The 57,671-nt window shown below is 58.6% G+C and carries 54 protein-coding genes and 1 tRNA gene (1 of these 55 running past the window's edge); 35 read left to right on the plus strand and 20 right to left on the minus strand.

All coding sequences use genetic code 11. The features are described 5' to 3' along the window. The 4 genes from ABRP95_RS04290 to ABRP95_RS04305 form a co-directional block, all read right to left on the minus strand. Positions 1-397, minus strand: a 397-nt coding sequence (locus ABRP95_RS04290) for a transposase (RefSeq protein ID WP_349838995.1), incomplete at its 3' end; no start/stop codon positions are given. Between the two features lie 105 nt (positions 398-502). Next, a complete protein-coding gene (locus tag ABRP95_RS04295; RefSeq protein ID WP_349838996.1) occupies positions 503-1,579 on the minus strand; it encodes an ATP-binding protein in 1,077 nt (358 codons plus the stop codon). A 110-nt stretch (positions 1,580-1,689) separates the two neighbouring features. Further along, the gene (locus ABRP95_RS04300) at positions 1,690-2,748 is read right to left on the minus strand and encodes a CNNM domain-containing protein (protein ID WP_284784812.1); all 1,059 of its coding nucleotides are present in this window, start codon (positions 2,746-2,748) and stop codon (positions 1,690-1,692) included. After that, on the minus strand, positions 2,748-4,136 hold the full coding sequence (locus ABRP95_RS04305) for a hemolysin family protein (RefSeq protein ID WP_349838997.1): 1,389 nt from the start codon (positions 4,134-4,136) through the stop codon (positions 2,748-2,750). The genes ABRP95_RS04300 and ABRP95_RS04305 overlap by 1 nt, the downstream gene beginning before the upstream one ends. A gap of 149 nt (positions 4,137-4,285) precedes the next feature. Here ABRP95_RS04305 and hemW point away from each other — a divergent pair, with 149 nt between their 5' ends. From hemW to ABRP95_RS04365, 12 genes are all read left to right on the plus strand, one after another. Beyond that, entirely contained in the window at positions 4,286-5,425 is a 1,140-nt protein-coding gene (gene hemW, locus ABRP95_RS04310) for a radical SAM family heme chaperone HemW (protein ID WP_349838998.1), read from the plus strand. Between the two features lie 224 nt (positions 5,426-5,649). Beyond that, positions 5,650-6,690: a heat-inducible transcriptional repressor HrcA gene (gene hrcA, locus ABRP95_RS04315; RefSeq protein WP_023023433.1), complete on the plus strand. Its 1,041-nt coding sequence runs from the start codon at positions 5,650-5,652 to the stop codon at positions 6,688-6,690. An 81-nt stretch (positions 6,691-6,771) separates the two neighbouring features. Continuing rightward, entirely contained in the window at positions 6,772-7,932 is a 1,161-nt protein-coding gene (dnaJ, locus tag ABRP95_RS04320; RefSeq protein ID WP_023023431.1) for a molecular chaperone DnaJ, read from the plus strand. Continuing rightward, entirely contained in the window at positions 7,932-8,675 is a 744-nt protein-coding gene (locus tag ABRP95_RS04325; RefSeq protein ID WP_284819278.1) for a 16S rRNA (uracil(1498)-N(3))-methyltransferase, read from the plus strand. Before dnaJ ends, ABRP95_RS04325 begins: the two co-directional genes overlap by 1 nt. A gap of 10 nt (positions 8,676-8,685) precedes the next feature. Next, entirely contained in the window at positions 8,686-9,663 is a 978-nt protein-coding gene (locus ABRP95_RS04330; protein WP_284770271.1) for a PhoH family protein, read from the plus strand. After that, positions 9,664-10,284: an rRNA maturation RNase YbeY gene (ybeY, locus tag ABRP95_RS04335; RefSeq protein ID WP_284796387.1), complete on the plus strand. Its 621-nt coding sequence runs from the start codon at positions 9,664-9,666 to the stop codon at positions 10,282-10,284. A gap of 51 nt (positions 10,285-10,335) precedes the next feature. Continuing rightward, positions 10,336-11,184 carry a pyridoxal kinase PdxY gene (gene pdxY / locus ABRP95_RS04340; protein ID WP_284850047.1) on the plus strand — a complete coding sequence of 283 codons (849 nt, stop codon included), beginning with the start codon at positions 10,336-10,338 and terminating at the stop codon, positions 11,182-11,184. A gap of 125 nt (positions 11,185-11,309) precedes the next feature. After that, complete coding sequence (locus ABRP95_RS04345; protein ID WP_349838999.1) at positions 11,310-12,329, plus strand: formamidase; 1,020 nt, start codon at positions 11,310-11,312, stop codon at positions 12,327-12,329. Positions 12,330-12,928: 599 nt separating this feature from the next. Then, on the plus strand, positions 12,929-13,171 hold the full coding sequence (locus ABRP95_RS04350; RefSeq protein ID WP_284770275.1) for a hypothetical protein: 243 nt from the start codon (positions 12,929-12,931) through the stop codon (positions 13,169-13,171). 65 nt (positions 13,172-13,236) lie between these two features. After that, positions 13,237-14,274 carry a GTPase Era gene (gene era, locus ABRP95_RS04355; RefSeq protein ID WP_284850045.1) on the plus strand — a complete coding sequence of 346 codons (1,038 nt, stop codon included), beginning with the start codon at positions 13,237-13,239 and terminating at the stop codon, positions 14,272-14,274. Between the two features lie 6 nt (positions 14,275-14,280). Continuing rightward, positions 14,281-14,997 carry a DNA repair protein RecO gene (gene recO / locus ABRP95_RS04360; protein ID WP_284770277.1) on the plus strand — a complete coding sequence of 239 codons (717 nt, stop codon included), beginning with the start codon at positions 14,281-14,283 and terminating at the stop codon, positions 14,995-14,997. A gap of 10 nt (positions 14,998-15,007) precedes the next feature. Further along, complete coding sequence (locus ABRP95_RS04365; RefSeq protein WP_284782357.1) at positions 15,008-15,760, plus strand: isoprenyl transferase; 753 nt, start codon at positions 15,008-15,010, stop codon at positions 15,758-15,760. 44 nt (positions 15,761-15,804) lie between these two features. Here ABRP95_RS04365 and ABRP95_RS04370 read toward each other — a convergent pair whose 3' ends face one another. Both ABRP95_RS04370 and ABRP95_RS04375 read right to left on the minus strand, forming a co-directional pair. Beyond that, entirely contained in the window at positions 15,805-16,224 is a 420-nt protein-coding gene (locus ABRP95_RS04370) for a Fur family transcriptional regulator (RefSeq protein WP_034658244.1), read from the minus strand. Between the two features lie 68 nt (positions 16,225-16,292). Beyond that, positions 16,293-16,583: an ArsR/SmtB family transcription factor gene (locus tag ABRP95_RS04375; RefSeq protein ID WP_005278104.1), complete on the minus strand. Its 291-nt coding sequence runs from the start codon at positions 16,581-16,583 to the stop codon at positions 16,293-16,295. 188 nt (positions 16,584-16,771) lie between these two features. On the opposite strand from ABRP95_RS04375, the gene ABRP95_RS04380 reads away from it, so the two are divergent. The 3 genes from ABRP95_RS04380 to ABRP95_RS04390 are packed head-to-tail and all read left to right on the plus strand — an operon-like array spanning position 16,772 to position 19,201. Continuing rightward, positions 16,772-18,151: a glycine--tRNA ligase gene (locus tag ABRP95_RS04380; RefSeq protein ID WP_284796377.1), complete on the plus strand. Its 1,380-nt coding sequence runs from the start codon at positions 16,772-16,774 to the stop codon at positions 18,149-18,151. A 4-nt stretch (positions 18,152-18,155) separates the two neighbouring features. Further along, entirely contained in the window at positions 18,156-18,665 is a 510-nt protein-coding gene (locus ABRP95_RS04385) for a hypothetical protein (protein WP_284770280.1), read from the plus strand. Beyond that, the gene (locus tag ABRP95_RS04390) at positions 18,665-19,201 is read left to right on the plus strand and encodes a hypothetical protein (RefSeq protein ID WP_349838235.1); all 537 of its coding nucleotides are present in this window, start codon (positions 18,665-18,667) and stop codon (positions 19,199-19,201) included. Before ABRP95_RS04385 ends, ABRP95_RS04390 begins: the two co-directional genes overlap by 1 nt. Positions 19,202-19,264: 63 nt before the next feature. On the opposite strand, the gene ABRP95_RS04395 is transcribed toward ABRP95_RS04390, so the two are convergent. After that, on the minus strand, positions 19,265-21,283 hold the full coding sequence (locus ABRP95_RS04395) for a TPM domain-containing protein (protein ID WP_349839000.1): 2,019 nt from the start codon (positions 21,281-21,283) through the stop codon (positions 19,265-19,267). 71 nt (positions 21,284-21,354) lie between these two features. Here ABRP95_RS04395 and ABRP95_RS04400 point away from each other — a divergent pair, with 71 nt between their 5' ends. After that, on the plus strand, positions 21,355-21,942 hold the full coding sequence (locus ABRP95_RS04400; protein WP_296087311.1) for a YdcF family protein: 588 nt from the start codon (positions 21,355-21,357) through the stop codon (positions 21,940-21,942). 11 nt (positions 21,943-21,953) lie between these two features. Next, positions 21,954-23,246, plus strand: a complete 1,293-nt coding sequence (locus tag ABRP95_RS04405) for a deoxyguanosinetriphosphate triphosphohydrolase (protein ID WP_349839001.1) — start codon at positions 21,954-21,956, stop codon at positions 23,244-23,246. A gap of 190 nt (positions 23,247-23,436) precedes the next feature. Here ABRP95_RS04405 and ABRP95_RS04410 read toward each other — a convergent pair whose 3' ends face one another. Both ABRP95_RS04410 and ABRP95_RS04415 read right to left on the minus strand, forming a co-directional pair. Further along, on the minus strand, positions 23,437-23,670 hold the full coding sequence (locus ABRP95_RS04410; RefSeq protein ID WP_284782361.1) for a hypothetical protein: 234 nt from the start codon (positions 23,668-23,670) through the stop codon (positions 23,437-23,439). Positions 23,671-23,672: 2 nt separating this feature from the next. After that, entirely contained in the window at positions 23,673-24,095 is a 423-nt protein-coding gene (locus ABRP95_RS04415; protein WP_284770286.1) for a guanyl-specific ribonuclease, read from the minus strand. Between the two features lie 225 nt (positions 24,096-24,320). On the opposite strand from ABRP95_RS04415, the gene dnaG reads away from it, so the two are divergent. Further along, the gene (dnaG, locus tag ABRP95_RS04420; RefSeq protein WP_284796375.1) at positions 24,321-26,240 is read left to right on the plus strand and encodes a DNA primase; all 1,920 of its coding nucleotides are present in this window, start codon (positions 24,321-24,323) and stop codon (positions 26,238-26,240) included. 65 nt (positions 26,241-26,305) lie between these two features. On the opposite strand, the gene ABRP95_RS04425 is transcribed toward dnaG, so the two are convergent. After that, on the minus strand, positions 26,306-26,587 hold the full coding sequence (locus ABRP95_RS04425) for a hypothetical protein (RefSeq protein WP_023023385.1): 282 nt from the start codon (positions 26,585-26,587) through the stop codon (positions 26,306-26,308). Between the two features lie 138 nt (positions 26,588-26,725). On the opposite strand from ABRP95_RS04425, the gene ABRP95_RS04430 reads away from it, so the two are divergent. Further along, a complete protein-coding gene (locus ABRP95_RS04430) occupies positions 26,726-26,869 on the plus strand; it encodes a hypothetical protein (RefSeq protein ID WP_284796373.1) in 144 nt (47 codons plus the stop codon). Positions 26,870-26,994: 125 nt separating this feature from the next. Then, positions 26,995-28,281, plus strand: a complete 1,287-nt coding sequence (locus ABRP95_RS04435) for an acid phosphatase (protein ID WP_349839002.1) — start codon at positions 26,995-26,997, stop codon at positions 28,279-28,281. A 45-nt stretch (positions 28,282-28,326) separates the two neighbouring features. Here ABRP95_RS04435 and ABRP95_RS04440 read toward each other — a convergent pair whose 3' ends face one another. After that, positions 28,327-29,544: an acetyl-CoA C-acetyltransferase gene (locus ABRP95_RS04440; RefSeq protein WP_349839003.1), complete on the minus strand. Its 1,218-nt coding sequence runs from the start codon at positions 29,542-29,544 to the stop codon at positions 28,327-28,329. Between the two features lie 9 nt (positions 29,545-29,553). Further along, on the minus strand, positions 29,554-30,327 hold the full coding sequence (locus tag ABRP95_RS04445) for an IclR family transcriptional regulator domain-containing protein (RefSeq protein WP_349839004.1): 774 nt from the start codon (positions 30,325-30,327) through the stop codon (positions 29,554-29,556). A 115-nt stretch (positions 30,328-30,442) separates the two neighbouring features. On the opposite strand from ABRP95_RS04445, the gene ABRP95_RS04450 reads away from it, so the two are divergent. Beyond that, complete coding sequence (locus tag ABRP95_RS04450) at positions 30,443-31,186, plus strand: CoA transferase subunit A (protein WP_284770292.1); 744 nt, start codon at positions 30,443-30,445, stop codon at positions 31,184-31,186. Beyond that, positions 31,186-31,827, plus strand: coding sequence for a 3-oxoacid CoA-transferase subunit B (locus tag ABRP95_RS04455; RefSeq protein ID WP_349839005.1), 642 nt, complete (start codon positions 31,186-31,188; stop codon positions 31,825-31,827). The genes ABRP95_RS04450 and ABRP95_RS04455 overlap by 1 nt, the downstream gene beginning before the upstream one ends. A gap of 74 nt (positions 31,828-31,901) precedes the next feature. Here ABRP95_RS04455 and ABRP95_RS04460 read toward each other — a convergent pair whose 3' ends face one another. After that, the gene (locus tag ABRP95_RS04460; RefSeq protein ID WP_284770293.1) at positions 31,902-33,248 is read right to left on the minus strand and encodes an MFS transporter; all 1,347 of its coding nucleotides are present in this window, start codon (positions 33,246-33,248) and stop codon (positions 31,902-31,904) included. 425 nt (positions 33,249-33,673) lie between these two features. Between ABRP95_RS04460 and ABRP95_RS04465 the strand changes: the two genes are divergently transcribed. From ABRP95_RS04465 to ABRP95_RS04480, 4 genes are all read left to right on the plus strand, one after another. Then, positions 33,674-35,230 (plus strand): hydroxymethylglutaryl-CoA lyase-like TIM-barrel protein, encoded by a 1,557-nt coding sequence (locus ABRP95_RS04465; protein ID WP_349839006.1) that lies wholly within the window; start codon positions 33,674-33,676, stop codon positions 35,228-35,230. Positions 35,231-35,232: 2 nt separating this feature from the next. Then, positions 35,233-35,784, plus strand: coding sequence for an acetyl-CoA carboxylase biotin carboxyl carrier protein (accB, locus tag ABRP95_RS04470; RefSeq protein ID WP_284784844.1), 552 nt, complete (start codon positions 35,233-35,235; stop codon positions 35,782-35,784). A 17-nt stretch (positions 35,785-35,801) separates the two neighbouring features. Next, a complete protein-coding gene (accC, locus tag ABRP95_RS04475; RefSeq protein WP_349839007.1) occupies positions 35,802-37,178 on the plus strand; it encodes an acetyl-CoA carboxylase biotin carboxylase subunit in 1,377 nt (458 codons plus the stop codon). A 145-nt stretch (positions 37,179-37,323) separates the two neighbouring features. Beyond that, positions 37,324-38,247 (plus strand): DMT family transporter, encoded by a 924-nt coding sequence (locus ABRP95_RS04480; RefSeq protein ID WP_349839008.1) that lies wholly within the window; start codon positions 37,324-37,326, stop codon positions 38,245-38,247. 75 nt (positions 38,248-38,322) lie between these two features. Here the strand turns inward: ABRP95_RS04480 and ABRP95_RS04485 are convergent, their stop codons facing one another. After that, complete coding sequence (locus ABRP95_RS04485) at positions 38,323-39,375, minus strand: PDR/VanB family oxidoreductase (RefSeq protein WP_284850033.1); 1,053 nt, start codon at positions 39,373-39,375, stop codon at positions 38,323-38,325. 404 nt (positions 39,376-39,779) lie between these two features. Between ABRP95_RS04485 and ABRP95_RS04490 the strand changes: the two genes are divergently transcribed. From ABRP95_RS04490 to ABRP95_RS04510, 5 genes are all read left to right on the plus strand, one after another. After that, positions 39,780-41,138 carry an oxygenase MpaB family protein gene (locus ABRP95_RS04490; RefSeq protein WP_284852234.1) on the plus strand — a complete coding sequence of 453 codons (1,359 nt, stop codon included), beginning with the start codon at positions 39,780-39,782 and terminating at the stop codon, positions 41,136-41,138. 57 nt (positions 41,139-41,195) lie between these two features. Next, on the plus strand, positions 41,196-42,572 hold the full coding sequence (locus ABRP95_RS04495; protein WP_296087340.1) for an oxygenase MpaB family protein: 1,377 nt from the start codon (positions 41,196-41,198) through the stop codon (positions 42,570-42,572). Positions 42,573-42,607: 35 nt separating this feature from the next. Further along, positions 42,608-43,813 (plus strand): oxygenase MpaB family protein, encoded by a 1,206-nt coding sequence (locus ABRP95_RS04500; protein WP_349839009.1) that lies wholly within the window; start codon positions 42,608-42,610, stop codon positions 43,811-43,813. 124 nt (positions 43,814-43,937) lie between these two features. Further along, a complete protein-coding gene (locus ABRP95_RS04505) occupies positions 43,938-45,311 on the plus strand; it encodes an NAD-dependent succinate-semialdehyde dehydrogenase (RefSeq protein WP_284850029.1) in 1,374 nt (457 codons plus the stop codon). A 265-nt stretch (positions 45,312-45,576) separates the two neighbouring features. Further along, a complete protein-coding gene (locus ABRP95_RS04510; protein ID WP_284852231.1) occupies positions 45,577-45,837 on the plus strand; it encodes a hypothetical protein in 261 nt (86 codons plus the stop codon). 428 nt (positions 45,838-46,265) lie between these two features. On the opposite strand, the gene ABRP95_RS04515 is transcribed toward ABRP95_RS04510, so the two are convergent. Continuing rightward, positions 46,266-46,338: transfer RNA gene (locus tag ABRP95_RS04515), tRNA-Asn, on the minus strand. A 248-nt stretch (positions 46,339-46,586) separates the two neighbouring features. Here ABRP95_RS04515 and ABRP95_RS04520 point away from each other — a divergent pair. The 3 genes from ABRP95_RS04520 to ABRP95_RS04530 all read left to right on the plus strand — a co-directional run bounded on the left by ABRP95_RS04520 (position 46,587) and on the right by ABRP95_RS04530 (position 48,911). Then, positions 46,587-47,303, plus strand: coding sequence for a 6-carboxyhexanoate--CoA ligase (locus tag ABRP95_RS04520; RefSeq protein WP_284850104.1), 717 nt, complete (start codon positions 46,587-46,589; stop codon positions 47,301-47,303). Beyond that, positions 47,300-48,469 carry an aminotransferase class I/II-fold pyridoxal phosphate-dependent enzyme gene (locus ABRP95_RS04525; RefSeq protein ID WP_284850105.1) on the plus strand — a complete coding sequence of 390 codons (1,170 nt, stop codon included), beginning with the start codon at positions 47,300-47,302 and terminating at the stop codon, positions 48,467-48,469. The genes ABRP95_RS04520 and ABRP95_RS04525 overlap by 4 nt, the downstream gene beginning before the upstream one ends. Positions 48,470-48,530: 61 nt before the next feature. After that, complete coding sequence (locus ABRP95_RS04530) at positions 48,531-48,911, plus strand: hypothetical protein (protein WP_284852228.1); 381 nt, start codon at positions 48,531-48,533, stop codon at positions 48,909-48,911. A gap of 336 nt (positions 48,912-49,247) precedes the next feature. Here ABRP95_RS04530 and ABRP95_RS04535 read toward each other — a convergent pair whose 3' ends face one another. The 5 genes from ABRP95_RS04535 to ABRP95_RS04555 all read right to left on the minus strand — a co-directional run bounded on the left by ABRP95_RS04535 (position 49,248) and on the right by ABRP95_RS04555 (position 56,396). Continuing rightward, the gene (locus ABRP95_RS04535) at positions 49,248-50,381 is read right to left on the minus strand and encodes a DUF3322 domain-containing protein (protein ID WP_349839010.1); all 1,134 of its coding nucleotides are present in this window, start codon (positions 50,379-50,381) and stop codon (positions 49,248-49,250) included. Then, positions 50,368-53,739 (minus strand): ATP-binding protein, encoded by a 3,372-nt coding sequence (locus ABRP95_RS04540; protein ID WP_349839011.1) that lies wholly within the window; start codon positions 53,737-53,739, stop codon positions 50,368-50,370. Before ABRP95_RS04540 ends, ABRP95_RS04535 begins: the two co-directional genes overlap by 14 nt. Continuing rightward, positions 53,732-54,382 (minus strand): DUF4194 domain-containing protein, encoded by a 651-nt coding sequence (locus ABRP95_RS04545; protein WP_023017165.1) that lies wholly within the window; start codon positions 54,380-54,382, stop codon positions 53,732-53,734. The genes ABRP95_RS04540 and ABRP95_RS04545 overlap by 8 nt, the downstream gene beginning before the upstream one ends. Continuing rightward, entirely contained in the window at positions 54,382-55,851 is a 1,470-nt protein-coding gene (locus ABRP95_RS04550; protein WP_284852225.1) for a DUF3375 domain-containing protein, read from the minus strand. Before ABRP95_RS04550 ends, ABRP95_RS04545 begins: the two co-directional genes overlap by 1 nt. Positions 55,852-55,976: 125 nt before the next feature. Continuing rightward, a complete protein-coding gene (locus ABRP95_RS04555) occupies positions 55,977-56,396 on the minus strand; it encodes an organic hydroperoxide resistance protein (protein ID WP_296087372.1) in 420 nt (139 codons plus the stop codon). Positions 56,397-56,913: 517 nt separating this feature from the next. Here ABRP95_RS04555 and cas3 point away from each other — a divergent pair. After that, positions 56,914-57,671, plus strand: the 5' portion of a protein-coding gene (gene cas3, locus ABRP95_RS04560) for a CRISPR-associated helicase Cas3' (RefSeq protein ID WP_349839012.1). The gene runs 2,023 nt beyond the window's last position; only the first 758 of its 2,781 coding nucleotides appear in the window; its start codon is at positions 56,914-56,916; its stop codon lies beyond the right edge, outside the window.

Consider the following 57,671-nt stretch of genomic DNA (forward strand, 5'->3'; position numbering starts at 1 on the left):
GATTATTAATTCCCAAACTGGCGACGAGATCGTTCATCCTGCGTGTGGACACGCCTTTTAAATAGCAGGTAGCTATTGCGGTTGTTAGTGCTCGTTCTGCCCGAGTGCGTCGTTGCAATAACCAGTCCGGGAAAAATGACCCGGTACGTAGTTTGGGTACAGCGACATCAATGGTGCCAACGCGAGTATCAAGATCGCGGTGGCGGTAGCCGTTGCGGACATTGGTTCGAGACTTAGACGTGGTGGCGTAGTCGGCGCCGCAGATCTGGTCTGCTTGAGTCGATAGGATTTGGTTGATGAATCCTTGAAGCATCTCGCGCATGAGATCTGGGGATGCTTGGGCCAGCAATTCGTCTAAGTAGGTAGTCGGGTCTATAGAATATGGGCTAGCGGCCATCGTGGTTATCCCTTTCGAGGAAGTGTGGTTACGGAATCGAAAGGTACTACGGTGGTCGCCAGCCTCATTCATAAGGGGCCCACCGTCAGTTACAGATACACCACACTAGTGGACGCAACCCTCGATTAATTCCGAGTCAAGCAAGCGGCGGCGGTAATTGGATGCATATTGCGAGCTTTTTCCTAGGCGGGCCGTGATATCACTCATGGATGAGGGGCCATTGTCTTGCGCCATATGGAGCAGGAATGTCCGATCGATGGGGGAAAGCTCCGCTAGGGCGGGCTCATGGACTAGCTGCCCTAGCTTTCGTCGTGCTTTGGAAATGCCTTCCTGCGCAGCGTCCACCGAAATCGTATTGTCTGTTCGGTGGCGGAAAGCCCATAGGCCGACGAGCTGAATCATAAAGGGGTATCCCTGGCAAGCGGATACGGCAGAATTCAGCGCGTCCTTGTCCCAATTAACCTCTGTTTCTTCTACGGGAGCCTTGAGTGCCTTCCGGACGTCCGTATCCGCCACTCGGTCCAATTCAATACGGTTCGCACGGCGGAGAAAAGTGACAGGATTAGAGTCATCCTGGCTGGCTAAAAGCGGTTTAATCGAGGAAGGGATCCCTGCCATGACTACAGCAATATTTTCCCCTTCTCGCACGAGGTGCTGGATGGTAGCGCCAAAATCGATGACCTCATCACTGCGCTGGTGGTGCATTTCATCCAACGTAATGAGCACCCCGGTGGGCTCGCCGTGGGAAATCCGGTCGAGTTCGCGCTGCGCATGGAGAAGGTCTTTTAAAGCCCTTCTTAAGGGATAAGATTCCGCGGATAATGTCCTTGGATCCCATTCCATCCCGATGCCTAATTGAAAAAGGTGCAGGTTGAAACCTTTTAGCGCTGTGCGGTTGAGTTGAAGGGTATTAATAATTTCAGCTCGGAGCCGCTCTGCAAAACCGGCAGATGCCGTGTCATTAAGGATGCGCCAACCGCGATCTGACGCGGTGTCTTCGAAAGCATTGAGCAACACCGTCTTGCCGATACCGCGTGGACCCACGACGAGAGAAATACGTTCATGGGATCCGGGGCCATCGTCCAAGGCATAAGCGAACTCCTCAATGGAGTCTTTACGGCCAGCTAGGTAGGGAGGCGTGGCTCCAAGCGTGGCGGTAAACGGATTCTTCCGGTGGGTCATAGCCCAAGTGTAAAACACCGCGCTTGTGTACGCTTGTTTATCTTTTGAATTTTGTTTATAAAACTATTAGGTGCCGAAACCAACGGGACTGGTTGGTTTCGGTGAGGACGCTATACCGCAGGGGGAGGGGTGACCTTGTCCAGCTGCTCGGTAATCTGCGGCCACAGCTGGCCCATGATGTCATCCCAGGTAAGGATCCACACGGCCTTGTCTTTGTCCGCTTTGCCTACGACCACGAGCTGCTCATTGCGGGAGCGCATGTGATCGAGAGTCTTTTGCACGGTGGTAGCAGAAGAGACGGAAATCGGGTCGCGGGAAAACTCGAGGACTGGGGTATCGGGATTGGCCAAGAGGGTATCGCGCACGTGCACCACGCGGGGCACGCGGGAATCCTTGGGGAAGACGAGCACGCGCATAATGTTTTTGCGCAGGACGAGCTCTTGGAGCTGTTCCACCGTGGCATCGGAAGGCAGCGGCACTACCTCTGAGCCGTGGGCGCGCGCCATGGCGCCTACCGTGGAGTTCTCGAGCTCGATGACATCGGAAATCTGATTGGCGGAATTATCGTCAAGCGCGCCGGTCTCGCGGGAGTGCTCGACCAAGGTGCGCAGCGTCTCGGCATCGTAGCCGGCAGCACCGGCGCGATCGACCGGTCTCTCACCCGTCATGGCCACCAATTTATTGGCCATCGTGTTAATCCACTTCAACAGCGGACGGAAGACCCACACGAACCCACGGGCGGGGATGGCGATGACCTGCAGGGCGGATTCTGGGTGCGCGATGGCCCAGGACTTGGGCGCCATTTCGCCCAGCACCAAGTGCAGGAAGGTGACGATGAACAGGGCGAGGATGAAGCTGGCGACATCAGCAATGCCCAGCGGCAGGCCAAGGGCCTCCAGCGGGGCCATCAAAAGGTGATGGACCCAAGGCTTGGTCACGGCACCGAGCACGAAGGTGGCGGCGGTAATGCCCAATTGCGCGCCCGCCAGCATGATGGTCAGCTCATTGAGCGAGCGCAGGCCGGCGCGGGCGGTGCGCGAGGATTCCGCGTTTTCTTCAAGCCGGTTGCGGCGCGAGCCCATGAGGGAAAACTCGATGACCACGAAGAAGCCGGAAGCCGCAATAATGAGCAGCGTGACGATGAGGTTGAACCACCACGTATCGGTCATTATGCCTCCTCCTCTTCTTCTTCGCTGTCATGAACGTATTCCTCAATAAGTTCGATGGCCAGGGAGGATGGCACGTGGCGGTCTACGTCATCCACGCGCATGCGAATGGAGCGAGTCGGTGCTTCGTCCTGATCCACCCAGTCGTCCGGCTCGGCCTCTAGGTCGATGGTGTGGACCTCGCCTACCTCTGGCAGGGCGCCAGCATGCGCGATGAGCAGGCCGGCGATGGTTTCAAAATCGCCCTCCGGAAGATCGTGGCCAATGGCGCGCTCGATTTCATCCAGCGGCGTGTCGCCATCCACCAGCCAGTGGGATTCGTCCTGCTCGGTGATTTCTTCGGTTTCCTCGATATCGTGCTCATCGGTGACATCGCCCAAGATCTCTTCGGCCAAGTCCTCCATGGTGACGATGCCGACAAATCCGCCGTACTCATCGATGACGCAGGCCAGCTTTTGTTCCTCGCCGCGCAGTTCATCGACGACATCGGGAAGCGGCATAAGCTCCGGAACTACCAAGGGCTCGCGCATGATGGCAGTAGCGCTAGTGGCGGCGGGGAGATCGGAGCCAAGGACATCGAAAAGATGCACCACGCCGATGGGATTGTGCTCATCATCGATGACGGGGTAGCGCGTGTGGTTTTCAGACATCAATTCGCGCACCTCACCCAAGGTGGTGCCTGGGTCGATCACGTCCACGCGGGAGCGGGGGATCATGGCGTGCTCGACGTCGTGCTCTGGAAAGTCGAGCAAACGGTCCAAGACCATATAAGTATCCTCATCCAAAACGCCGGTTTCGTGCGAGGAATCGACGATGGATTCGAGGTCATCGGCTGTTGCGGAAGAATCGACGTCTTCTACCGGCTCGATGCGAAATAGCTTCAAAATCGCGTTGGAAGAGTACTCGAAAAAGCGGATGAGCCAGCCGAAAATGCGCAGATACCACTGCGTGGACGCGGCCAAGCGCAGCGCCGTTTTCATGGGCGCGGCGATGGTGTAGTTTTTAGGGAAGAGCTCCGCGAAAAGCATCGTGGCGATGGTGGAAATAAACAGCGCCGCGATGGTGCCGATAGCCACGGATACGCCGGTGGGAATGCCCGCGCCGCCGAGCAGCACGCCAAGGCCCTGGCCCACCAAGGGCTCTGCCACATAACCAATGAGCAGGCCGGTAATGGTAATGCCGAGCTGCGCACCGGAAAGCATGAAAGAGGTGCGCTTGGTGATGTCGAGCGCGCGCTGGGCGGATTTATCACCTTCAGCGGCCATGGACCGCAATTGGGTGCGGTCCACAGACATGAATGAAAACTCTTGCGCCACGAAATAAGCGTTCGCGACGATGATGATTCCGATGACGACAAAGCCAGCCAGGATCATCAAAATAGCCGATAACATGAGTTACTCCCCACCGCCTATAAGGTGGCGGGGACATCGACTGGGAGGCTCCACTGAGGGTACCTTTCTATACGCGGGAAGTTGGCAATATACTACATGTTTAACACCCATTTCGGCCATTTTGTTCCCCGCCTATTAGGGTTTGATTCATGACTGAACCATTCGGGCTGTATATCCACGTTCCCTTTTGCGCCACCCGCTGCGGCTATTGCGATTTCAATACCTATACCCCCGGCGAGTTGGGCAGCCCGCGCGATCTCACTGGACCGTACCTCGACGCCCTAGACAAGGAGCTGGAGATGGCGGCTGGCCGCGTGGGGCGCACCGCGGATACGGTTTTCATCGGCGGCGGCACTCCCTCGCTCTTGGGAGGCCAGGGCCTGAGCCGCATCCTGGATACGGTGCACTCTACTTTTGGGCTTAGCCCAGGTGCCGAGGTCACCACCGAGTCCAACCCGGAGTCCACCTCGCCGGAGTACTTTGCCGCGCTTGCCGATGCCGGCTTTAACCGCATCAGCCTCGGCATGCAGTCCGCCTCGCACAGCGTGCTCCAGGTGCTCGAGCGCGCCCACACCCCCGGGCGCGCCTTCGACGCCGCGCGCGAGGCCCGTGCTGCTGGCTTCCAGCACGTTAACCTCGACATGATTTACGGCACGCCCACCGAAACCGACGATAACGTCCGAGAGACCTTGGACCGCGTGCTCGAGACTGGCGTCGACCACGTCAGCGCGTATTCGCTCATCGTAGAAGACGGCACCCGTATGGCCCGCAAGGTGAATAAGGGACTGTTGCCCGCTCCGGATGAAGACGTGCTGGCCCGGCGCTACGAAATGATTTCCTCCACTCTGGAAGACGCCGGATTCGAGTGGTACGAGGTCTCCAATTGGTCGCTACCCGGCGGCGAATGCGAGCACAACCGCATTTATTGGGTGGACGGCAACTGGTGGGGCGCAGGTCCCGGTGCGCACTCCCACCTAGGCGACGAGCGTTTTTATAACGTCAAGCACCCCAACCGCTATATCCAAACGATAGGAAACGGTGAGCTGGCCATCAAAGACAGTGAAACCCTAACGGAGGCAGATCGCCACATGGAAAAGGTGATGCTCGGCCTGCGCCTGCGCGAGGGCATCCCAGAATCCTGGCTCGATGCCCACGCAGCCCCTGCGTTGGAGGGCTTCATCGACCGCGGCCTGCTCGAGCGCGCCGGCCAGCGCGTGCGCGTGACCAAGCGCGGGCGCCTGCTTGCCGATGGCATCGTCTCCGATCTCCTCATCGCCGAAGAGTCCTAGCCGCCGTCAGAAAGTTCTTATATTTGCCCCTGAACCACCAAAACCTCTTATATTCCCTTCTGAATCACCAAAACCTCTTATATTCCCCTCTGCACCACCAAAACCCCTTATTCGGGCTTATTATTGTTAGACTTTTAAGATTGGCACTGGATTTACGCTGTATTTATAGAGAGACGTCGGTACATCGACTTAAACTAACCCGCAGAGAATAGGAGCGTTGAGAAGTGTCCACCTCAACTGATGCCCGCCGCAAGGAGGTCCTGCGGGCCATCGTTGCGGATTACATTGCCTCCCAGGAACCCGTGGGATCCAAAACGCTGGTAGAGCGCTACCGGCTGGGCGTTTCTTCCGCGACCATCCGCAATGACATGGCCGTGCTGGAATCGCAGGGGCTGATTTCGCAGCAGCATGCCAGTTCCGGGCGCGTTCCCACGCAGCAGGGCTACCGGCAGTTCGTTGATTCTCTCCACGAGGTCAAGCCGCTTTCTACCCCGGAGCGCAAAGCGATGCTGAACTTCCTGGAAGGCGGGGTAGACCTCGAAGATGTGCTTCGCCGCTCCGTGCAGCTTTTGGCCCAGGTCACGGAGCAGGCGGCCGTGGTGCAGCTGCCCAATTTGAAGGTCTCACGCGTCAAGCACTGCGAGGTGGTCACGCTATCTCCGGTGCGGGTGCTGCTCGTGCTGATTACGGATAATGGCCGCGTGGATCAACGAAACGTGGAACTGGATGAGGTCATTGACCAAGACCAGACATATCGCCTGCGGGACATCGTCAATAATGCGCTAGTGGGCAAGACGCTTACTGATGCCTCCGTGGAGCTCGCCCACCTCGTCGATGACGCCCCTCTAGATATCCGCCACCACGTGCTCAAGGTGGCGACCACGCTCATTGAAACCTTGGTGGAACAGCCTTCCGATCGCCTGATTATGGCGGGCACCTCCAACCTCACCCGCGTCGCCCGCGAATTCCCAGAAGGCCTGCCCAAAATTATCGAGGCCTTAGAAGAACAGGTCGTCGTCCTGAAATTGTTGGCGCGGGTGCCGGATCTGGGCAATGTTTCCGTGGTGATTGGAGACGAAAACGAAGAGGATCAACTGCGTGATGCCTCCGTCGTGGCCGCCGGGTATGGTTTTGGAACCGGGGGACAGGCGGCGACGCTGGGCGGCCTTGGTGTGGTGGGGCCGACGTTTATGGACTATTCGGGAACAATCTCTAAGGTCTCTGCTGTTGCACAATACGTAAGCGAAATTTTGGCCGGCGAGTAGTGCGGGTAGACTAGCCGGTCGCTACATAAATTTTTTCAAGGTAATACCAACAAAACGATCGAGTAAGGAATATCTCTAACAGTGGCTCGTGACTATTACGGCATCCTAGGTGTTGATAAGGACGCAACGGACCAGGAAATTAAGAAGGCGTACCGCAAACTGGCCCGCAAGTATCATCCGGATGTGAACCCGGATGATGAGGCAGCGGCGGAGAAATTTCGCGAGGCTTCGGTTGCCCAAGAAGTTTTGCTGGATCCGCAAAAGCGCCAGATCGTCGATATGGGCGGCGATCCCATGGAGCAAGGCGGCGGTGGCGCTGGCGCCGGTGCCGGCGGATTTAGCGGCTTCGGCGGCGGTGGCTTGGGCGATATCTTCGCCGAGTTCTTCGGCGGTGGCGCCGGCGGCGGATCCCGTGGGCCTAAGTCGCGCGTGCAGCCCGGCAACGACGCCCTCCTGCGCACTCGGATTACCCTGGAAGAGGCCTATACGGGCCTGAAGAAGAAGGTCACCGTCGATACCGCGGTGCTGTGTGATTCCTGCGGTGGCACCGGCTCAAACTCCAAGTCCAAGCCCGTCACCTGCGATAATTGCAACGGCATGGGTGAAATCCAGGAGATGCAGCGCAGCTTCTTGGGCAACGTGATGACCACCCGCCCGTGCCCGAAGTGCCAGGGCTTTGGCGAGATCATTGAGGATCCCTGCAACCAGTGCGCCGGCGATGGCCGCGTGAAAAAGCGCCGCGACCTTACGGTGTCCATCCCGGCGGGCATCAACGATGGCATGCGCATCCGCATGGCTTCCCAGGGCGAGGTCGGCCACGGCGGTGGCCCTGCAGGTGACCTTTACGTGGAGGTGCACACCCAGGAACACGAGGTCTTCCAGCGCAATGCAGATGACCTGAACGTCACCGTGCACGTGCCGATGATCGATGCTGCGTTGGGCACCAACTTCACCATCGATCAGCTCAATGGCGAAGAGCTCACCATCGATATCGAGCCGGGCACCCAGCCAGGCGAGTCCATCAAGGTCGAAGGCGCGGGCATGCCACGCCTGCGCACCGACGGTTACGGTAGCCTTTTTGCCCACGTGGACGTGGTCGTTCCCAAGGACTTGGACCGCAAGAGCCGCGAGGCGCTGGAAAAGATCCGCAATACCCGCGATGAGGGCGCTCGCGTGCGCACCGCCAGCGACGGGCAGGAAGACTCCTTCTTTACCCGCCTGCGCGATAAGTTCCGCCGCTAATGTCGCTGCCCGTCTTCATTCACCCGGATCTCTCCGCCGCCGAGGCCGGAGACAGCATCACGCTGTCGGGGCCCGAGGCGCGCCATGCCGTGACGGTCAAGCGGATGCAACAGGGGGAGAAGCTAGCGCTTATCGATGGCACCGGTATCCGCCTCACCCTCTCCGTCACCGAGACCTCTGGCAAGGACCGCTTAGCCGGCACCGTCGAGTCCGTTACCCACATCCCCGAGCCAAATCCGCGGGTAACGGTGGTGCAGGCGATCCCTAAATCCGAGCGCGCTGAGCTGGCCGTTGACCTGGCTACCCAAGCTGGGGCGGATGAGATCATCGCCTGGCAGGCGGATCGCTGCGTGGCTAAGTGGGATGGGAAGAAGGCTCCGAAGGCCGTCGCCAAATGGCAGGCCGCCGCTGAAGCAGCCGCAAAGCAATCCCGGCGAGACCGCATCCCGCAGGTTCGCGGTCCGCTGACCACCCGCCAACTGGTTGCGGAACTGGCAGAGCGCGCAGAATCCGCGAGCGTGCTAGTCCTGCACGAGGAAGCCACCGAATCCATCCGCGAGGTGGACCTGCGCGGCGAGGTCTTCCTCTTGGTCGGCCCCGAGGGCGGCATCGGGGAAAAAGAGCTGACAACACTGTGCGAGGCCGGGGCCGTTCCCATCAAATTGGGCCCAGAGGTTTTGCGCACCGCCAGCGCGGCGATGGTGGCTTTGGCGGCTATCGGCATGCGGACTGAGCGCTGGTAGCCTATTAGACGTGCCTATCATCACCAAGAAATGTGAGATCGATTCCGCGTATGTCAGCAGCGTATTGGGCAGCGCGGACGATAACCTCCGCGTGCTCAATGACCGCCTCGATGCGGACCTTTTTGCCCGGGGCAATATTGTCACCGTCACCGGCCCCGATTACGAGGTAGCCCGCGCGGCGAAGATCCTCGACGAGCTCGAGGCCATCGCCAGGCGCGGCCATGCCGTATCCACCGATACGGTAAAGCACACCATGGACATGGTGGCCGTGGAGGCGCCGCAGTCGGTAGCGGCGGCGATGGCGGCGGACATCGTCAAGCGCCGAGGCAAGTCGATCCGTCCCAAGACGGTGGGGCAATCCGAATATGTGCAGGCCATCGACAATAATACGGTGGTCTTTGGCATTGGCCCGGCCGGTTCAGGAAAGACCTATCTGGCGGTGGCGAAGGCCGTGCAGGCCCTGCAAAATAAGCAGGTCTCGCGCATTATTCTTACCCGTCCGGCGGTTGAGGCGGGCGAAAACCTGGGCTTTTTGCCGGGTACGCTCAATGACAAGATTGACCCGTATCTGCGCCCGCTTTATGACGCGCTGCGAGACATGCTCGATCCAGAGATGATCCCCAAGCTTATGGATGCCGGCATCATCGAGGTCGCCCCGCTGGCGTATATGCGCGGGCGCACGCTCAATGATGCATTTGTCATCCTTGATGAGGCGCAAAACACCACGCCGGCGCAAATGAAGATGTTTTTGACCCGCCTGGGCTTTGGTTCCACCATCGTGGTCACCGGCGATATCTCCCAGGTGGATCTCCCGCGCGGCCAGATTTCCGGTCTGCGTATCGTGCGGCGGATCCTCAATAACGTGGATGATATCCACTTTGCGGATCTCAGCGCCCAAGACGTGGTGCGTCACCAGCTGGTGGGCCGCATCGTGGATGCTTATGATTCCTTTGATAATAAAAAGGCTGCGGAATACGAAGGGGAATAAGTGAGTATCGAATTTCTCAATGAGTCGGGTTTTGATGGCGTCAACGAGGAGATGCTGATCGATGTCGCCTCCTATGCCTTCGGCGCCATGGATATCAACCCCGATGCGGAATGCACCATTACCTGCGTGGACCTGAAATCCATCGAGGATCTGCACATCCGTTGGATGGACTTGGAAGGCCCTACCGATGTGATGAGTTTTCCCATGGATGAGCTCACCCCCGGCGCCACTTCTGGTGGCGGGCGCCCCGATGCCGCCGATCCGGGACCTGCCATGCTTGGCGATATCGTATTGTGCCCCGAGTTTGCCCTCCGCCAGGCCGATGCCGCCGGGCATTCGCTCGGGCACGAGCTCGCGCTTTTGACGGTGCACGGCTGCCTGCACTTGCTGGGCTACGATCACGCCACCGCGGCGGAGGAAAAGGAAATGTTTGCCCGGCAGAATGAGCTGCTGGCGGATTGGTACGATGACCTCACCGCACGCGGGAAGAGCTACCAGCCAAAGCCCTCGGGCCCGAAGGCCTTTCCTGATGCTGCCGAGCGAGCCCGCCTCGATGAACAGGTGCCCGGTGGCGGTATTCCGGCCATCGGGGAGCCAAAGGACGAGGAACCCCACGAATAATTTCGCCCCTTCCTTTGTCTCTGTGCACCGGCAGTAGCACAATGGATAGCTATGACTATCCTTTCCATCCAGTCTCATGTCACCTACGGCCACGTGGGAAATTCCGCGGCCGTATTTCCCCTCCAGCGCGCCGGCCACGAAGTGTGGCCCGTGCACACGGTGAACTTCTCCAACCACACCGGATACGGTGACTGGGGCGGACCGATGATTCCGGCTAGTGATGTCACGTCGATCATCGATGGCATCGAAAAGCGCGGTGCTTTTGAAAATATCGACGCCATCCTTTCCGGCTACCAAGGCGGCTCCGACATTGCCGATGCCATCGTGGACACCGTTCGCCGCATCAAGGCCGTCAACCCCAAGGCGCTCTATGCTTGCGACCCCGTGATGGGCAATGCGAAGTCGGGTTGCTTCGTTTCCGATGACATTCCGCCACTGCTGCGTGACCGCGTGGTGCCCGTGGCCGATATCATCACCCCGAACCAATTTGAGCTGGGCTATCTGACCGATACCGAGGTCAGCACCTTGGACGAGACCTTGGCGGCGGTGAAGAAGGCGCAGGAAATGGGTCCGAAGACGGTATTGGTTACCTCCGTAAAGCGCCCGGAAACCCCTGCGGATCAGATCGAGATGCTGGCCGTTGATGGTGAGCGTGCTTTCTTGCTCTCGACCCCGCTGTTGCCGGTTAAGCGCAACGGCTCTGGTGACGTGACCGCGGCGCTGTTTACTGGCCACTACGTTGAAACCCATGACGTTAAAGAGGCGCTGCGCCGCACCGCATCTTCTGTCTACGAGCTTCTGCGTACGACGTATGAAGCGGAATCCACCGAGCTGCAGCTCATTCAGGCCCAGGATGCTTTTGCTCACCCAAGCATGCAATTCCAGGCGGAGGAGCTCTAAGGCTGCCCCAAGAGGGATGCGGTCTGTAATTTGAGACAAGCACGTCGCTTTTCAGGTGAATACGTGAGGTTCGTCATATAGAGTGATAGGTGTAACTTAATCAACGACGCGATTGGAGTCCCGTCTTGTCCAGCACCGGAAGCATCAGCGCATCCCCCGACGGCCTGTTGATGGCCCTCATCCAGTACCCAGTTCCCGTAGTCAATACCCCAGAAGACGTTCAAGCAAACGTCGATGAAATCTGCCGCATGGTGGCCTCGACCAAGGCGGGCTACCCAGACTTGGATCTCATCGTCTTTCCGGAGTATTCCTCTTCGGGACTGAACACCAAGATTTGGTCCTACGATGAATTCCTCATTGGGCTCGATGACCCCAAGGTGGACCAGTACAAGCAGGCTTGTAAGGATAACGACGTCTGGGGCGTCTTCTCCATCATGGAACCCAACCATGAGGAAGGAAAACCCCCGTTCAACACGGCGATTATCATCAACTCCGACGGTGAGATTGCACTGCACTACCGTAAGCTGCAGCCATGGACCCCCATCGAGTCGTGGTACCCAGGTGACCTGGGCATGCCGGTGTGCGATGGCCCCAAGGGCTCCAAGCTTGCAGTCAATATCTGCGACGATGGCATGTTCCCAGAGCTCGCCCGCGAAGCGGCGTATAAGGGTGCCAATGTCTACATCCGCATCTCGGGTTATTCCACTCAGACCCAAGACCAGTGGATCATGACCAATAAGACCAATGCCTTCCAGAACCTGATGTATACGGCATCGGTGAACTTGGCGGGCTATGACCAGGTCTTTTACTACTTCGGTGAAGGAAATGTCTGCAACTACGATGGCCACATGATTTCTGAGGGTCACCGCAACCCGGGCGAAATCGTCACCGCAGAGGTATTCCCAGCGTTGGCTGATAAGGCGCGCATCAACTGGGGCCTAGAAAACAACATCTTCAACCTGGGCAACCGCGGCTATGTCGGTTACCCAGGCGGAAAGACCGAAAACTACCTCACCTGGGTCGAAGACCTTGCCAAGGGCGAGTACAAACTGCCATGGTCCGATGATGTTCGTATCAAGGACGGCTGGAAGTACTACCCGGACGGACCGCAGCTTGGCCCACTGCCGGATGAATTCAAGAAATAGACTCACGGCTATTAGCTCCTGAAGGCCCCGCACCCTCGTTTATTTTGAGGGCGCGGGGCCTTCGGGCTGGTGTTGACCTGATAGGAACATCAAAAGGTCAACGTCCTCAGGTATATCTGAGCGCGATTTGCTACATTTCAGGCGCGAATATGCTCAGTTATTGCAGTGGACCTATAGCATCTGCGAAAAGAACGGCGCGGTACAGTTTCGGGGCTCCGCTCTAAAGGCCTTCCCCTTGTGTTTCCAAGGGCGTTCCCGCGAGAGAACCTTCGTCATAGAATTCTGGTGACGCTCCACCCTGCGGCGGTCCCGAATATGGAGCGCCGCCGTTGCAAAGCTCTGGCCATTCGTCTGGATAAAGCAAGTGCCCATTAAGGCCACCGCATACTCCTTCCGCGCGTACGGAACGCTGGAGTGCAGGGGTATTGCACAGTTCGGTTTGGTGCGAAGAGCCATCAGAAAATCTCCCGAATGCGCCAAGGCCGATTTCGCAGTACAGCAGCTCAGGCTCCGTCGCGGCCGCTTGCGGTTGTGCGCCTGACTTCTCAGTTGCTACTTGGGTTTCTGGTTCTGCTGGGGTTTCGGAGGTCGGCTCTTGCGTGGTGGATTGTGCAACGCTGCTCGAAGAGGACGCACTCGATGAGCTGGATGCTGAACTGGAAGAAGTACTGGTGGATTCCTCTTCGGAAGGCGAAGTACCAGCAACAGGGGATGAACAGGCACTAAGGGAAATGGTGAGAAGAGCGCCCAGGAGCAGTAGGGGAGACTTGGTTGGCATGGCGGAGTGCCTTTCAGGAAGCGGTGAGAAATACACCGAGGAGGAGAGAACGGTCTTAGCTTAGCCTGCAGATTTGTTAGTGCGTGAAACAATCGGAGATTTTGGTGCTGTGGGCTATCATTGCAGGTAATGAGTTCTGATATTGATGCACAGTTTGATGCGGCATTCGAGGGCCTGCCAGATGACCCCGATGATGCAGCTCCGGAAGCCGCCGGGGAGAAGGCAGCTCCGTTAGATTATTCGCAGTACACGGATACCCCAGAAGGATTCCACTCTGGATTCGTATCCTTTGTGGGCCGCCCGAATACGGGTAAATCCACGCTGACTAACGCGCTGGTGGGCCAAAAGATTGCCATTACCGCGGACCAGCCGGAAACGACCCGCCACACCATCCGCGGTCTGGTTCACCGCGAGGATGCACAGGTCGTCGTGGTGGATACACCGGGTCTGCACCGCCCCCGCACCTTGTTGGGCGAGCGGCTTAATGAAGTGGTCAAAGAAACGTATGCGGATGTGGATGTCATCGGATTGACCATTCCGGCAGATGAAAAGATTGGTCCGGGTGACCGGTGGATCTTGGACAATGTGCGCTCGATTGCGCCGAAGACCCCCATCATCGGCATCGTGACCAAGCTGGATAAAGCCTCCAAGGACCAGGTGGGTGCGCAGCTTTTGGCCTTGCACGAGCTCTTGTCGCAAGAGGATCCGGAGGCTGTGGTGATTCCGGTGTCTAGTAAAAAGGGCGTGCAGTTGGATGACTTGGTGCAGGTCATCGTGGAGCACTTGCCGGAGGGCCCGAAGTTCTATCCGGATGATCACATCACGGATGAGCGGCAAGAAAAGCGCATTGAAGAACTTATCCGTGAGGCCGCACTATCTGGCCTGAAGGCGGAGCTGCCACACTCGGTTGCGGTGCAGATCGATGAAATGCTGCCCTCGCGCACGCGTGAGGGAGTGCTGGACATTCACGCCATCATGTACTTGGAGCGCCAGGGGCAAAAGCGCATCATCGAAGGTAAAGATGGTCTGCGTTTCCGCCGCATCGTGGGCAATGCCCGCAAGGAAATCATGGAGCTATTGGGACAGAACGTTTACCTGGACCTGCGCATCAAGGTGCTGAAGAATTGGCAATCAGACGCCAAGTCGCTGGGCAGGCTTGGGTTTTAAAAGGCCATGCGCGAAAATTATCGCGACCGCGCCGTGGTCATTCGCTCCTATGATTTTGGGGAAGCCGACCGCGTAATCGTACTTCTTACCCAAAACCATGGGTTGGTGCGTGCGGTGGCCAAGGGCGTGCGCCGAGCAAAGTCCCGTTTTGGATCGCGGCTGCAGCTATTCGTCAATCTGGACGTACAGTTGTACGTGGGAAAGAACCTGGCCACGATTTCCCAGGCGGATACGGTAAATTATTTTGGCGCGCGCCTCATTGAAGACTACGAGCGCTATACGGCCGCCTGCGCGGTCTTGGAATCGGCGGAGCGGCTCATCTACGCGGATGGCGACGGCGACCCGTACCTCTACAACGCAGTCGTAGCTACGCTCGAGCAATTGCAAACCGAGGAGCCGACGCAAACGCTTGATGCGTTCTTATTGCAGGCCATGGCGCATGCCGGATGGGCGCCGAGCCTTTTTGATTGCGCCCAGTGCCAGCGCCCCGGCCCGCACCACGCCTTTCACCCGGCCGTCGGCGGCGCCGCCTGCCACGAATGCCGGCCGCCAGGTGCTGCAGAGGTGGATCCGGAAACCCTCCACCATTTGTGGCTTTTGGCACATGGCTACCCGACGAATCCGACGAATGCGCAGCGGCAGGAGGGGCATCGGCTAGCGCGGGCGCACCTGCAGTGGCACATGGAGCGAAATGTGTCCGCATTACAGGTGATGGAACAGTAAACTGTAGTCCGTGATTACCCCAGATCCTTCTCGTCGCCTGACCCCGCCGAATATCCCGGAAGAGCTGCTGCCGCGCCATATTGCGTTGGTGATGGACGGCAATGGCCGCTGGGCCCAGGAAAAGGGCATGAAACGGACGGAAGGCCACCGCAGGGGAGAGGCGGTGCTTCTCGATGTCGTCGATGCCTGCCTCGCCGCCGGTGTCCCGTACCTTTCGGCCTATGCATTTTCCACTGAAAACTGGCGGCGCAGCCCTGAAGAGGTGCGCTTTTTGATGGGCTTTAATCGCGACGTGCTGCGCCGGCAGCGAGAGTGGCTCAATGAGCGCGGTGTCCGCGTGGTGTGGGTGGGGCGTCGTCCGCGCCTGTGGCGCTCGGTGATTAAGGAACTCGAAACCGCCGAAGAATTGACCAAGAATAATACAAAAATGACGCTGGCCATGTGCGTTAATTACGGCGGCCGGGCGGAAATGGTCGATGGCGTGCGCCAGATTGCGGAAAAGGTCGCCGCTGGTGAAATTCGCCCGCGCGATATTAAAGAAAGCACCATCGCAGAGCATCTCTATGATCCCGGGATGCCGGACGTGGACCTATTCTTGCGGCCTTCCGGTGAGAAGCGCACCTCGAACTTCCTGCTGTGGCAGTCCGCCTATGCCGAGATGATTTATCAGGACAAGCTATTTCCTGATTTCACCCCGGAGGACCTCTTCGCCGCCATTGAGGAATATGCCCGCCGGGATCGCCGCTTCGGTGCTGTGAAGTAGGGAAGTAGCAGCTAAGTAAGGCGCGCGAGACTACCGTGCGGTGACTACTGTGCGGCCGCGCACTGCGAACAGACGCCGAAGATCTCCGCGTCGTGGCCGGTAAGCTCGAAGTTGTACTCGGCGGCTACGGCCGAAGCCCACTTTTCAATGGGTCCACCATCGATTTCTTCGGTGCGGCCGCATTTGGTGCATACCAAGTGGTGGTGGTGCGCATCGGTTTCGCAATGGCGGTACAGGGTCTCGCCATTGGGCATGTGTAGTGCATCTACGGCATCAATATCGGAAAGAGATTGTAGGGTGCGGTAGACAGTGGTGAGACCGACTTTTTCTTGCCGCTCTTGGAGCTGGTGATAAATTTCCTTGGCGGAGGCGAACTTGTCGATGTCCCGCAGGACCTCAACAACCGCGGTTCGCTGTTTAGTATTGCGCGAGCCGAGCTTGGGGATACTCTCATGAATGGACATGGCATTCATATTATCAACTCTTTTTCAACAAGCGCTATGATAAATCGTCTTTATATGCAGACCGGTTATTAAGAGGCGATTTTCGCGGCGTCTTCCAAAAGGGTTAAAACCTCCGGTGCGACCAGAGAGTAGGTCACCTCGCGCCCATTGCGCTCGGAGCTGACAATGCCTGCCTGCTTAAGAACTCGCAGGTGCTGGCTAATCAGCGGCTGGGACTTGCCGGTGGCTTTAACCAGCTCGTGTACGTAATGGTCGCGCTCCGCCAGGCGGGTAATGATGGAAATGCGCAGCGGGGAATCGAGGGCCGCGATAACGCTTGCGGCCGCAGAGTTATTAAATGCTAATTGAACGGTCGTCATAGGGAGTGGGCACCTTCAATACGGTATCTATTATCTGTCGACCACTACTATATTACCTCAAGTTGGTCATTACCTGTACATTAACCGATTTAAATTTGCACCCCCTGATCTCACTACTGATGGGGGATAAGGGTTAGACTGAATGGGATTGTCACGACTGTCCCCTACCAGAGGAGTCCTTTACAACCATGGCATCCCTTATCGATACCGTTGTTAATCTGTGTAAACGCCGCGGCTTGGTCTACCAGGCGGGTGAGATTTACGGCGGTTCCCGCTCCGCTTGGGACTATGGTCCTCTTGGTGTGGAGTTGAAGGAAAACATTAAGCGCCAGTGGTGGCGCCACATGGTCCAATCCCGCCCCGACGTCGTGGGTGTGGATACCTCCGTCATCCAGCCGCGCCAGGTGTGGGTCTCCTCCGGCCACGTGGAGGTCTTTACTGATCCTCTAGTGGAATCCCGCCACACCGGTAAGCGCTACCGCGCCGACCACTTGCTCGAGGCCTACGAAGAAAAGCACGGCCACGAGCCAGAAAATGGCCTGGCTGATATCAACGACCCGGAAACCGGCCAGCCAGGTGACTGGACCGAGCCGAAGGCCTTTTCTGGCCTGCTGAAGACCTTCTTGGGTCCGGTCGATGACGAGCAGGGTCTGCACTACCTGCGTCCCGAGACCGCACAGGGTATCTTCATCAACTTCAAGAACGTGATGACCTCCTCGCGCATGAAGCCGCCATTCGGCATTGCCAATATTGGTAAGTCCTTCCGCAACGAGATCACCCCGGGTAACTTCATCTTCCGTACCCGCGAGTTCGAGCAGATGGAGATGGAGTTCTTCGTCAAGCCTGGCGAGGACGAAGAGTGGCACCAGTACTGGATTGATGACCGCTACAAGTGGTACACCGACCTGGGCATCAAGGAAGAAAACCTACGCCTGTACGAGCACCCCAAGGAAAAGCTGTCGCACTACTCCAAGCGCACCGTGGACGTGGAGTACGCCTTCGGCTTCAAGGGCTCCAAGTGGGGCGAATTGGAAGGTGTGGCCAACCGCACCGACTATGACCTTTCCGTCCACGACAAGGGCTCTGGCGAGGACCTGTCCTACTATGACCAGGCCAATGATGAGCGCTGGATTCCCTACGTCATCGAGCCAGCCGCTGGTCTGGGCCGTTCCATGATGGCCTTCCTGGTAGATGCCTACGACGAGGAAGAAGCGCCGAACGCTAAGGGCGGCACCGACAAGCGCGTGGTTCTGCGCTTGGACCGCCGCTTGGCGCCCATCAAGGTTGCCGTCCTGCCGTTGTCCAAGAAGGAAGAGCTCTCCACTCCGGCCCGCGAGCTGGCGGATAAGCTGCGCGCCTACTGGAACGTGGACTTCGACGTTTCTGGTGCCATCGGCCGACGCTACCGCCGCCAAGATGAGGTGGGTACGCCCTTCTGCGTCACCTTCGACTTCGATTCGCTCGAGGATGACGCCGTGACCGTGCGCGAGCGCGACACCATGGAGCAAGAGCGCGTAAAGATTGAGGATCTTGAGTCCTACCTCGCAGCGCGCCTGATTGGGTGCTAAGCAGATGCACTACACCAGCTGGGATCGCTCCGAGCGCGACAAGCCCGTCCTCCTCGTTGAGGAGGGCCCGGAGCGCCTAGGCGTCTTTGCGGAACATTCCGCGGAGGTGGATGGCAACTTTTGGCGCGTCGAGGTCAGCGATTTGGGGGCTTCGGCCACGCTTGATGATGGCTCCGTCTACCGCCTCGCCGGCCGTCTCGGCCGCGACAAGCGCCTTGAAGCCTCGCTCAATGGCCGCACCTTTCATTACGTCAATGAAAACAGTGGCGATTGGATCATCGATGACGTCGATGACAATAAAGTGGCGCAGTTTTCCGCTAAGAACTCCGGTGTGCGCAAGGCCATTTTGGAATTCGAGGAGGATGCGAAAGGCTTGAGCACCGCCGAGATCGCCGGTCTCAGCTGGTTTACCCGCGCCATTTTGGAAAAGAACACCAAAAACTCCGCGTGGGTATGGATCATCACGCTGGTATTGGCTTCCATCGTCGCCTTGCTGGCGGTGTTCATTTTCTAATGGCGGAAACGATGCCGTGGCGGTGGAACGGTACTACGCTGCGCGATGCGCGCGGAACCGATATCGCTTGGGTGCGGGACGGGGTACTGACCATTGCTGGCGCGCTCTCTGGGGATCCCACACAACCAGATACGCTTTTTGACGTGGCGACCTCGCTAGACGGGACAACCGCCTCCCCGCGCTTTTTCCTGCGGGCCCAGCCGCGTGCCAGCCGCAGCGCGGACTCCGGCACCGCAAAGCAATGTGAAGTCTCGCAAGCGGGATTGACCGTCACGCGTTTGCGCGCTACCTGCGGAGATGCCCACTACCTTTTGGAGCGGTCCGCTATCTTTGGCAAGCAGCGCCGCATACTCGCCCTTGACGGACAACAAGGTAATGCGGAGGGCACCGAAGTTGCCCGTCTTACCCCGCGGGGCAGTGGCCTGGAAGTATCGGCCTCCAATTCCAGCGGGCACGGCTTGCCGGACGTGGATGCGGTGGTGCTGAGTTATGGCTGCCTGCTTGTCGATGCCACACCACGCATCGTGCGCGGTTAAGTACCGACCAAGCCGGTCTTCTAAGCCGGCGGTCTAGAAGGAGCCACTCTGGAAGGCGCCGCTCTAGAACGAGCCGCCGCGGAAACCGCCTCCGCCACCGCCGCCGGAGAACCCTCCTCCACCGCCACCGAAGCTACCGCCGCCTCCGCTGAAACCGCCGCCGAAGCCGCGGCCACCGCCACCAAGGATTTGGCCTAAGACCATTCCGGTGATGATATTTCCGGCAGCGGAACTCGTCTGCTGGCGTTGTTGCTGGCGGCGATACTCGTCAGAATCATCCTTGGCCCGTTGCAAGGCGGTTTGCGCTGCGGCAACGGCTTCGCGGGAGGATTGCAACGCGCCGCGGATATCGCTGCGTTGGGTGTGCAGGGCTTGGGCGTGGAGACGCTTGGCATCGGCAAGCGCGGTGCGGGCGCCGGAACCAATGATGCGCCCGCGCGAGGAAATGAGATCCTCAGCGGCCTGAATATTGGATTCTGCCACCGACATTTGCTGGTGGAAAAGCTCGAGCTGGCGCGCGTGGGTGGAAGTCTTTTCCCGCACGCGGTCGAGGCCCTCATCAAGCTCGGTATCGATGCTCATAAGGGCGGTGTGCTGGCCCAAGGGATCCGTATCGCCCTGCTGCTTGGCGTCAGTGACCGCAGCAGAGGCGCGCTGCAGAAGCTCCTCGAGGGCCTCCCAATCCGCCTGGGTGCCCTGGGATTTGCCCTGGCGCTCCAGCTCGCGGGCTTCCTCTATTTCGTCCTCGACCTCAGTGATGAGCGCGCCCAAATTGCGGCGCGCGGAGGAGATATTCTCCTCGGCGTGCTCTACACCGGTCAGGAGCCTATCGGTGACCTCCGTGGCGTGCTCGATATCGCGGATAAGGCCCACGAGTGAACCCTGCTTCCCAGCCGGCTGGCCCTGCACCTTGCGGGCTTGGTCCAGGAGCTTTTCCGCCTCATCGAGGGAGGCACTCGCCAATTCAGGGTTATCCGCAATGGAGGATAGGACCTCTGCGGAGTAGTCCTCTTGGAGCTTTGTGAGGGTACCTTCGGCGCCCGGCAAGCGAGTGCGCAGCCCGACGGTGCGCTGGGTGAGCTCGTCCAACTTGGAGTCACTTTGTAGCAGCAGGTCGCGCATCTGGGCGAACTCTTCTGCCTGGCTATCTAGGGCATCATCGGCCTGGCCGCAGGTAGAGACGATTTCTACTAGCATTTGCCGGCGCTCGGCTTGGGATTCTGGTACCGCATCATCGAGGCGCTGGCGAATCTTGAAGGCTTTTTGCAGGGTAGAGGTGGAATGATTCATCGCCTTGGTAAACGGGCGGGTGCGCTCCGGTCCGAACTCAGATAAAGCGATATTGAGCTCTTCCTTGCCGCGGCGGATGGATTCATCCGTGGAGACCAATTCTTCCTGGGCCAACTTATCCAGGGTATCTAGCGGCAGCCGGTTTAATTGGTCGGTATCTTCTGGCGCAATCTCGCGGGCAGACTCTAAAGTCTTAGCCTGATTCTTTTTTGTATTGCGGCGAGAGTAGTACCAGACGCCACCGCCTGCAGCGATGATGGCGGCGGCGCCACCGCCCAGCCAGGCTATGCCGGAAGAATCGGAGGAGCTGGAGGTGCCAAGGGCGGCACCGGCAAGCGCGATCGCGGAAGCGCCGTATTCCTCTGCGGATAGCTTGCTGTAGGCGGCATCATACATCTGATCCAGGCGGCCCTCGGGCCATTGATCGCCGGTCTGCACGCCCACCTGGCGCTCATTGACGCCAACGACATAGGCCGCGGAATTCGGGCCCTTTTCGTTGACGATGCTGCGCGCATAGCTTTCTGGATCAGTGCCAAGATCGTTTGCGAAGACAACAAAGATAATGAGCGACTGGTCTTTTTGCAGCTGGGTGATCTTCTCATTGATCTCCCTAATTTCCTCGGTGCTTAAGACCCCTGCCTCATCATTTACCCTGTCTGTCACCGCCGCCGTATCCGGGGCTTGGGCGATGGTAGTGGTCTCCGCGGCTAGGGCCTGGCCTGCGCCAATGGAGGTGCAGCCGAGCAAAAATGCCGCGATGGTAGCGCGGCCGATTCGTGCACTAAGATTCATGCCCACAACCATACCTGCCCGAACGCCCAATCCGGAGAACCTCCTTCGCAGGCAGTAGGGTGGGAAGCATTGTGAAATACGTCGTTGTTTTAGGCACCGCGCAATACGATGGCCGCCCCTCCCGCATCCTGGCCGGGCGCCTGCGCCATGCCGGGGAGCTGGCCATTTCCCGCGGCCTGCCAGTGATTACCGTGGGCGGCCAGCTGCCCGGGGATCGGTTTACCGAGGCCGGGGTAGCTCGCGATTACTTGCGCGAGCACTTCCCTGAGCTGCAGGTTTCTGTTGTGGAAAAAGGCCTCGATACGCGCGAGTCCTTAGCTGCGGTTATCGATGCCCACGGCATTGCCGATGCCATCATCGTCACCGATCCCTTGCACAGGTTGCGCACGTGGGTCATCGCCAAGCAGGAAGGGCTCGATGCCTCGGTTTCGGGCACGCCTTATTATCCCGCCCGGCGCTTTTCCAAGCCTTGGTGGCGCTACCTCGCACACGAATGCGGCGGGCTGTTTTATATTGGGCTCGCCAGCATTGTTTCTCCCCAGTGCGCGCGGGCCTGGAAAAGGCGCCTGTACCGCATGGAGCTGATTCTGCGGCCGAATCAGAAGCTGCGGCACGAAACGATGCAAAATAAAGACGCAGAGCGCACGCTGGGGGAATAGACTAAAACGCCGTGTCTTATTCTTATGCTGCAGCTGATTTTGCCCGGCTGGCCGAAGAACGGCCTAAGGGGTCCACGATTAGCGATATCGAAGAACACCGCGGGGTATTCTCCCGCGACCGCGCTCGCGTCTTGCACTCGGCTGCGCTGCGGCGATTGGCGGATAAAACCCAGGTCGTAGGCCCACGTGATGGCGATACCCCGCGCACCCGGCTTACCCACTCGCTCGAAGTTGGCCAGATTGCCCGCGGCATCGGGGCCGGCCTCGGCCTCGATCCGGATCTCTGTGACATGGCCGGGCTCACCCACGATATCGGCCACCCGCCCTATGGCCACAACGGCGAAAATGCGCTCAATGAGGTCGCGCAAGGCGGTTTCGAGGGAAATGCGCAAACGCTGCGCATCCTCACCCGGCTCGAGCCCAAAGTCTTAGCCGAGGACGTCGATGGCACCGCCCACAGCTTTGGTCTCAACCTCACCCGTGCCGCGCTCGATGGGGCCTGCAAATATCCTTGGACCAAGACCAATCCGGATGGCACCATCAACCGCAAATACGGCGCTTATGATGAGGACGCTGACCTTTTAGCGTGGCTGCGCGAAGGCCATAGCGATACGCGAAAGTGCATCGAAGCCCAGGTCATGGACTGGTCCGATGATATTGCCTATTCCGTGCACGACGTGGAAGACGGCATCATCTCCCAGCGCATTTCCTTGAACGTGTTGTGGGATTTGGTGGAACTAGCCCACCTTGCAGAAAAGGGCGCTGAGGCCTTTGGCGGAACTGCCGATGAACTCTTGGAAGCCGCCGATAGCCTGCGCAACCTCGATGTCATCAACGCCCTTGGTAATTTCGACTACACCCTGCGCGATTATGCCAAGCTGAAAAAGATGACCTCTGAGCTGGTGGGACGCTATGTGGGCGCCACCATCGGTGCCACCTCGGAGGCGAATGCCGAGCTCATCAGCGCCAATAAGCTCGGCCGCATGCACGGTGACCTGCGCGTTCCACCCTTGGCGCAGGCAGAGGTCAAGCTTTTAAAGACGATCGCCGTGCTTTATGTAATGGATGAACCAGCGCACTTAGCGCGCCAAGACCGCCAGCGCGAGCGCATTTACCGCGTCTACGATTACCTCGTGGCCGGTGCGCCCGGTTCGCTCGATGCCACCTTCCGCCTGTGGTGGGAGCAGGCCGATACCGACGCCGCCCGCGACCGTGCCATCGTTGACCAGATCGCCTCCATGACCGAATCCCGCCTCGAGCGGCTTGCCCGCCGGAGCGCTGACCTTTCGGGGTTCTTGGGCTAGTAGCTATACGGGCCGTGGGCTCGGTCAGATGGTTCCGGCAGCGGCCTTTCTCTAAAAGTGCAACCTCCGCTGCTATTTTTGAAGCGGAAAAGTGATAACTGAGGGCGCGCAATGCTCAGTTATAGCAGAGGACCTATAGCATCCGCGGAATGCCAGCATCTGCGGAGTAACAGCATCCGCGGACTAGCTATTAGCGTGCGAGCCTAACGCCTTCATCTTGGACAACGGCCGCGATGGCCGCGAAGTCATCCAATTCCATTTCCATATTGGCAGCCACGATGGTGGATACTTCATTCTTACGCAGGAAGTTAGCTAGATCCTCTAGGCTGCGCGGGCCACAATCCACACATCCATGGGTGCGTCCTAAGGCATTGAAGAAATCCGTACGGGTACGGATGGGTTCCGTAATTAAAATGCGGTGCACTATTAATCCTCTGCGTCCGGGATAGAACAGAATGTTTGGTAATGGTCGTCGGTGTAGTACCACACATCGGGGTCGACTTCGGTGCCGCCGCCGGTGACGATGCGCCTCGATCCGCGATGATTACTGCCAGGGGTTTCTACCGTGTACTCGCGGTAATAGTCCTGCGCCTGCTGGGGGAGGACGCCTTCATAATTGCCAAAATGGGAATTGTCTTTGTCGGGATAGTCATAAGGGCCGCCGGCGAGAATATCGTCTGCGGTTTCTTCGGCCTCGCTGGGAAGGGAAGAAATTGCGCAGGTCTCGTCCGTTGACGTTGCATCCTCGTTACCGCCGAGGTCGAAGCCAAAATAACTAGCGCCTGCGACGATGGCGAGTCCACCAAGGGCCACTGGAAGCGATTTCTTAGACGCTTTGGACTTGGACATGCTCCTTATTGTTGCAGGAAATATCTCCAAAACATAAACGTCCACCGCGTCAAGAGCAATATCCAAAATTGCCCCGTCCCGGGGGTGGGAATACTCGGCGAAAGGCTGCCCCACATGTGGGTAAAACACGGTGATTCTGTGTACTTGTTGAGCGGGACAACCCAATGCGACCATCCTGGCTTTGGCGGTTGAGCATTCGATAAATGGGCGGGGTAGTCTGTAGCCATGGCAAAGGGCAGAATTCCGGACAGTGATATCCAAGCTATCCGTGAACGCGCGCCTTTAGAAGAAATCGTGGGCGAATACGTGCAGCTCAAACCTGCCGGGCATGATTCTTTGAAGGGGTTGAGCCCTTTCAAGGATGAAAAGACGCCGTCCTTCCACGTCCGCCCGCAGCGCGGTTATTATCACTGCTTTTCCACCGGTAAGGGTGGCGATGTATTCAGCTTCCTGATGGAGATGGAACAGGTCTCTTTTCCGGAGGCCGTGGAAGCTGTGGCGCAGAAGATTGGCTACCACATTAATTACCAGGGTGGCTCGACCGGTGCCCGCAATGAGAAGCCGGGTACGAGGCAGCGGCTAATCGCGGCGAATAAAGCGGTGCACGAGTTTTACCGGAAGCAGCTGGAAACCCCAGAGGCGGCAACGGCGCGCAATTTCTTGCTGGACCGCGGGTTTAGCCGTGAGGTTATTTATGATTTCGAGTGCGGGTACGCTCCGGAAGGTTGGGACACCGCCACAAAGCACCTATTGCGCATGGGTTTTTCCTTTGAAGAGCTAGAGGCAGCCGGCATTTCCAAGATGGGAAAGCGCGGTCCCATTGACCGTTTCCACCGCCGGTTGCTGTGGCCTATTAAGGATCTTTCCGGCAACGTCATTGGCTTTGGTGCGCGCAAGCTCTTTGATGATGACAAGCTGGGCAAGTACATGAATACGCCCGAGACCATGCTTTATCACAAGTCCAAGGTGCTCTTTGGGTTGGATTTGGCCAAGCGCAATATCGCAGAAGGCCACCAAGCTGTGGTGGTGGAAGGCTATACGGATGTGATGGCCATGTACGCGGCAGGCATTAAGACTGCCGTGGCCTCGTGCGGTACGGCCTTCGGTGGGGAGCACCTGCAGGTGCTGCGTCGGCTCATGCTGGATGATTCCTATTTCCACGGCGAGCTCATCTACACCTTTGATGGTGATGAGGCGGGACAGAAGGCCGCGATGCGTGCCTTTGACGGAGAGCAGAAATTTACCGGACAATCCTTCGTCTCAGTAGCCCCAGACGGCATGGACCCGTGCGATCTGCGCCTTGAAAAGGGCGATGCCGCGGTGCGCGATCTGGTGGCAGACCGCATCCCCATGTTTGAGTTCGTCATTCAGTCAGTAATTGCTGATTTCCGGATCGATACGGCCGAAGGCCGCTTGCAGGCTTTGCGGCGGGCGGTGCCCATCGTCGCACAGATCCGTGACCAGCCCCTGCAGCGCGAGTACGCCCGCCGGCTTGCCGGCTGGGTGGGTTGGAATGATCCGGAAGAGGTGCTGCGCCAAGTGCGCGCGGAGGCAAAGAAGCCGAAGAAGGTGGACAAGCCGACGATTCGCCGCTTTGATAATGCACAGCCGCAGCCGGCGCAGCAGGATGTGCCCATGATCCATCCGCCAAGCCCAAAGGAGACCCACCTGTGGCCGCAGCGGGAGGCGCTGAAATTGGCCTTGCAGATGCCAGAGGTCGTTGGCTCATATTTTGATGGCATTACTGCCGATGCCTACACCAACGACGCCTACCGCATCGTCCGCCAAGCGATTTCCGCCGTGGGCGGCGCAGAAAAAGGTGCCACCATGTCCGGGGTGGATTGGATTGCCGCCGTTGCCGGGGAAATGCAGGATCTTACGGGAAGGAATTTCGTCTCCGAGCTGGCAGTCGAGGCCATCCTGCCCACGGACGTGGGCGCAGAAAAATATGCGGATTCCGTACTCTCGCGGCTGCAGGAAACCGTCGTGGGTGATCAGATTGCGCAGCTGAAAGCCCAATTGGGCCGAATGCGGCCAACCGATGATGAGGCAGGCTATAACTCCGTATTCGCAGACCTCATTGCCTTGGAGCAGGCTCGCCGCGAGCTCAATGATCGCGCCTTTCGCGGTACCCCAGGTATATAAAACCCCGGGCAAGCACTCGAGCGCTAGTTCAGGCGCTGCCCGGGGAGGGGTTTGCGGGGAAGGCTTTAGTCCTCATCGGGTTCATAAATCCGGTCGGCCTGTGGAGCCTGGTTCCCGCGAGCCTTGCCTTTGCCACGGCGCTTTTCGGAAAGGTCGTGGATTTCGCGCATGCGTGGCTCTGGATCCAGGCGGTTGGCTACCATCTTGCGCGCGGAACGCACCGCAGATTTGGTGGCGGGGGAGTTGACGGTCTTTTGATAGGCGCTTTTCATTTGGTGGTAGCGCTTGCGGCCCGCCTTGGTGCCAAATACGTACCCTGCGGCGGCGCCGAAGACGAATTGGATCATTATTGACTAATTCCCCTTTATTCTATGCGAGCAAAAGTTCTTCTCTAGCTTACCGCGTATGTACGCTTTCGCGCCGAAATCGCCCGCTGGAATCGCCCTCCTGTTTTCATTGGCACCTATTCGCGCTAGGTTGAGTTAATGAGTCTTCATCAGCAGCGAGATTCGGCCATGGCCGCCGAAGTGGCATTTGCCGCGCTCGCCACGGCTGGCTTGTCCGCGCCTGGTGCTGAACCGTCCGAGGAAACACGGTTCTGGGTGGAGCAGGCTGGGGACATCGATTAGCTTGAGCGGTCATATAACTATTTGTTTAAAAAAGCGCTGAATAAGGTTAGTGCGCAGTTCATACTTCCTTAACGTTAGCTGGTTAGTGTGCAGAGGAAATCACTTCTAGCTGAAAGTTGCGATATATGACCCGTATTTTCAATCGTGGTGTTTCGCGTCGAGTACTTGCTCTCGGAGCGGCCGCCAGCTTCACCGTTGCTTCCTTTGCACCCGCTGCGCAGGCGGGTGAGCTTTCGTCCAAGGTGCCGCAGGTACAGGGTTCTAGCAGTGGATCCAGCATTGGCCCTTCTCCTGTGCAGCACCCAGGCGCGCCGGTTCCTCAGCCCTTTGGTGCGGACTATCTTGTGGGCTTTGAATCCGATATTTCGTCTTACCAATTTGGCAACTATTGGCAGGTTGTCCGCGGTTTTGACCAGATTAAGCACCAGCCAGAGGTCCTTGAAGAAAACATGGATAAGGTAGTGGCCATTAACAATGGGGCTGCCGATGACCCTGAGCTGATCGCCCGAGCACAATCCGATGCCAAGGCAAGCTCCGGTGGGATGCTAGAAGCCATTTCGGACTCCATGGGGGAGAGCCTGGGCGGTGCATTCCGCGAAGCCTTGGCAGAGCATCGACTGCCAAAAACACAGTACCTGCTGGGCAATGGCTACGCCGCCCGTGCAGGTGGACTGGCTAGCTCCACCTTCGCAGAAAAGTACTACTTCCGTTATGACCGCCCATTCGTGCAGGCACCCGATGCTATTAACCGCTACGAAGATGAGTCGAAGGATCTCTATTCCACCTCGCCGGCTTTCCCCTCCGGGCACACTAACCAGGCAACGTGGATCACCACTTTGATGGCCTCTATGCTTCCAGAGGTAGGCCCGCAATTAATGCTGCGCGGCGCCGAAGCAGGAAACCACCGCGTCGTTCTGGGTGTGCACTACCCCTTGGACGTCATTGGTGGCCGCATGACTGGTCAAGCTGCGGCGGCGGATCGTTTGAACGATGACCGCATGCGCGATGCATTGCAGCAGGCTGCGCAGGAAATTCGTGAAGAGATTCAGTGGCGTACGGGCAAATCTGTAGAAGAACTCGTCGCACAGGATAGGGCCGATGGCAAGGAATACCGGTCCACTACAGATGCTGTAGACGAATACACGGATTTCTTGGATTATGATTTTACTCCAAGCAATCCGACGGATGCGCCGATGGTCGTTCCGCAGGCCGCCCCGGTACTACTCGCAGCTTCCCACCCGAACCTGACACCGGAACAGCGCGCCGAGGTGCTACGCCAGACCGCACGTCCTGCCGGCAATCCATTGGATTGGCAAGGCAAGGACGGCTCCTGGCAGCGTCTTAACGTGGCGCGCGCCATGGCGGCGCAAGTCAACGTTAATGCAGATGGCAGCGTGAGCGTCCAAGGCTAGCTTGGTCGCCCGCCCCCGATACCGCCTAGGCCCTCACTGCGAGTACTAGGCGGTTTCGATTATGGCGGCAAGGCCCTGGCCGCCGCCGATGCACATCGTGACTAGCGCGCGCTTGCCGCCGGTGCGGCGCAGGTGGTGCGCGGCGGTAACCACGATGCGGGCACCGGTCGCGCCCACCGGGTGGCCCAGCGAGATGCCGGAACCGTTGGGGTTGAAGCGAGGATCTTCGGGGGAGATGCCCCACTGATCTAGTACCGCGAGGGCTTGGGCGGCAAAGGCCTCATTGAGCTCGATGAGGTCGAGGTCATCGAAGGTGAGATCGAGGCGGTCCATGACCTTTCGGGTGGCCTCAACTGGGGCGATGCCCATGCGCTCTGGTTCTACACCGGCCAGCGCCCAGCCCTTCACGGTCACCATTGGCTCGAGGCCGAGCTCGTCGGCTTTTTCACGGGTGGTCACGAGCACGGCGGCGGCGCCGTCGTTCTGGCCGGAGGCGTTACCCGCGGTCACCGTGGCCTCGTCGTCCTGCTTGTCCATCACTGGGCGCAGCTTGGACAGCTTTTCCACGCTAGAATCAGCGCGCACGTGTTCATCCTTGTCCACGATGATGGGATCCCCCTTGCGCTGGGGGACGGAGACGGGGACGATTTCGGCATCGAAAAGCGCCTGCTCTTGCGCACGTGCGGCGTTGTGGTGGGAACGCACCGCAAGCTCATCTTGGTCCTCGCGCGACAGGGAACGCTCGCGGCGGAGGTTTTCGGCAGTTTCGATCATGCCGCTGGGGATGGGGTGGTTTTTGCCACCGGCGGTTTCGCGGGCCTCCTGGAGGCGATCGCGAAAGACCATGTTTCCGCCCTTAGCGCCCCAGCGAATGTCACTGTCCACGGTGTATTCGGTGCGCGACATGGATTCGGCGCCGCCTGCGATGACCACCTCGGCTGCGCCGGTGGCGACGTGGGCGGCGGCGGTGACGATGGCTTGCAGGCCGGAGCCGCAGCGGCGGTCGAGCTGCATGCCGGTCACGGAGACTGGCAGGCCGGCATCGAGTGCGGCGACGCGGCCGAGGGCAGGCGCAGCCCCGTTGGGGGAGGCTTGGCCGAGGATAACGTCATCGATGATGTTCGGGTCGATGCCGGATTCTTCCACGATGGTGGATACCACCAGGCTGGCCAGATCCTGGACGGGGACGGATTTCAGCGCGCCGCCGTAGCGGCCGACCGGGGTGCGCTTGGGGTAGCACAGGACTACGTCTTGGGTTTGCATGGATTCTCCTTAGGAAATTTCGGTAGTAGTGAGATCGTGGGAAATAGCCGCGCACGTAGTGAGGAGCTCCGGGAGGATCTGCGCGGTGAGATCTTGGGTGGAATACACGGAGGTCTGGGTGGAAATGTTGATGGCCGCCACTGCGCGTCCGGTGCGATCCCGGATGGGAACGGCAATGGAGCGCAGGCCGATTTCTAGCTCTTGATCCACGATGACCCAGCCGCGCCGCCGCACCTCGCCGAGGCGGGCTCGCAGCGCGTCCTGGGATACCAGGGTGTGCGGGGTGACCTGCTCGAGCGGAGCGGTGGTGGCGAAATACTCATCCAGCTCTGCCGGCGTTAAATCGGCGAGTAGCACCTGGCCCATGGAGGTGGCGTGCGCCGGGAAGCGCGTACCGATGGTGATATTGGTGGACATGATGCGGTGCGCTGCGGCGCGGGCGATATAGACCACGGTGTCGCGGTCGAGCACGCTTACAGAGCAGGACTCATCGAGTTTGGTGGATAACTCCCTCAAATGGGGCTGGGAAATATCCGGCAGGCCCAAGCTCGATAGGTACGAATAGCCCAGTTCCAAAACGCGCGGGGTGAGCCAAAAATCTGAGCCATCGGTGCGGGCATAACCTTCTGCGACAAGCGTGTGTAAAAAGCGACGTGCGGTAGCGCGCGCTAAGCCTGTGACCTTGGCAACCTGGGCCAGTGTTTGCCGCCGGCGTTCGTCATTGAACGAGTGAATGACGTTGAGTCCGCGGGCTAGTGATTGCACTACGGGGGTGTCTGCCACGGTGTGTCCTCCAAGCTATTTTCAGGGTTAAGTGGCCCAGGTCTCTTTAGTGTACCCGATAATGTTCGCATTCTGAACTCTTGTGCTGTCTGTGAACCACACGTAGTCTAAGGCCATGTTGAATAAAGTCATAGCCTCAGTAGAGGAGGCCGTCGCGGATATCCCGGACGGTTCCTCCATCGCGGTGGGCGGATTCGGCCTTGTGGGTATCCCGGCGCAACTCATTGCTGCGCTGCGTTCCCAAGGCGCGAGCGAGCTCACCATCATTTCCAATAACCTCGGTACGGATGATTTTGGCCTAGGCCTGCTGCTCAAGGATCACCGCATCGCCCGTTCCATCGGTTCCTACCTGGGAACCAATAAGGAATATGCACGTCAGTACCTCGAGGGTGAGCTCACTGTCGAGTTCACCCCGCAGGGTACCTTGGCAGAGCGCATGCGCGCCGGTGGCGCGGGCATTCCAGCCTTCTATACCAAGGCTGGCGTGGGCACGCCGCTTGCCGATGGCGATATCCCCACCCGCTACAACCCCGACGGCACCATTGCGGAGACCTCCGCACCGAAGGAAACCCGCGAGTTTAACGGCGAGCTCTACGTCATGGAAGAAGCCCTCACCCCAGACTTTGCCTTCGTCCACGCCGCTCGCGCGGATCGCTTTGGCAACCTCGCCTTTAATAAGACCGCCCAGAACTTCAACCCCGATGCGGCTAAATCCGCCGATATCACCATCGTGCAAGCGGAGCAGCTGGTCGAGGCCGTACCGTCCGCTGAGGTGGATGTGCCCGGAATCTACGTAGACCGCGTAGTGGAAGTGGGTAAGCAAGAAACCGGAATCGAATTCAGGACGGTGAGCAAGTAATGACCTGGTCACGCGAAGAAATGGCGGCACGCGCCGCACAAGAACTGGACAATGGTGACTACGTCAACCTGGGCATCGGCATGCCGACGCTCATCCCCGGCTACCTGCCAGAGGGCCGCGAGGTGGTCCTGCACTCTGAGAACGGAATCTTGGGCGTTGGTGCCTACCCTGAAGAGGGCAAGGTGGATCCGGAGCTAATCAATGCCGGTAAAGAAACCATTACCGAAGCCCCTGGTGCATCCTTCTTCTCCTCGTCCGAGTCCTTTGCCATGATCCGCTCCCGCGCCATCGATGTTGCGGTGCTCGGCGCCATGGAGGTATCCCAGTTTGGCGACCTAGCCAACTGGATGATCCCCGGCAAGATGGTCAAGGGCATGGGCGGTGCGATGGACCTAGTGCATGGAGCCAAGCGCATCGTGGTGATGATGCAGCACGTATCCAAGCACGGCGATTCCAAGATTCTGGCGGAGTGCCAGCTGCCGCTGACCGGCGCTCGCTGTGTGGATCTGATTATCACGGACCGCGCCGTATTCACCGTGGACGAGCTGGAGGGTCTGACACTTATCGAGATCGCCGAGGGCGAAACCGAGGAGTCCATCCGCGAGGTCACGGACGCACCCTTTAAGGTAGCGCTCGACTAATTAGTTGTGGACGTGAAAAATCGCCGCTTCCCGGGAAAGGCTGGGAAGCGGCGATTTAGTGTTCCGTGAGTGGATTAGACATCGCGCAGGTCTACGCCCTTGGTTTCAGGCAGGATGTACATGCTGATAAGCGTCAGGATGCACAGTGCGACGACGTAGAAGCCAGAAGCCCAAGTAAGGCCGTGGGCCACGAACCACTGGTAGATATACGGTGCGGTACCGCCGAAGACGGCGACAGACAGCGAGTAGGCCAGGCCGATGCTGCGGGTGCGCTGAGCGGTGGGGAAGACCTCGGACATGATGGAGGACAACAGCGCGCCGCCGGCAGCAACGATGACTACGCCGATGGTGGAGGCCACCAGCAGGGTCCAGGGGCGATCATCGATGAAGTTCATCAGTGGAATCTGCAGGATGGCTAGGCCAATGGCACAGATATAAATGACGGGTTTGCGGCCGATCTTATCGGACAGGCTGCCCCACAGCGGGAGGGCGATGAGACCAGCGGTCTGTGCGGCCACGGTGACCCAATAAGCACCCTGAGTGGACATGCCCTCGTGGCTAATGGCGTAGGTGGAAACATAGGAGGTCCACGTGTAGTGCGAGGCTGTAACGCCGGAGACCATACCCACGACGAGCAAGATATTCTGCCATGCCGGGCGGGCAACCGAAGCCGGCTTTTCCGAGTTCACGGACTTCTTGGTGCGCTTCGGAGCCTCAACGGTGGGCTCGGCGCTATCGATTTCCTGGAAGTGATCCGATTCCTTCATGTGGCGGCGCAGGTACAACGCGATCAGCGCTGCGACGGCACCCAAGAGGAACGGAATGCGCCAGCCCCAAGCACCAATCTGCTCGTCCGTCAGGACCAGCGAAATGCCGCCGCCCAAGACGTAGGCGATGACCGAACCGCCGAAGATGGAGACATAGACCATGGAACCCCAGCGGCCGCGGTGGGCGTTTGGAGCGATCTCGGGGATGTAGCTATTGGCGGCTGCGGATTCACCGCCGTGTGCAAAGCCCTGCAGCACGCGGATGAAGAGCAGGCCGACAGAAGCCCAGATGCCAATGGATTCGTAGGTGGGTAGCAAGCCGATGAGGACGGAGGCGCTGGCCATCATGATGATGGTGGTCATCAAGACGGTCTTGCGGCCGCGCTGGTCAGCGATGCGGCCAAAGATGATGCCGCCCAGCGGGCGGACCAAGAAGCCAACGGCGAAAACACCGAAGGTGGCAAGCAGTGCGGAAGCAGGATCGCTCTTGTCGAACATCGCCGCGGCGATAAATGGGGCGAAAACCGCATAGGAGCTCCACTCGTACCATTCAAGGACCTGGCCGGTCAGGCTGGCTGCGAGGGATTTGCGGTCCGTTTTGGTTGAGCCCGATGGCGAAGTGGGTGTGGGGCTCGGCGGGGCGGTAGAAGTCAATGTTCCTCCTAGGGATAGGTCCGAAATATTGAAGAAGATATTACGCACATCACACTTCGATTAGTCCGCGATGTGGACCACGAAAATCCCGGCACTATCGAGGTGGATTTGGTTACTGACTAGAAACTGCATGTCTTCCACCACTTTTTAGGGGAGGAGGCCGAAAAAACTACGCGTTCGCCAGGTGAACAGTAGTGCGCACTGTGACCCCGTATAGGGGTATTTGGGCAAATTCTTTGCCGTGACGAGCTTGGAATTCGCAGGAAAAGGACATTTCTGGCCGGATTTCCAGCACCGAGAATTTAGGTGTGGTGTAGCGTGTGAGCCACGACACGGAAGGTTTTCGAAGAGTCTTGAACCACCAAAGTGAACCATCACTGTGAACCAACCGAGTCTTTCCGGAGCCACACCCTAAGGAGGGATTTATGACTGCTCTTAGTCCCGAGGAACTAAGCACAGAAGGCCTCGCCGAAATCATGGCCGCGGGCGGACGCCCAGCCGATAGCGAGCGCAAGATCAACATCATCGATACCACCCTGCGTGATGCGCACCAGAGCATCTGGGCCACCCGCATGACCACGAGCCACATCCTTTCGCTGTTGGATGACATCACCAACGCTGGTTTCGAGCACGTGGACTTGGTAGCGCCCATCCAGTTCGACGTCTCCGTGCGCTACCTCAAGGAAGACCCGTGGGAGCGCGTTCGCCTCGTGCACGAGAACGCCGCGCCGGGCACCAAGTTCCGCGCCCTCATTCGTTCCAAGAACCTGGCTTCCTTCGACTTCCTGCCGGATGACGCCATCTTGAACTGGACCGAGCGCCTCTACGCCAATGGCTTCCGTGTGATCGGCTCCTTCGATGGCTTGAATGACATCGACAACATCGACCAGGGCCTCAAACTGGCCAAGGAACTCGGTGCCGAAACCTTCGGCGCATTGTCCTACTGCTTGAGCCCAGTGCACACCGATGACCTGTACAAGCGGAAGGCCACGGAGCTGCTCGAGCGCACCGATGTAGACCGCATCATGCTGAAGGACGCCGGCGGCCTGCTTACTCCGGACCGTTTGAAGACCCTCATCCCGGCGATCCGCAGCTCCATCGGTGACGTACCGCTCGAGGTGCACACCCACTCGCTGACCGGCCTGTCGCCGCTTTCCTACCTCTTCGCGGCGGAATTGGGCGTGGATTCCATCCACACCTCCATCGCTCCTCTGGCTAATGGCCCGGGACAGCCGGCCACCCAGGCCTTGGTGCGCGACCTTTGCGCACTGGGTTACACGGTGGACGTCGACGATGAGCGCATCGATTCTGCCAGCGAGCGCATTCAGGAAATTGCCGATACGGAAGATAAGCCAGTAGGCGTTCCGCGCGCATTCGATGGCCTGCACTACATGCACCAGCTACCCGGCGGCATGCTTACCAACTTCGAATCCCAGCTGGAAACCGCTGGGTTGGGTGACCGCTTCGAAGAGCTGCTGTACGAGGTAGCTCGCGTCCGTGAAGAGCTCGCATACCCCATCATGATTACGCCGTTTGCCCAGTTCGTGGGTACCCAGGCCGTCATGAACGTGATGACGGGTGACCGTTACTCCGTGGTCCCGAACGAGATTAAGAAGTACGCCTTGGGTTACTACGGCGAGCCGCTCGCCCCGCTGGACCCAGACGTGCTGGAGAAGATCATGGCCAACGGTTCCTCCGAAATCACGGAGGAAATCCCAGAACTCAAGCCGGTTCTGCCGGACCTGAAGAAGGCTCACCCGGACGAGGACATCGACACCCTGCTGCTTCGCGTGATGTTCGCCGGCAGCCAGGTCGATGAGATGAAGCGCTTTGTGGCCGAAGGCCGCGGCGGCGAGGGCGAAGGCGTCAAGGGCGGCGTCCTTACCTCCCTGGTACAGCAAATCTACGACTCTTCCGATACCACCGACTTCCACCTCAAGACTTCCGACTTGGAAATCAACCTCACCAAAGGAGAAAAGTAATCATGACTGATTCCACCAACTTGCACGACCTGAAGTCCCTGCTGAAGTGGGCCAACCTTTCTGATGACATCCAAGAGCTGCAGATTAAGTACGGCGATGTCGAGCTCGCGATGTCCCGCACCCCGGGCGGCCTGAACCGTCCGGCGCCGGCTCCGGAAGCCGCTCCGGCCGCAGCTCCAGCAGCAGCACCAGCACAGGAAGCCGCACCGGCTTCCGCGCCTGCCGCTGAGCCTGAGTCCAAGCCTGCTCCTGCACAAGAGGAAGCACCGAAGGAAGAGCCACAGGCTTCCGGCTCCGGTGAGCCGTCCGCAGAGGGCGAGACCGTTAAGGCTCCCATGGTCGGTACCTTCTACGCTGCTCCGAAGCCGGGCGCAGATCCGTTCGTCAAGGTCGGCGACGAGGTCGAGGTTGGCCAGGTGCTGTGCATCGTCGAGGTTATGAAGCTGATGAACAACATCGAGTCCAAGGTTGCCGGCACCGTGAAGGAGATTCTCGTTGATAACGAGGACGCCGTGGAGCACGGCCAGCCCATCATGGTCATCCAGCCGAAGTAATCGACCTGGAGGAAAATATGTCAGATCTATTAGGTAGCGTGCTCATTGCTAACCGCGGTGAGATTGCGCTTCGCATCATTCGCGCCTGCAAGGAATTGGGCATCAAGTCCATCCTTACTTATTCCGAAGGCGATAAGGACTCCTTGCCGGTAAAGCTCGCCGATCAAGCAGTCTGCATCGGCCCAGCGAATGTCTCCAAGAGCTACAACAGCCCCGAGCTGGTTATTTCTGCCGCTATGGCGTACAAAGCGGACGCCATTCACCCGGGCTACGGTTTCTTGTCCGAAAAGCCGGACTTTGTCCGCATGGTGGAAGAAGAAGAGATCGGCTTTGTTGGCCCTTCGGCTGAACACATCGGCTTGATGGGTGACAAGATCGCAGCTAAGCGCATCGCCAAGTCCGCCGGTGTTCCCACTGTGCCGGGCTCCGACGGCGTAGTTACCGAGTTCGATGAGGCCTTGGAGGTTGCCCACAACACCGGCTTCCCGCTGCTGATTAAGGCTGCCGCCGGTGGTGGTGGACGCGGTATGCGCGTCGTGGAATCCGAGGACACGCTGGAAAAGGACCTCAACGAGATCATGAACGAGGCTGAGTCCGCGTTCAATGACCCGTCGGTCTACATTGAGCGCTTCTTGACGGATATCCGCCACATCGAGATTCAGGTGCTGGCAGATGGCGAAAATGCCGTCGCTCTGGGAGAGCGCGACTGCACTTCGCAGCGACGCAACCAGAAGCTCATTGAGGAAGGCCCTTCGCCGGTGCTGACTGATGAGCTGCGCCAGGAAATGCAGGAAGCCGCGATTAACCTGTGTAAAGAGGTGAAGTACAAGAACGCCGGAACTATCGAGTTCGTCTTCGATAACACCGAGGATAAGTTCTACTTCATCGAGATGAACACCCGCATCCAGGTTGAGCACCCCGTAACGGAGATGATCACCGGTGTGGACCTCATCAAGGAGCAGTTGCGCATTGCCTCCGGGCAGAAGTTGTCCATCACCCAGGATGATGTGGAGATTCGTGGCCATGCCATCGAGTGCCGCATCAACGCCGAGGATCCGAACCAGAACTTCGCGTCGCGGCCGGGCAAGATCGAACACTACCGCGTGCCAGGTGGTTTCGGTGTGCGCATGGATACCCATATCGAAACGGGCTACACCATTCCGCCGTTCTATGACTCCATGGTGGGCAAGCTCATCGTATGGGCAGAAGACCGCGATGAGGCCATTACCCGTATGCTGCGCGCCATCGACGAGCTGCAGGTAGAAGGCGTTGTCACCACGGCGCCATTCCAGGCCATGCTGTTGGACAGTGAAAAGTTCCGCAGCGGCGAGTTCAACACTGGTTATGTTGCCAAGCTGCTGGAAGGTACCGACTCCATCCCTACGGATGACTAAACCCGGCTCCTTCTAGCGAGAGAGTGCAGGTTCCGCTTTGTGCCGGCCTGCACTCTTTTGCATTTTAAGTCTCTAAAATTACATCTCTATGTCACGCCTAGTCCCAGGCTTTGCTTAGACCCAAACCTGTGGGGAAGGAAAAACAATGTTGGTTATCGCCGCCATGCTGGTCGGCGCCATCGTCCCGGCGCAAACGGCCATTAATACGCGTCTGCGCGAGTCCGTGGGCTCGCCCATCGCCGCCGGGTTCTTCTCCTTCATTATCGGCTTTGCCGTCTCCGCCATCCTCGCGCTCATTGTCACCGGTGATGCGATACCGGACCTAGCGCTGGCGGCTGCGCAACCGCGGTGGGTGTGGCTCGGCGGCTTTATGGGCGTGGCCTTCATCGTGGGAAATATCCTGCTCTTCCCGCGCATCGGCAGCGTAGAGACCGTCATTCTTCCCATCTTGGGCCAGGTAACGATGGGCCTAATTTATGACCTGACCGGCCTCTTTGAATCGCCGTTGGTGCCGGTCGGCCCGCTGCGCGTCCTCGGCGCGCTCATCGTTGTGGGCGGCATCGCCTTGGTATTAGAAATAGGCCGGGGTGCCGTCACCACGCGCGCGCAAGCCACCGGGATTTCGCTGTGGCTGTGGCGTGTCTTCGGTGTGCTCATCGGCATGGGCTCCGCCACCCAAACCGCCGTCAACGGTTACCTGGGAGGTGCGTTGCATAGCCCCATGCCCGCCAGCGTCATTTCCCTGGGCGTTGGAGTGATTCTATTGGCCCTGCTCACCCTGGGGTGGAAGGCTCCCCGTCGTGCCCTTTTGAGCGGTATCGCACCCGGGCCTTGGTGGATGTGGCTCGGCGGTGTGCTCGGCGCGCTCTTTGTGGTGGGAGGCGCGACGCTGTCGCCCATGATCGGCACCGGCACGACGGTTATCGGCTCACTGGTGGGCTCAATCATTTGCGGCCAGGTCATTGAGTCGTTGGGCTGGGGCAATGCCGAGCGCGGCCTGCCGCCGGTACACCGCATCATTGGCTTGGTCTTGGTCATCATCGGTGTGATTATGGTGCGCGCCCTATAAGGAGGTGCTGCGCTTGCCGATGCCCCAATTTTCCCAGCCCAGCTTCCTCGCTCGAGCAGCGTATGGGGGCTGGGTTTATTGCCGCCAGCGCTCCAAGGTGAGCTTGGGGCTTAGCGCGCGGGAGACGCACGGGGCGAAGGCCCCATCGGCATACATTTGCGCGTCATAGACGGAATCGCGGTGATCTGGTTCGCCGTCGACCACGCGCATGATGCAGGTGCTGCACGTGCCTTCCAGGCAGCGCGATTTTACGGGTAGATCGAGTTCCTCAAGGACCTCTAGGACCGTCTTATTCTCTGGGATTTCTACTGTCTCGCCGCAAAATTCTACTTCGAACGGGCCGTCGCCGGCTCCGGCGTTTTTCTCACCGGACAGTGCTTTTAGATCGGGGTGGAAGTTCTCCCAGTGAAAAGCGTGCTCGGGTAAATACTCGAGCGCGACTTCTTTCGCGGAATCCATGAAACCTTGCGGGCCGCAGACATAAAAGGCCGTCTCCTTCGGCGCTTGGCCCAGCAGATGCCGGTAGATATCTGCCTGCTTTTCGCGTGATCGGCCAAAGACCTCAATGAGCTTATCGCCGCAGGTTTCGCGCAATTGCTCGAGCAGCACCGCATGGTGTTCATCGCGTGCGAAAAAGAGCACGATATACGGCTTGTTCTCGCGCTCGAGGGATTGGGCCATCGAGAGCATGGGGGTAATGCCCACGCCGGCGCCAACCAAGACGTAGTAGCCGGCGTGTGCCACGAGCTCGAAGTTATTAAATGCCTGCGAGATTTCAAAGCTATCTCCGCAGCGCAGTTTGAGCATCGCAATCGATCCACCCGTGGAGTTTTCCTCCCGCTTTACCGCGACGCCGTACGTTGGCCGTTTTTGTTGGCCAGCGGCAGGAGTAGAGGAATCGGTCAGCTCAAAAACCGAGTATTGCCGGGTAAGCATCTCGCCATTTGCTCCCGGGAGGGTGATATCGACGTGGCAACCGGGGGAGTATTCAGCAAGCGGAGCATCACCGTCCAGCGAAAATTCGATGACCGCAAGGTCATCGGCTACGGCGGTGACGTTTTGCACCGTGGCGGTGGTGGAGGGGGCATCGGCAAGCTGGGGTGCAGGTTGGGAAGGAGAACTAGGCATAGGGGTGAATAGACCTCGCTTTCGTGGCTGTGGTTCATTGCCAATTCACTGTATGTAATGCACGTCATGGTACAGCCTAAAGGGAGATACAGGTTACAAAAGCGTTCGCATAGCGGACACGTGTGCGCTTAGTACACCTATATGGGGTGAGCAGGCAAAAGGTTTGCAAAATCTGCCAAGGTTGCCATTTTTGCTATTTGCGCAGGAGAGGATAGGTGCTGTGAAGGCGGGTGTAGCGGCGGTTCTGACGCCCGGTAATTTCCCGGAAAATTGGATACAAAATTCATTGCAGTGGAGGGCAATGTCTCTATAGGCTTACGGACACAGCTAGATGGTGAACTAGACCACATAATCAGGAAATGTGTGTGGTGTAGCACCAAGATTGGAAAGGTTGTTCACTCCCCATGACTGCTCCTACCGAAACTCGGACGGAACCAAAGGTTCTGCCCATGTCCGATAATCCCTATGAGGATTTCCGCTACTTCTACCGCGATGGCATGGATCTCCGCCCATCGCCGAAGCGCCGCGTGGACAAGCCCGGCTGGTCCACCTTGCGCCACAATATCTTTGACCACTGGCACACCGTCCACGATGAGTGGGAAGGTTACGACACCCCGCAAACGCGTTTGCTCGATGATCACATGTGGCAAACCGATGAGCAGGGTGCCGCTTTGGCGGAGTCCTTCCGCCGCGATGGCGCAAAGGAATCGCGCGCCAAATTTGAGCAGGCGCTGAATGAAGGAATCGAGACCGTTGAGGATCCATCACCGGAATTGGTGGCCTTCTTCGAACAGGTCGATAATATCCCAGACTGGATCGACCTCGAAGCCGCTGAGCGCGGGCGCGTAGCCTATTACAACGCCACCCCGAGCGCGGACCTTCTCACCTTCAACTTTGGCTACTGGGCCACCACCATGGAAGACCGTACCTCTGCGGCCACGGGTGAGACCGGGATGTTCGAGTTTAAGGCGATGCAACGTGCACTGGAGACCTCCAAGTTCTTCGTGGACTTGGGTAAACAGGACGTCTTCGACCGCTTTGGGGAAGGCCGCAAGTCCGCAGTCCACGTCCGCCTACTGCATGCCCAGGCAAACCGCGGTTTGGAAAAGCTTTGGGGCAAGGAGCACTATAACGAATTTGGCCGCCCCATCGGTTCTAGCTTCTTGGTCTCCGGCGAAGGTTGGTTCGCGCTCATGCCGCTGGCCATCGACGAGTTTTTCGGACGCCCCCACTCCGGTCAGGACTGGGACGACGTCGCCCAGTACTGGGCATATGTGCTGTACATGATGGGCGGGGAAGAGCGCATCATCCCCAAGACCGGCGATGAGATGCGTAAGATGACTGACTTCATCTACGCAAACGGCGGGCGTTCTTCGACGTACCACCAGCGGGTGGCTACGGCACTGATGTCCATCGTGGAACAGATGAATCCGGACCTTCCACTAGAAATGTTGGGCTCGCTGGCCACGCTGGTGGGAGAAGAGGACACCAAGTTCATGGTGGAAGGAACTCGCTGGGCCGATATGGACTTTTCCCAGGCGGCCAAAGACTTCGAAGCCAAGGCGCGCGCGGAGGCAAAGGAAGCCTGCGAAGCCGATGAAAAACCCGGTGCGGAGGAATACAAGAAGCACAACGCCGCGCAAGGTCGCCCGCTGTGGATCAATGCGTTGGAAGAAGTGCAAGAGCACATCAATAACCATGAGCCAGACGTCAAGGCGGAGTGGACCCTGCACGATGACTCTAAGGAAGCCCGCCGGAACTAGCCTCTGCGCTTGCTGCTAGTTACCAAGGCCTAATAATAAGGAAGGGAATAAAACACAATGACTGCTCCCACAGATACTTCTGACGTTGCCAACACGTCGCAGGCGGAACCAAAGGTTCTGCCCATGTCCGATAATCCCTATGAGGATTTCCGCTACTTCTACCGCGATGGCATGGACCTGCGCCCGGCGCCGAAGCGTCGCACCGCGACGCCAGGCTGGTCGGAGCTTCGGCACAATGTCTTTGACTCCTGGCACACGGTAGAAGATGAGTGGGCAGGCTACGACAGCCTGCAAACCAAGCTTCTCGATGACCACATGTGGCAGACCGACGAGACCGGCGAAAAGCTGGCGGAGGCCTTCCGCCGTGATGGTGCCAAGGAATCGCGCGCCAAGTTTGAGCAGGCGCTCAACCACGGCATCGAGACGGTAGAGGACCCGGCCCCGGAACTGGTGGACTTCTTTAAAGAGGTAGACCGCATTCCGGAGTGGCTGGATCTCGAGGCCGCAGAGCGCGGCCGCGTGGCCTACTACAACGTCACACGCACCTCAGAGGTTCTGGCTATTGCCTTCGCGTACTGGGCCACCACGATGGAGGACCGCACGTCGGCGGCCACGGGTGAGACCGGGATGTTCGAGTTCAAGGCCATGCAGCGCTCTATTGAAACTGCGCAATTCTTCACGGACTTGGGCAAGAAGGACGTCTTTGACCGCTTCGGTGAAGGCCGCAAGGCTGCCGTGCGCGTGCGCCTGCTGCATTCCCAGGCCAATCGTGGCCTAGAAAAGATGTGGGGCAAGGAGCACTACAACGAATTCGGCCGGCCGATTGGCTCTAGCTTCTTGGTCTCCGGTGAGGGCTGGTTCGGGATGATGCCGCTGGCCATCGACGAGCGCTTTGGCCGCCCGCACTCCGGCCAGGACTGGGACGATGTGGCCCAGTACTGGGGATACATCCTTTATATGATGGGTGCCGAAGAGCGCCTCATCCCCAAGACCGGCGATGAAATGCGCAAGATGACCGATTTCATCTATGCCAATGGCGGATATTCCTCCACTTACCACGAGCGCGTGGCCACCGCCTTGATGAGCATCCTAGAAACCATCCACCCGCTGGTCCCCAAGATGGCGCTCGGTGCGCTGACCACCATTTGCGGCGTGGAAGATACCAAGTTCATGGTCAAGGGCACGCGCTGGGAAAAGGTGAACTACAAGCCGTGGGCCATCCTGTATCGGGGTGCCGCGCGGGCAGAAGCCAAGGTTGCCCGCCTGCGGGACAAGCTGCCGGGTGCGCAAAAGGCAAAGATTAAGCGCGCTAATAAGAATAAGCCGCCATGGTCCGATGTCACTGCGGTGATTAAGGCGCACATCGCGAAAAACGAGCCCGAAACCAAGTCCGATTACACGCTGCACGATGACTCCAAAGAGGCCCGCAGCTAACCCCATCCCCCATAACATTCTCAGAGGAGACAACCATGACTACTAATATGTCCCTAGGCACCGTCGGCGAGTGGCCTGCCGGGCGCGGCGATAAGGAAGAATTCATCGCCACCTTTGGCCAAGAGCGCGCAGACCGCTACCACGAGGCTTTCTGGAAGATGGACCCGGTGGCCGATGCGCTGTTTACCAGCGGACACACCGTCAAGGAAATCATGCCTAACCTGCGCGATGCCCTCGCGCGCGGTACAGCCAACGACGAGACTTTCCCAGAGGTTGCTGCCCTCATCGAGGACATGACCAAGGCCCTCGACGGCATCGATGCAGAGAAGTTGGAGCGCGGGCGCCGCGTCTACTTGTCCATTCCGCCGCTCAGCCACGGCCTGGCGCTGGGCCCGGGCTCGCTGGTCCACACCTATTCCACCCCGGCGATCGCGGACCTGCTGGTCAACACCGGTGAGCTTACCGATGGTGCCGTCAAGCGCCTTGCCTACACCACCAACTGGACCTATTCGCTCTACCTGCCGGATGCGCTGCAGCCCGGCGGCGAAGGCTTCATCCATACCGGTATGGTGCGCGCCATCCACGCCCACGTGCGGCGCGTGCACACCCGCAAGGAGCTGGACTACTCCCACTACGGCGCGCCGATCAGCGAGTTCGATATGCTGCGCACCTGGTTCGATTTCACCTACATTCCGTACGCCGGCCTGCGCAACATGGGCTGGAAGCTCACGGCAGAGGAAGAGAAGGACGCGTTCTACCTGTGGAAGATCGCCGGTCGCATGCTGGGCATTTCTACGGACCTTTTCGAAGGCGAAGATGGGGTAGAGGCTTCCCAGGAGACCATGGACGCCATCCATACCGTCGACGGCGAGATCAATGAATCGGCCCGCAAGCTTGTCGATGCCCTCATGGACGGCTTCGTCGTCAACGCCAAGGAGCTCACGGGCATGCCCGATGACACCCTGGCGGACTGGACCGCCGCGCACGTGCGCATCATTCATGGCGATGAGGTCGCCGATGCCTGCGGCGTGGACAACTCCGTGATGCGTCCCATCCTGCAAATGGAGGCACCGCTGGTGCAGGAGCGTTTCGACCTCCTCCGCCAAGATCCGGAGGCGCTCGAGGCGGAAATCCAGAAGAATGAGGAGGCGGTGCGCCAGATGCTCACTCGCGATGCCACCTATATGAAGCAGGATGAGGGCATCAAGATGAAGGATGGCTCGGTCGTCGCGGCCTCCTAAAACAAATTACCCACTTTCATGGGTGACACGTCACTAGAACTTTAAGTACTCTTGTGGCAGGCGCATACAGATTGTGTTCGCCGCCACATTAATTCCAAGAATCCATTTAGAAAGGGATCCAATAATGTCCAAGGATTTTGCGGTAACTAACCCCGCTACCAATGAAGTAGTAGAAAAATTCGACACCTTTAGCGATGAGCAGATCCAAGAGGTTCTGGCTAAGTCCAACGAGGCTTTCCAGACCTGGCGCGAGACCCCAATTGAGGAGCGCGCCAAGATTGTGTCCCGCGCAGCGGAACTGCTCAAGGAGCGCAAGGGCGAGCTGGCCAAGATTGCCGCACAGGAGATGGGTAAGTCCACCCCAGAAGGCGAGTGGGAAATTAACTTTTCCGGCGACATCCTGCAGTTCTACGCAGACAACGCCCCAGAGCACAACAAGGACCAGCCGGTTGACGTGCCAGGCGGCAAGGCCACCCTCCGCCGCCTGCCCATTGGTACCCTGCTGGGCATCATGCCGTGGAACTACCCCTTCTACCAGGTCGCCCGCTTCGCTGGTCCGAACCTGATGAACGGCAACTGCATCATCTTGAAGCACGCCGAAATTACCCCGAAGTCCGCTGCAGCCATCGAGGAGATCTTCCGCGAGGCTGGCCTGCCAGAGGGCGTGTACATCAACGTATACGCCGACCACAAGCAGATTGAAGAGATCATCGGAGACAAGCGCGTTCAGGGCGTATCCCTGACCGGTTCCGAGCGCGCCGGTGCCGCCGTGGCCGAGATCGCCGGCCGCAACCTGAAGAAGGTTGTGCTGGAGCTTGGCAGCACCGACCCCTACATCATCCTGGATGCAGCCGATGTCACCAAGGCTGCCGAGGAAGCTTGGGTCAAGCGCATCGAGAACGTTGGCCAGGCTTGCACCTCCAACAAGCGCATCATCGTCATGGAAGACATCTACGACGAGTTCGTCGATGAAATGGTCCGCATTGCTGAGGGTATGAAGCAGGCTGACCCAACCCAGCCGGGCGAGAACCAGTACTACCCAATGTCCTCCCGCGAAGCCGCAGAGAACTTGGACAAGCAGGTCAAGACCGCTGTGGACAACGGCGCTAAGGTTCGCACTGGCGGCAACCTGCACGAGACCGCTGCGTACTACGAGCCGACCGTGCTTACCGATGTCCCCGTTGGTTCCGACTCCTACTACGAAGAGTTCTTCGGCCCAGTAGCAGAGATCTACAAGGTTTCCTCCGAGAAGGAAGCCGTAGAGCTGGCCAACAACTCCAACTACGGCCTGGGCGGTGCCGTCTTCTCCGATGACACCGAGCGCGCCACCAAGGTTGCTGACCAGATCGAGACCGGCATGATTCACGTCAACTTGGGCCAGTACTTCTCCCCAGTACTGCCATTCGGTGGCGTTAAGAACTCCGGCTTCGGCCGCGAGCTCTCCGTCTTTGCACTGGACGAGTTCGTGAACAAGCAGTACCTCTACATCAACGACTAATTACTCGTTGACGCTCACTCAGCGCTCCCTGAGCCTGCGGCGAGTGCATAGAGTGCAGTAGGGAAGGGGCCTAGCCTTGATGGGCTAGGCCCCTTTTCCTGTCCCCGTTGTGCTTAACCCGCATCTTCCGCAACCCTCTGAACTCAAGCTGTGTGGCGCATGCGAAAAATCCCGCTCAGCGCGATGCTGGGCGGGATGTACTGTGCTCCTCCAACCGGGTTCGAACAAGTTACAGTGATAAGCCAACAAGAGGTGGTGAGGCGTCGTGTCGACTAGTGCAGGAATTACTACCGATGCTCCCGTTGGTCGGGTGCTGACGATTTTGTCTGATATTGATAGGGTGCGTGAACTCGCTTATGACAATGATCGGGACTGCTACCGATTCGTTATGGATGGCGGGGCTTCGGCTACGTTGTCCGAAGAACTAAAAATCTTCGACGATGAAATCGAGACTTGTTTCGCCATTTATGAGTCAGAGGATTTAAGTGCACAGCGTTTTTGTTTGATGTTCTTTCTAGCTTGTTGAACTTTCGGGTAACCATGTTCGCACCTGATTCTGATGAAGTGGTGGCGGAGTCAAACGGCTACTAACGAAAAGCCTCCGCTAATCTAATCTGAATCTTTTGGGATTGCCCGCAAATCGTGGACACGTAGTGGAGCTACCTAGTGGTTAGGCGGCTATTTCTTTTCTGCTGGTGGTTGGGCCTGACTCCCGACGTGTCCACTTTCTGGGGGTCAGGCCTCTTAGGCCGCACCCGATTACCAGCAGCCCGCAATCCGCAGGGCGCGCCCATCGACAGGCCCCAAATGCCGAGCCGCCACCGGCAAAACGATCATGCAATTCCACGACATGCACGACAGGAAACCGCCCTAAACCACCCGAAACTGCCCAGTAAACGAAAATGATGAAACCCCTCCCACCGGCGTTTTGCAGGTAAAAGGGGGCTAAGAAAGCTCCTCCAACTGGGCTCGAACCAGTGACCCTTCGATTAACAGTCGAATGCTCTGCCAACTGAGCTATGGAGGAATATTCATGTTGTACTTCGAACGTGTCGTTCTCTGTGCAACGAGAATTAACTATATAGCCTAACGCCGTTTTCACACAAATCGCCTGGTTAGCAGGAAAAATAGGGCTGTGGAACGTGGGGTGAGGAGACATCGGCAAGCGCATTGCTTGTGCGTTCCTATGTTGGAACCAAGACCTGGAGTTTGGCCGAGTCCCGCTAATTTTCCCTTTTCCTGAACACCGTTCAATACGTCCGGTACCCTCAGATTATGACTTATTTCTCAGTGCGAATGCGGTCTGATTCCGCAGGCCAGCACATTTCGGGAGCAGAGCGAATTGTCAGGGAACACGAGGTTCCGGCGGTCTGTGCGGCGTTATCCGAGCGTGCTTTGGCGCACCCGAAGGGAATGGCGGAAAGTACCTTCATCACCGTGGAGGCTTTGACTGAGTCCGATATTCTGCACGTCCCTTCCGTAGGAGTAAAAGAAGAAGCGGTGCAATCGCCCTCGCAGGCTAGGGACGTCATCGAGGAACTATTGCGCCCCATGACCGCTCATTCCCAGGTAGTCATTGAAGAGACGTTTACCGCGAGGAATATGCGCGGTGCGATGCTGATTGCAGCCGATACAGGTAAGCGCTGCGAGCCAGACGCACAGCGCGGCGTCCGCGTGAGCCACATGGACGCGCACAATGCTCAAGACGCGGCTTTCAAAGGCAAGGACGCGGCCCGTGAGGCCATCGTTCTTGCGAGCAAGGTAGCCGCGCACCCCGATGTTCTAGCAGAGGTCTGTGTGTCTGATGACCCGGCCTATACCACCGGTTACGTCTGCATAGATGACACGTACCACCGCCTTCCACGCATTAAAGAGCCTGGATCGGATGAGGGAGCGCGGGCCTTCATCATCAAACCAGGCGCCGATATTGAAGCGTTGATTGATTATCTGGAAAACCGCGCCGTACTCGTGGATTTTGGGGCAGAAAAGTGAACGAGAGCCTAGAACAAGTCGCATCTGCGCGCCTGGACAAGTGGCGAGAAGACGGCCTGTGGCGCAGCCCTTCGGTTTTTGGAAGTGGACAAGTGCCGGAAAGCTCCTTGCGGACGGCCGCCGGGAAGACAGCCAAAGACGCGGTGCTCTTTAGCTCGTCGAATTACCTGGGCCTGGCAGAGCATCCGGAGATTAAAAGCGCCGTAAAGGACAGCGTTGATCACTACGGCGCAGGTTCAGGCGGCTCGCGACTGACCACCGGTACGTCTGAATTACACGTTGCGGTAGAGGCTGCTGCGGCCCGGCTGACTGGGTATCCAGACTCGGTGTTCTTTGCCACCGGGTATCAGGCCAATCTATCGACGTTGCAGGCGTTGGCCTCGCCCGAGCTCACCATTATTTCCGATGCGCGCAACCACGCCAGCATCATCGATGGCTGCCGGCTCGCAAAGGCGAGTGGCTCCTCCCTCTTCGTTACGGCGCACCGCGATACCTGCGCTGTGGAAGATGCCTTGGCTAACAGGACCACCAAGTATGCCTTGGTTATTACCGATGGCCTCTTTTCCATGGACGGGGTGCTTGCACCCTTGCCTGAGCTATCGCGGGTGGCGCGCAAATACGGCGCCTGGCTTATGGTCGATGATGCTCATTCATTCGGCACCGTCGGTGACCGCGGCTTTGGCCTCCCAGAATATTTCGGCGTCCAGCCCGATATCCAACTTATTACCGCTAGCAAGGCGCTTGGTGCTGAAGGCGGGCTCGTTGCAACGAGTAAGCCGGTGGCGCAGCTCTTGCGGCAACAAGCCCGGTCCTTCGTGTTTTCGACCTCGCCCACGCCAGCCACCTCTGCCGCTGTGCTTGCGGCGCTAAAACTCATTGAGTCTGATCCCAGCCTGGTTAGCCAACTGCAGGAGAATATTGCTTATTGGCACAACACACGCGGTACTACGCCAAAGCAAGGGCCGATTATCCCTGTGCACGTGGGCGATGAGGCCGCCGCGATGGACGCTAGCGCCGCACTGCTGGGGCACGGATTTATCGTCCCTGCAATCCGGTGGCCAACTGTTGCGCGAAGCGCTGCGATACTCCGCGTCACCCTCATGGCAACCCATACGCGGGCGCAAATCGATGCTCTCTGTACCGAACTTAAACAGCTGAGTTTATAAGCAAAACTCACAGTGAGTGCGTTCAGAGAGTGGGCTCTCGTCGCATACACTGGCAGGCATTATGAGCAGCTTCATCATTGCCTATTCGTGGCTCCACGAGCTAGTGCTGTACGGGCGTGACGCCGAGCTGTCCGCTGCGATTACCGGCAACTGGGACATTATTGAAGCCATATGGGACTTGGAGGAAAAGTACGCCTTAAATGATTCCGGTTTCTTTGGCGGCGATAATTGGGTTGCGCGCTTTGAGTCGGGCCTCGATGATGGTGGCCCGTTGGATGTGGAGCTATTGGACGAAGAAGATACTTCAGTGATACTCGAGCTCTCCGTTACTGGTGACGATGAAGAGACAATGGAGCACGCGCTTATCGATGCCACCGAGACCATCACCTGCCACTTCACCGACTGGGGCTTCGAGGACATTGAGTGGACCGCGATGCCTTGAGAAAAGGAGACGGCACCAGATCGAACGGAGATACTCGTGACGGTGGTAGACCGTTGGTGTAAAACCCAGGCGATGCGGCATTTTCTCCATTAAAACGTGTCATCGAAACCAGTTAAGCTAACACTACGACGAGCCGGATACCGGAACGTTGTCGCCTGGAGCCGCATAGGCTCCAGAGCTTTATTTGGGGCTTCCACGTGTGCTCATGAACTAGTGGTGGGGCCGAGGCTTTTACTGGCGGAGGAGCTCAAATAGGTTTGGCCGATTAGCGGGAAACCACGAAACGGGGGTTCGCAATGGGTTGCGTCCTCTGATGAGATTTCCCCAACCTAGAACCTAGCGTTGAAACGTAGATTGAATCACGTCAGTGGCATGCGCGAACGGAATCCGTTCTTGTTCAATGCGTAGCTTGCCCTCGGTGAAGAGGAGGCGGTAGGCGCGCTGCTCTTCGGTGGTCAAGTGGCTAAGTATGGCGGAGCCGTCGCCGGGATCGGGGACCGCGAGGTGGCGGAACGCGGTGACGGTGGTGGTATCCATAAGGAGAGACTTCGTGTGGGGAAAGTGGGCGCGCACGCCGTTGAGGATGCTGAAGCCGGCGGCGTCAAGGTCGCCCCAGTAGGTGATTTCGGCATCGTGGAGCCAGGCAAGGGCGTGAAGTTGGCGGGCGGCATTGCCGGAACCGAGGATGGCGATGGTGGGTGGGGCGGCATCGGAAAGCAGGGGCAGGGCTAGGAAGGTCTGCTTGTTTTCTACGATGAGAACGCGCGGGGGCGCGGTGGGAAAGAGCTGTGCAGCCTGGGAAAGGGGAACCTCGATATCGGACAGCGCAGGGGCGTGGTTGAGGTAGCGCAGACGCAGGCGGGCGTCGGTGCGGCGCAGTCCCAAATCCGTGATGCCGAAGGGCGAAAGCAGGGCGAGCAGCAGGCGGCGGTGGGTGCCTATCCACTTGCCATCCACACCTTCGACCGGAACGGCGCGCTCCCACTCGCCGGAGTCCGGGTGGGCGCGCAGCCAGGTCAAGCATGGTGCCAAGCAGCGCAGATCGTATGTGTCAAGGTCTTTCCACTGGGCATAGGTGCGGTACACGGCGTCGGCGAATGCAGGGGAGTCGGGGAAGATCCCGGCGATGTCGTGTGCGCGCTGTAGCGCGCGGGAGTATTCGGCGCTGAGGCCTGCGGCCGCGGCGATGCGGGGAGCACCGGTAAGGACCGCGCGGGTGGGAACGGAATTGGTGCCTAGGCCTGTGCGGGACCAATTGCGCTGTTCGTAGTGGATCTCTTCTTGGTGCGGCCAGCGCTGCCAGGCGCGGATGAACTCCTGGGTGGCGGGGACATCGCGCGCGGCGTTGGCGGCCGTGGGCGGGTGCAGCGGCCAGTCGATGCTCAGCGAATCCGGAGTCGACAAAGCCTCCGCAAAGTGCTTGCGCAGGTATTTTTCCGCATGGGTGTGCAGGTCACTAGGCATCCGCATTGGGGGACTCCGGGGATTCCTGGGAATAGGTGGTGGCATCGATAAGCGAATAGCCCGTACGCGCTTGCGGGCGGCCCTGGATAATGGGCTCGTCGTAATTGACCACGATGGTGCCATCCACGTACGGCGATAGCGTCTGGATGAGTTTGAATGGCGTTGCCAAAATCATGTGGAAACCAAAGGACGCAAACACGGACATGGCGGTGCGCGTGAAGGCCGGGTCGGCGCGGTCGAAGGCCTCATCCAAAATGATGGAACCGTAGGTGGGAACGTCCTGATCCGGCTCCGCCAGGCGGAAGCGCAACGCCGCAGCCAAGCAGAAGAACACCAGCTTTTGGGCCTGGCCGCCGGAAAGAGAGGCGGAATCCTGATACGTATTCGCGGTCGTGCCATCGGGGTAGCATTCGCGGCCGATGAAGCTGACGTGCTTGCGGGTATCGAGGACCAGGTTGCGCCACCGAATGTCCTCCGGCTCAGACGAGCCCAAGCGGCTGAGAATCTTGTCCAGGGCGTGGTAGCGCGCTACCGCAGCTTCGGGCTCATCGGCGCTAATCTCCGCCAAACTATGGGACGTTGCGGCATCGAGATCCCGCTGGAAATCTTGCACGACCTGGCCCCTGGCATCCTTCACATCAATGCGCAGGGTGCGGTCGCCATTGAAGGGCGTGCGCTCCAGGGACTTATTAATAAATTCCATGCGCTGTTCGATATCGCTACGGGCATGGCGAAGTGAGGAGGCGAGGTGCGATAGGTTTTGCACCGTCGTGCCATTGAGCAGCTCCAAGAACTGAGCGCGAAAATCCGCCAAGCGGTCCGCGCGCAGGAATTTCAGCTTCTCCATGCCCTCGCCGGCGAAGCTCGCCTGTGGCTCCAAATCCGCCGCTTCCGCCGGCCACTGCGATAGGTACTTGTGCAGGACGGAGACAATCTTGACATTCGTCTCCTCGATGCAGCGCGCGGCCCTGCGCGTGGTTTCTTGCAGGCTGGCCTGCACCTCATCGCGCCGGGCATCGATGTCATCGATGGTGAGTTTTCTCCTGCCCTTGTGCAGGGCCTCTTCGACCGCCTTGGCGATACCCTGATCCGCCACCGTGGGCACTGTTCCGATGCTTTGGCGCCGCTGGGTGGAGCGGTTCAGCTCGCCTTCCACGTTGCCGAGGTGTTTTTGTGCTTCGTTCAGTTGGGCGCGGGCGGCGGTGAGTTTTTCCTTTGCCTGTTCGTGTGCTGTGGCTAAGGCCTGCGCTTCTGGGGAGGAAGCTAAAGAATCATACTGTTCTTGCAAATCGCGTTTGCGCGCCTCAGCGGAAGCGGTATCAATATCCTGGAATTTAGTCTCCAGTACGCGCTGCGCTTTATCGCGCTGCGTGCGCAGGATATCCATCTTCCGGTTGAGCTCGTGGACCTGTTTGGCCATGGCACGAGCAGTGGCTTTCGCTTCATTCAATTGGGAACGCAGGAGCTCAATCTTGGCGGTATTGGTGGAACCTACTCGGTACCACCGCGTGCCTTTATAACGCGTGCGATCATCCTTGATAAAACGCGTCGAGCCATCTTTATCCTTGGGCCGGCTTTCCAAGCCATCGCGCGTGACGGCTGGGGTCTTGGTTACTTGTTCGAGTGCGGCCACCGAGCTGACGCATTCGTAGTTAAAACGGCTCGAAATATGGTGGCGCACCCACGGCGTCATGGGGTGATCCTGGAACTCCAATTTGTGGATGAGCTGTTGCGGGCTGCGCGCGGGCGCGGGCGCCGGTGCAAACTCCGGGATAGTGCGGTACTCGAGCCGGGTGCCCACATTGCGAGAATTGACCCACTGGTTAATGGCTTCCCGCGCGGTTTCCGGAACGAGCAGGGTGGCGGCGAATCCGTGTAACAATTTTTGGATCACCGGCTCCCACTCCGCCTGCTGCGGGGCAATATCCAGTAGCTCGCCAGCGAAGGGAAGCTCCGATTCGGCGTAGCCAGTATCTTGCGCGAGTTGGGTGCGCAGCTCTACGAGGGCCTTATCAATATTGGTGCGCCGCGAGCTAAATGAGTGCAGCTCACTTTCTAAGGACGCGGATGCTGTCGCGGCATCGCGGGCGGCCACGCCGGCTTCTTGCTGCTGCTCAGTAAGCTGGGCCGAGTCAGCCTCGAAGTCCGCGATGCGCAGGCGGGCATTTGCTTGCAGCTCGGCGAAGCCGTGCGGGCTGAGCTCAAAGTGATCGGTCCACTGGTCGGCGGCAGCGGCAAGGTGGTGGAACTCCTTGGAGCGGTGCTCAATTTCCTTCTCCGCGGTTTCAATTTTGGCTTCTAGGGCGGCCAGCTCGCCGGCACTGAGTTGGGAGACGGCTACGGCGGCGCGGCGCTCGGCATCGTCAAGGTGCGTGACCTCCGCTTCGAGCGCCTCGGCCGCAGAGTGCGCCTCTGCCTGCTGGGCGGTCAGCACGCGGATGCGATAGTCCAGTTCTTCTGCCACCAAGCGGGCGCGCACCGCCGGCAGCGCCTCATTCATCGCCTCGGCCTTGTGCTTATCAGCCTCTGCGGTGGTGCGTTGGGAGTGCAATTGGGGCAGGGGTGCCAGCGTCTCAATCTGGGCCTTGACGTCCTCTACCCGCAGGTATGCCTGGCGCAAATCTTCGAATTGCTCCACCGACTCCTCCGCCCGCTCGAAGGTAGACGGCGTATCGAGCATATAGTCCCGGAAGAGCTGGTCCAGGCTGGAGAGAGACTTGGCAGACTGCGTGCGGTGCAGCAGAACCTGCCCCTGCTCGCTCTTGATGCCCAGGCGTTTGCGGAAGCGATCCGCAAACGTGGTGTACGTCGGCGTAAATGACGCTCCCGGCCCCTTGTACATGGCCTTAATCTTGCGGGTATCCAGGCTGCGGGTGAGTAGGGGGCTGAGCTTATCGATGTCCTCATCTCCCTGCACCACCCCATAGAGCCTTTTAATCTGGCTCACCGAATTTTCACCGCCGTTGAGGCGGAAGATGGCGATGAGGGTGTGCTGCGTGCCAGACCCATTATCGTAGGTCAACGCCACCACCGAGTTTGTTGCGCCCTCACGCAAATACTCCGGGGCGATTTCACCCGTGTGCGCATTTTCTTGCTGCCGCCACGCCCCGCGAATATAGGAGACGAGGTTGCGCCCATTATGCCGACCGAGGTCCTGCTGCGATGCCGCGTTGAACTTGAGGTCCTTCTGCGGCACCAATACTGCCGACATCGCATCAAGCAGCGTGGACTTGCCCGAACCGGATCCGCCGGTGATGAGGAAGCCCTTGCGGGCTACCGGGATGGAAAAATAGCCGTGAAAAGTACCCCAGTTAATGAGCTGGATACGGCTGATGCGGAATTGGCCTGGATACAGGTTAGTCATCGGAAGCCTCCTCCTGGTCGCTCTCGGCTTCTGCGAGGCGGGCGTATTCATCCCGGATGGCGGTGACCGTGGCGGCATCGAAAAGCTGGCGCAAGACGGGTGAAACCTCGTAGCGCCCCTCTGTCTCGGTGGCGCTGAGCAGAGAGTATTCATTGCGGATGCGTTTAATCGCCGCATTGAAGCGGTTATTGAACCCGGCTTCATCGCGGTTATCAACCGCGCGGACGTAACCAATTCCCTCCCGGAGGTCTTCTACATCCACAATCACGCGTTCACCGGGCAGCGCTAAACCAAGTTCCTGGCGCAGGTTCAGCAGGATGGCGGTATCGATGTGCTTGAGCTTATCCGTGCGCAGCACCTGCGGAATGGGCAGCGTTTCCTCTTCTACCATCCGGGTAAACGCAAACCCTTCTGCTTCATCGACGACCAGCTCGAGGAATACCTCATGCAGGCGGGCGCGCAGGTTGTCTTCGTCCGAGATGATGGCGGACCATAAGACAGGTTCCTTGTGCGCACGCACGAGCGGCCCCTTCAACAGCTGCACCAACGCGCGGCGCGAGTTATAGGTCAGCGATCCTTTATCGCTTTCCCACAGCGGGGGCTCATGCGCCGAATCGACGCGGTGATTATCAGTAGCGCTCACTACAACTCCTCAACGGTGGTGCTATCGAAATACATAGTAGGGATATACGCCGCGCGAATGGTCCCATCTTCTTCGGTCCAGGTGACCTTCTCGTGCGCATCATGCAGCGCCGGTAGTGGGTGCTGGTCCGCAATGTGTACCAATCCCACGACGCTGGCCAGGCCCTGCGTGGGCGGGTACGCCTGCAATACTTGGCCAATCGTGCACGGACCCGCCTTGCCGACGGCCCCGCGAATCGCCCCATGCAATTCCTCAAAATCAATTTCTGATTCGCGCACCAGCTCATACAACGCCTCCGCATTCTCCTGTCCCGGCTGGAAGGCTTCCGGTGCTTCCTCCACGACCTCCCGACCCGGGTTGGCCAAGTGGATGCGCGATACGGAATGAATGGACATGCCGATGCGCTGCAGGGGTGTTTCCATGCGGTGAAAGGCTTTCAGCTCCGATGCCTGCGCTGCATCAATGGCCATGCCTCGCGCCTCACGCAGTAGCTCAATCATGCGCCGGTCTTCTGCAAATTGTTCCGAAGAGACATAGTTGCGCAAGCTGCGTGCCAGGCCAGTCATCGTTTGATTGACCTCGAAGCTCGTTTCTTCCATATCGCGGAAGAGATTCCGCAGATGACGACGGTTTTCTGGCGCTAGCTCTTGGCCGACCTCGCTTTCTAAAACTTGGCTAATCCACTGGTCCAGCCACGCGCTGCGTTCTCTATCCATGAGGTAGGAATAGAATCCGCGGAAGCTGCGCCCCGCGTCCGATTCCGCGATGTGGTCTACACCGCTGAAGATTTCCTCGAGCACTTCGCCGCGGTAACCTTCTGGATCCAAAAGCTGGCGACGCAACCGGTGATTGAGGGCTTCAAGCTCATGGCGCACCCTGGCGAAATCGCTTGGCACCGCCATGGCCATGTTCAGCACGTCTTGGACGCGCTCCTGCGTCTCTGCCGCAGTCAGCCTTTCAAACTGCCCTAAATGTGCCTTTTCAATTTCGCGGTCAATGCGGTCTCGCTCCGCCTCTAAGCTGGCGACGCGGCTCGAAATATCCTCATTTGTATCTCGCGCCAAGCGCTGCAGAGCCGAGCCGATAGATTCCACGCGCGATGCCGTGACCGTAGTAACCGGCGTTTCCCAACGCTCAACGGCCTCGAGCGCGGACAGCGCTTCCTCGCTTGGCTCCAAGGTTTCCCCGCGTGAGCTCCTGCCAGATTTGCGGACTAGCCAACCAGCTTTTACCCAATCATTGCAATAGCTTTGCGGTGTGCGCGGCATTGAGAATTCACTGGCGAGCACCTCGAAATCGGTGACCATCAGCTCATATACTTCTGCCGCCGGCCGCGCCCGAGTGCCGCGGGGAAAATACTCAGCAATAAGTGCCAGAATCACCGGGGCATTATCGGCCGCCAGCAGCCGCACTGCCGCGGAATCATGTAATAACCGCCGCAGTGAAAGGGCGCGAGCTTCAACAGACATGATTCGATTTTGCCAGCTACGCCGGACACATGCAGCGTAGTTTGACTCACTTATTCGAATCAGTGGATCCACCCGCGCATGGTGGCCCTTGCGGGCCGAGGACTAAGAGACTGTACTAGTCTTGCTTAGTCCTGCGCGACGGTGACGTTGACGTCAATATTGCCGCGGGTGGCGTTGGAGTAGGGGCAGACCTGGTGGGCGGCATCGGCAAGCTCTTGTGCCTTGTCGTGTTCCTGGGCGGGGATGATGACCTCGAGCTCAACGGCGAGCTTGAAGCCTTCGCCCTCCTTGCCAATGGACACGCGGGCGCCCACGGAGGAATCGCCCAACTCAGTCTTCTCGCTGCGAGCTACCGCCTGCAGGGCAGAGTGGAAGCACGCGGCATAACCAGCGGCGAAGAGCTGCTCTGGGTTGGCGCCATTGCCATCGCCGCCCATTTCCTTTGGGGTGGCCATCTTGAAGTCAAGGTCAGAATTGTGCACCACGGCGCGGCCATCGCGGCCTGCACCGGTAGCGAGTGCTTCGGTGGTGTAGAGGGTATCCATGATTACTCCTTTTCTAAAGTGCTTTTCGTACTAGCGGTAAGTACAGCCGCCGATTGTACTCAGAATTGCTTACGGTGTTTTTCGAGGTCAGCGACCTAAGAAGTGAAAGGACGCGCTAAGAAAAGGTGGTACGGCTCAAGTGTGCGCCGCAGGCCTACTCAACCCGCGCCGGGGGAGTGGGCGCTCCTTCGGACGGAAGTACCTTGGGGTAGCGCTTGGATCGGCTGGTGTGCTCAACCCACCGCAAGGATGGAGATAGAAAATAATCCCCGCTGACGCGGGGAACTAGTCAATTGACTATTCAAATGAGCACTGACGTGGGCTCATCCCAGCGTTAGCTGGGAGTTTGGCGTTTCGCCTCCTGTAATCTTACCGCAAAAATTGATGCAGATTTTAGGTTCATTTCAAAAATTGCAACACGTCAGTGCTAGACGATATATATTTGTGAATCATTAGTTAATAACTCAAGTTCACCATAGAAGTTGGATTTGGTGAAGGCTGTACTGGAGATAGAACCATGAAATTGCCAGCGAAGACAGTGGATTTTTGCACTCGTGCAGATGGTTGGGCTGGTCAACGTAGCCAGCAGGCGCGGAGCTTGTGGGCGAAATCAGGTGATGGCGTTGATTACCTCAACCTGCCGCAACATATGGTTGATTCCGCGTGTGCTGCATCCCTGGTGTATAACACTTGGCTTTCTCGTTCGGTAAAAGAGTTCCTGAAAGCCGAGTTGCGTGTCTCAGAGACGGATATAGAAGTTCTCTACGTCTTTCTTGCTGGGTCCCATGATGTTGGAAAGGGGGTTAAAACTTTCCAGCGGCTTCTTCTTGGCCGCAGTGAGGTTGCGCATTTGGCCCACGCCGTTAGCGACGCGGGACTGGATATCGAATTGAGCGCCTCAGAGGCGAATATGTCCAAGCTTCCGCATGGCATTGCCTCTGGTGAAATTTTAGCGATCTGGCTTGAAGAACAGGGACTTACCCTGCCAAAGGCTAACTCTGTGGCCGCGGTTGTCAATGCTCATCATGGTGCTGCAAGCGGGCCGAATAAAGCGGTCCGAGAATTGATTCAAGATTATCCTTCGGGGTGGCGAATGGTTCATGGCGAACTTCTTGATGCCATGGCGAAACTCTGTGGGGAAAATGAGCTTGCGCAGGTCTTTGCCAAGCTGCCGAAAGTCTCGCCCGCAGCCGCGCAAATGCTTACCGGCTTAGTGGTTATGGCGGACTGGATTGCTTCCAATGAAAAGGCTTTCAGCTTGCGCGTGGAGGGAAC

It is taken from the genome of Corynebacterium sp. KPL2895 (genome assembly GCF_040225815.1).
GTDB classification, from domain to species: Bacteria; Actinomycetota; Actinomycetes; order Mycobacteriales; family Mycobacteriaceae; genus Corynebacterium; species Corynebacterium rhinophilum.

Coding starts and splice junctions, on each gene's coding strand:
- ABRP95_RS04300 (WP_284784812.1), bottom strand. CDS start 2,748: ATGACCGATACGTGGTGGTTCAACCTCATCGTCACGCTGCTCATTATT.
- ABRP95_RS04385 (WP_284770280.1), top strand. CDS start 18,156: ATGCACTACACCAGCTGGGATCGCTCCGAGCGCGACAAGCCCGTCCTC.
- ABRP95_RS04440 (WP_349839003.1), bottom strand. CDS start 29,544: ATGCAAACCCAAGACGTAGTCCTGTGCTACCCCAAGCGCACCCCGGTC.
- ABRP95_RS04450 (WP_284770292.1), top strand. CDS start 30,443: ATGTTGAATAAAGTCATAGCCTCAGTAGAGGAGGCCGTCGCGGATATC.
- ABRP95_RS04370 (WP_034658244.1), bottom strand. CDS start 16,224: ATGTCCATTCATGAGAGTATCCCCAAGCTCGGCTCGCGCAATACTAAA.
- ABRP95_RS04550 (WP_284852225.1), bottom strand. CDS start 55,851: ATGTCTGTTGAAGCTCGCGCCCTTTCACTGCGGCGGTTATTACATGAT.
- ABRP95_RS04505 (WP_284850029.1), top strand. CDS start 43,938: ATGTCCAAGGATTTTGCGGTAACTAACCCCGCTACCAATGAAGTAGTA.
- ABRP95_RS04490 (WP_284852234.1), top strand. CDS start 39,780: ATGACTGCTCCTACCGAAACTCGGACGGAACCAAAGGTTCTGCCCATG.
- pdxY (WP_284850047.1), top strand. CDS start 10,336: ATGACTATCCTTTCCATCCAGTCTCATGTCACCTACGGCCACGTGGGA.
- recO (WP_284770277.1), top strand. CDS start 14,281: ATGCGCGAAAATTATCGCGACCGCGCCGTGGTCATTCGCTCCTATGAT.
- ABRP95_RS04305 (WP_349838997.1), bottom strand. CDS start 4,136: ATGTTATCGGCTATTTTGATGATCCTGGCTGGCTTTGTCGTCATCGGA.
- ABRP95_RS04455 (WP_349839005.1), top strand. CDS start 31,186: ATGACCTGGTCACGCGAAGAAATGGCGGCACGCGCCGCACAAGAACTG.
- ABRP95_RS04295 (WP_349838996.1), bottom strand. CDS start 1,579: ATGACCCACCGGAAGAATCCGTTTACCGCCACGCTTGGAGCCACGCCT.
- ABRP95_RS04325 (WP_284819278.1), top strand. CDS start 7,932: ATGTCGCTGCCCGTCTTCATTCACCCGGATCTCTCCGCCGCCGAGGCC.
- ABRP95_RS04540 (WP_349839011.1), bottom strand. CDS start 53,739: ATGACTAACCTGTATCCAGGCCAATTCCGCATCAGCCGTATCCAGCTC.
- ABRP95_RS04520 (WP_284850104.1), top strand. CDS start 46,587: ATGACTTATTTCTCAGTGCGAATGCGGTCTGATTCCGCAGGCCAGCAC.
- ABRP95_RS04530 (WP_284852228.1), top strand. CDS start 48,531: ATGAGCAGCTTCATCATTGCCTATTCGTGGCTCCACGAGCTAGTGCTG.
- accB (WP_284784844.1), top strand. CDS start 35,233: ATGACTGATTCCACCAACTTGCACGACCTGAAGTCCCTGCTGAAGTGG.
- ABRP95_RS04485 (WP_284850033.1), bottom strand. CDS start 39,375: ATGCCTAGTTCTCCTTCCCAACCTGCACCCCAGCTTGCCGATGCCCCC.
- ABRP95_RS04500 (WP_349839009.1), top strand. CDS start 42,608: ATGACTACTAATATGTCCCTAGGCACCGTCGGCGAGTGGCCTGCCGGG.
- ABRP95_RS04395 (WP_349839000.1), bottom strand. CDS start 21,283: ATGAATCTTAGTGCACGAATCGGCCGCGCTACCATCGCGGCATTTTTG.
- ABRP95_RS04480 (WP_349839008.1), top strand. CDS start 37,324: ATGTTGGTTATCGCCGCCATGCTGGTCGGCGCCATCGTCCCGGCGCAA.
- ABRP95_RS04465 (WP_349839006.1), top strand. CDS start 33,674: ATGACTGCTCTTAGTCCCGAGGAACTAAGCACAGAAGGCCTCGCCGAA.
- ABRP95_RS04375 (WP_005278104.1), bottom strand. CDS start 16,583: ATGACGACCGTTCAATTAGCATTTAATAACTCTGCGGCCGCAAGCGTT.
- era (WP_284850045.1), top strand. CDS start 13,237: ATGAGTTCTGATATTGATGCACAGTTTGATGCGGCATTCGAGGGCCTG.
- ABRP95_RS04435 (WP_349839002.1), top strand. CDS start 26,995: ATGACCCGTATTTTCAATCGTGGTGTTTCGCGTCGAGTACTTGCTCTC.
- ABRP95_RS04425 (WP_023023385.1), bottom strand. CDS start 26,587: ATGATCCAATTCGTCTTCGGCGCCGCCGCAGGGTACGTATTTGGCACC.
- ABRP95_RS04380 (WP_284796377.1), top strand. CDS start 16,772: ATGGCATCCCTTATCGATACCGTTGTTAATCTGTGTAAACGCCGCGGC.
- ABRP95_RS04415 (WP_284770286.1), bottom strand. CDS start 24,095: ATGTCCAAGTCCAAAGCGTCTAAGAAATCGCTTCCAGTGGCCCTTGGT.
- ABRP95_RS04535 (WP_349839010.1), bottom strand. CDS start 50,381: ATGCGGATGCCTAGTGACCTGCACACCCATGCGGAAAAATACCTGCGC.
- ABRP95_RS04495 (WP_296087340.1), top strand. CDS start 41,196: ATGACTGCTCCCACAGATACTTCTGACGTTGCCAACACGTCGCAGGCG.
- ABRP95_RS04390 (WP_349838235.1), top strand. CDS start 18,665: ATGGCGGAAACGATGCCGTGGCGGTGGAACGGTACTACGCTGCGCGAT.
- hemW (WP_349838998.1), top strand. CDS start 4,286: ATGACTGAACCATTCGGGCTGTATATCCACGTTCCCTTTTGCGCCACC.
- ABRP95_RS04555 (WP_296087372.1), bottom strand. CDS start 56,396: ATGGATACCCTCTACACCACCGAAGCACTCGCTACCGGTGCAGGCCGC.
- dnaG (WP_284796375.1), top strand. CDS start 24,321: ATGGCAAAGGGCAGAATTCCGGACAGTGATATCCAAGCTATCCGTGAA.
- ABRP95_RS04430 (WP_284796373.1), top strand. CDS start 26,726: ATGAGTCTTCATCAGCAGCGAGATTCGGCCATGGCCGCCGAAGTGGCA.
- accC (WP_349839007.1), top strand. CDS start 35,802: ATGTCAGATCTATTAGGTAGCGTGCTCATTGCTAACCGCGGTGAGATT.